Raw genomic sequence first — 57,671 nt, 5'->3', positions numbered from 1 at the left:
GCTAGCAGCATTCCGAAGTTGGCGCCGATTTCCACGCTGGGGGCTTCCGGGCCGAGGGAGGCGCCGGTGCCCAGGGATACTGAGGCCGCCACCATTTTGGTGATGGGTTTGAGGGGGGAGAGTTCTTGTAGCCCGCGGGTGGCGGCAATTAAGGATGACATATTGGGGCCAAAATCGCGAAACCGCCAGCGCATCAGCCCGATGATGACTCCGCCGAGGGTGGGAATGCACGCTAGTGTCCAAGATCCCGAAGAGGCGATCGCCCCCATAAAGTCTTCCAGCATCAGGCTGTGGATCAAGTGGATCAGGTAGTGAAATGTGACGACGCCTGCGCCAGTAACTCCCCCGATCACTAGGGAGAGGACGAGCAGGAGGGTTTCTGGGTTCGGATGCAGGCGGCTGAACAGCGGGCTGAGGCGGGAGGAATGCGGAGTTTCTGCGGTTGAGCCGGGCGGCAGCAGCTCCACAGGATGGGTGGCTTTCATTTAGCGGTTCATTCTTCTGTGAGAAGTTAGATAAATATTACATTTTATTTCTTATTTTCATTTTGAGTGATTTCAGAGGAATTGACAAGTTAATTAAGGCGTATTTTATGGCAGATTTTTGGGGCTGGCGGCTGGGATGGAATGACCGCTTCTGAGGGTGAGTGAATTTTAGCTGATAATTGTATGCTCAGTGACATTCAAAATTAGATAAACTGAGCGATAATCCTAATTAACTATATCTACAGTCTTATAGTTTCTGGCGATCGCATTAGAGGCTCTGCCATCTAGCAGTCTGTTTAACAGTTGACAGTTGACAGTTGACAGTTGACAGTTTGAGACCGATGTCTACCTAGAAGGAAGAGGATTGGAGTAATGAATGGTCTGATTTTAATTTCTCCCTAAAACGGAGAGGCTTTCAACCAATTCTTTCTGGTAAAATCACTGGAACTAAATGCTCTGATTTGAGATTTTAGGTCGAATAAAATATCTCAAATCGAAATTTTGTAGTGAGGACTGAAGTCCTCAGGGAATAGGACTAAAGTCCTCACTACAAACCTGTTTGATGGTGGCTGTTCGATCGCAAATATAGCAATTGCCACAGCGGTGAGGACATAAATAACCTCATGAATATAGCCGATACCCGTCAAGCATAAATGGTTTGATTCCCGTACTATGCAACTGTCAACTGTCCACTGCCAACTGTCCACTGGTATATCATATCGGTTGTTGCGCGGCCGGAATTCTGGGTTTGGGTTTGGCGATCGACATTAGCGGATCGCCGATGGTGGCCACCTTCCAGGGCGGGGATTCTAGCTGGCGGGCTGCGATTAAAAAAGGTGCCCCTCGTTTTAGGCGATCGACCATTATTTTAGGTGGAATAAATGCAGATAACAAAGGTTCGTTGACGCTGCCGACATAGGCGTAAGCACCATTTTGCAACCACCTGCCAGCAACGGTATTTGCATCATCTGGATCTGATGCTGACCAACTGTGAATCATGTGGATTGCTGCGGGAAATTTCAGTTTTGGTATATCCTCAACTGAGGCGTCACCGTTACCGACTTGGAATGATTTGGGATAGCCTTTGGAATTCATTAATATTAAGTCAAATGTCCACGGTTTGGATGCTACTAAACTCCGCCACAATTGGAGAGTAGACTGGGGTTTTTGCACTAATTCGACATTCAAACCTATGCTTTTTAGTCCGCTAGCTGCTGACTCCATTTCATATTTTCCCCAATTTCCTTCTTTTGGGTAACTGTCATACAGCATAGCTGTTTGGCTGTCGAGAAATATGGCGCACATGGCTTGATAGATCGATCGCACTTGGGAACCGTAAATCCAGCCAGCCGCGGCCCAGCGTTCACCGTTGGGATGTCGCCCCAAACCGTCGGTAACAGCCCATTGTTCGTCTTGCTTTTGGGGGGATTGATATTTTACTGCTAGTTGGCGTACAATCGTGATTGTGTCGATCGCATCTCCGAGTTGCGAGTAAAAATATCCGGTAGATTCGACAGCTTTGGTAACTGCTGTTTGCAGAGTTTTCCACTGGGCAGTATTAAGATTATCGTTGGGTTTTCCGAAGTTGCCTTCGACAAATACTAAGGGTTGGCCGCGGGCCGCTGCTAAGGCCACTGCTGCTAAACGTGCGGGGTCATTTTCAGATGTGATGACTACTCCTGGCGGTTCCCAGCCGAGTTCTCTCCATTTTGCTTTTAAGGTTTGAGTATCCGTGGCATTCCAGGCTGCTGCTGTTGCCTTCAGCATTAATTGTTGGAGTTTTTGACCTTTTGGGATCTCCTGTTTGATGCTGGGTAAACGGACAATTTCTTCGGGTTGGAAGCGCTGCAAAAACATCGGTGCATATTTTTGATCTTCGATGAGAATCGGCCAGTGTCCTTTGAAATTCCACTTTTGGATTGCGGCTAAGAATGTGGCTTCGTCGGGGACTAAAACAATGCGGTTGACTGTTGGGATGTTGTCGCGGATCAGGCCGACTCGCAGGCCTATTTGCACTGGCCAGGGTTCTTGTTTGGCTGATGGGGGGAGTTGAAAGGGTTTTTTGAGCAGGCGATCGCACCCAACAGCGATTGTTGCTATGATGGAAATAAGGGCGATCGCTAGCAATTGAAGTTTTAACTGTTTTTTCATGAGGGAAGGGAAGAGCAGCAAAAAACTCGTAGCTTGCGGGGCGGAACGCCATCGCCAACACTAGAAATTATAGGTATATTTTTATACTAATCCCGGATTTTCGAGGCATGACACAAAGAAAGATTGTAAGTGCGATCGGGATGGCGACTGTTTGGGCGATCGGCTTAGCAACTACAGGTTTAATAATTTTCGCAGCCAACGGTTCCTCAGTCAAGCATCAAGTCCGACAATTGCTTGTAACGAGAGAATGCCGCAGGTGCAATCTTTCCGGGGCTAATTTGAGTGCTGTTTTTCTGGAAGGCGTCAATTTAGAAAATGCTAACCTCAAAGATGCCAATTTGTGGAGTGTCCATTTGGTAAATGCTAACTTGAAACAGGCAAATTTGGCTGGTGTTTACCTGATAAGCAGCAATTTAGTAGGGGCAAATTTGGAGGTAAGTAATTTAGAAAAGGCGTTTTTAGAAGATGCTTATTTGGGAGAGAGTAACTTGAAAAAAGCTAACTTAACAGGTGCTTTTATGAAAGGTATTTTTCTGGTTAATGCTGACTTAGAGGGGGCGAATTTGGAGGGGGCAAATCTGTGGATGGCGAATCTGGAAGGTGCTAATTTGAAGGGTGCTAATTTGAGGAATGCTTTGCTGTTGGAGACAAATTTGACCGGGGCGAATTTGAAGGGGGCGGTGATGCCTGATGGTACGCGGCATGAATGAAAGTCAGTTGATAGTTGACAATTGACAATTGACAGTTGACAGTTGACTGCTTTCGGAGTCAACTGTCAACTGTCATCAGTTATTAGTATTAATCAGGGGAAAGAGCGATTCCCTACCCTTCGGGAACGCACGCGCGTTCGGGATAGCTTCGCTCGCGCGTACCTGCAACCTTCATTTCCCGTGATTTTGTTAGGAGATGAAGGTTGTAAGTGCGATCGCCTTAACTCGACTTTACTTAGGCGGGGAACCTTCTGCAAATCTTTGAATAGCTTTTGGTGCGAAAGCAGCAGCTAAAAAAGCAGTTGTAATGTCTTTGCCAGCAGAATTATTGGTAGTTATTGCGATCGCGCCAAACACAATCGCTGCAATCAGTGCAATAAAACTCATGGCTCGCATTGCCGAGTATTGTCCATTATTCTCCTGAAAAAATTCGGCAAATCCCTCTCCATGTTCAGAAGAATTTGGTTTAGTCTCAATCATAGAAGAATGTGCCATTTGATTGACCTCCTAAATGTTTAAAAATATCTACAGTCCCCAGTCCACAACTAACAGGCGTGGATCGTACTTGCGGAGCAATTTCACAAGTTTTCTCAAATCATCAATTGTAGTAGGACACACGCATCCTATACTGCCTGGCCAGGTACGACTTTGAATCCAGTTCCAATCCCCATGAAAGCCGAATTCATCTCGACAGCCAATACCTGTTGTTTCACAACTTTCTTTAGCCTCTCGCGATTTAACCAGATATACCCATACAGGCCCGAGTCCATCTCCATCTATGGGGTGTGAAGCATTGTAATTGTCTTTACCACCAGCCCAGTCGATATCCGAAATGTAGTAGTTATCTTGTGGGATAGGTGCCCCATTATTTGGTTGACTTTCAGGATCGTCCCACATTAAAAAGCTCTGAGCACCCGGTTCACCAGAAATAACATCTAATGAATCAACAACTACATTGCCTTGTGGATCTACGAAATCGAGTTTGCACCATTCAAGTCCTTCGTAGGCATCTCTTCGTGTACGTGTGAGACGGCAGTATACACCTCCATCTATTCCAGATGAATTGACAGATACGTCTTCACGCGCACGCTTGAGAGCATTCTCTATAGCCCGTCGCGTCTCTGGACCTACCTTACCATCAACTCGGCTAAGAGCTTCGCGGGTTTGAAAAAGCTTGACTGCGCTATCAGTAATGTCAGTAAATTCGTTAGGCTGAGAACCTAAACGAAGAAATTTGAGTCCTGCTAGAGCGCAATTAAGTATGTAACAGTCTTCTCCAATATGTCGTTTCTGAAGGGTACGAGTGAACGGTAATGGTATGGGAGCAGGTTTATAGGGAAAATCTCCCTTCGGCGGTTGAGCCAAATCTTTAGGCTTTATGACAAAGCCTATTGCTACATCTATATCTGAAAAACCATCGCGCCGAAATAAAGCTTCTTCGTCGTTTCGACGATCGACCAATCCTGGGAGCGATCTTCTTGTGCCATTATCTTCACCATGTACCCAACGATCGAATTCCCTTGCTGCTCCTTGATAATTGCCTTTGTTTAATTCTCGCAACAGAGTTGACTCGCCGAATGCGCCAATGCCGATGTTATAAGTGAAAGAAACCAAGGCATCAAACATACATGGTTTGAGTTTAACTTGGCACAAGCGCTCGACATCTTCTGCTTTTTCTGCAACCTCAATTTGCAACCACCGCTCTGCGGCTTCTCGGGTGATAATATCACCCTCTAAAATCGGTCGGCTGCGATCCAAATGCTCGATCGAGCCATAACCAATTGTCCAAATACCAACAGGGTCTCGGTATGCTTTAATCCGTCCATCAGGAAGCTTCTTATGGAGTCCTTCCCACTTTTTGATTAGTTCAAAGCATTCGTTAGAAGGTTTCATATTTCTCCTTTAGTGTCAAAATATTGAATGTGGTTTAAATTTCAACAGTCAGAGCAACTCTTGCTCTGACTTAATTCAAAGAATAAACCCCTTCAATCGCCCTGGCGGTGAGAAAAAGTGACAAGCTTTTGTAAACTTACGTAAATTCACTCGATCGATTTGAGATTTGACCTCATCCCAAGTCCGCGTCATATACCCCCTTATTTCCTAGTCCGCGCAGGCGGACTTTGTTTGTATAGCAGCGGTTTCAACCGCCGAGTATAAAAGGGACTACCTTGCGGTTAATTAAGTAAATTTGTTTTCTATCCTGAAAAAGAACCCCCACTCAGAATATTCGGTGAATATAGTAAATAGTTCAAAATAACAAACTATGACAGCACAAGAGGCGATCGCCATAGTCGATCGTATATTACAATCCGTTAACAAAAAGCAAAAACTCACTGACATTCAATCCCACGTCTTTCTGGAAACTTGGGAAGGACACTCTTATCAAGAGATAGCCGATCGCCTACTTTACGAACACGACTAGGCGAAAAAGTCTCAAAACAAAATCTGCAAGCAGTCTTGCGCCACTACCAGCAGAGCAGTGCGGGCATCCAAGATTGGGGAGAAGCGATCGATGTTTCCTATTTTTACAACCGCTTGCAGGAATTAGAAACATTAGAAACTTGGATTAGCGGCGATTCTACCCGTGCGATCGGTATTTTTGGAATTGGCGGTATCGGCAAAACTTCTCTGTCTGTCAAACTCGCTCAGCAAATTCAATCTAAATTTGAATTTGCGATCTGGCGGAGTTTGCAGCAAGCACCGACATTAGATGCTATCCTCAGCGATATTTTACCAATTTTAACTAATTCATCAGCCGAAACCAATCACTCTATTCATGCTCTCATGGAACAGTTGCGGCAAAAACGCTGTTTGTTAATTTTCGACAATCTGGAGTCGATTTTGCAAGCAGGAAATCGCAGCGGACAATATCAACAAGGTTATGAAGATTACCGACAGTTATTTGCCCGCATTGCTGACGAACCACACCAAAGTTGTCTGATTTTAACCGGACGAGAACAACCCGGCGGGTTTGCCGTGCGATCGGGCGAAAATTTACCCGTGCGATCGCTCAAACTCTTCGGCCTTTCACCGCCTGTATGCCAGCAAATCCTTGCGGATAAAGGATTAAAGGCAACGCTACTACAAAGTAGAGATATTGTCAACTACTTTGGTGGGAATCCCCTTGCTATAAAACTTGCTGCAACGACTATTCAAACACTTTTTGGCGGTGACACAAAGGCATTTTTAGCGCAAGGAAATACTGTTTTTAGCGATTTGTGGGATTTGCTCGATCGCCAATTCGATCGCCTGTCTCCCCTGCAACAACAAATCATGTACTGGTTAGCCATTAACCAAGAAGCAGCGACTCCTGCGAAGCTAAAAGCTGAAATTTTGCCCGAAGTTTCGGGACGGCAACTGATGGAAGCATTGGAGGCGCTGGCCGAGCGATCGCTGATTTTCGATGAGCGATCGCTTAATTATACCGCATCCACCAGTTTAATGCTACAACCTGCGATCGCCGAGTATGTCAGAGAACGATTGCTCGAACGAAACTGTCGTTCGAGCAATATCGAACTTTTAATAAATGCCCGGAATTAGTTTTTTTACTCGCTGGCGGTATTCTGAATAGTCGGGATATTTATCGCTCAACCAAGTTTCTTCGCGTCTGGATTTGATGTCAAAAAATATTAGTAAAATTGCAGTCGCTATTAAATGAGATAAACTGAATTGAAAGATTGTCCAGCCGAGGGCTGCGAAGATGCCGCCGCTGTACAAGGGATGCCGCACTATTCCGTAAATGCCTGTTTGGACTAATTCTCCGTCTTCTCTGGGATAGGGTAAAGGTGTGAGGTTTTTCCCCAAATCTATCAGTCCTTTGATGATGAAAGTTAATCCGATAGAGCTGAGAATACTTGCTAAAAACCAGGTAAGATAAATTAATTGAGTTGATTGAATTTTGAATCCGGGTAGTTGATAAACTGGTAAGATTGTAAATGCTGCAAGTAATACTAATTGCAGAAAAACTAAATATTCGCCCCGGCTGTTGTTGCTCCAGCCTTGGCGCGTGAAACCCCAGTCAGTTAATAGTTTTTTCATAGGAAGAGGAAAGTTCGGCTAGGGATTGTGGAACTGACATTTTTGGGCGCATCTGGTAGATTGTTTGTAGTTGTGCGATCGCGTTTAAAGAGCGCTAAAGCGCAACTACGTACCTCGGATAAAGCGCTCAAGCGCAACTACATACCTCGGATAGAGCGCTCAAGCGCAACTACGTACCTCGGATAGAGCGCTCAAGCGCAACTACATACCTATTAGAGATTTATTCTCGCCAGGGACGTGTCATTAGTTCTAGTTGGTTGACTTCATCTTGGCTTAAAGTCCAGCCTAGGGCGCCTGCGTTTTCTTCGGCTTGTTTTGCGGTTTTGGCGCCGGGAATTGGGATAACTCCGTTTTGGGCTATTAACCAGTTTAGGGCAACTTGCGCGGGCGTGCGATCGCGCTTTCTCCCCATTTTTCGCAAGGTAGACATGACTAATTCGATTTTTTCAAGGCCCACTTTGCCGAATCGGGAGTCCATTTTCCGGGCTCCTGTAGGTGGTTCTTGGGCTGTGTATTTGTCGGTGAGCAATCCTTGGGCTAAGGGGCTGTAAGCTAAAATTGTTACTCCCAATTCCGAGGCTGCACGTACAATTCCTTGTTTTTCTACTTGCCGCGATAGCAATGAGTAACGGACTTGATTTGTTGCTAGGGGGACGCCTCTGGCTGCTAGTATTTTGTGAGCTTCGCGCATCTGTTCTTCGGAATAGTTGCTGACTCCTACTGCTTGAATTCTGCCTTGTTTTACTTCGTCTGCTAAGGCATTCATCAGAGTTTCTTGACTCAGTAAAAAACTAAAAGGCCAGTGTACTTGGTAGAGGGTTATTTGTTCTACTTGCAACCGTTTTAAGCTGGCACTCAAGGCTTCGGAAACTGATTTTCCGGTAATCCGCCAGGGTACGGGGCCGAATTTGGTGGCTATTTGCACGGGTTGGCTAGTTTTTTTGATAAACTGTCCCAGCAATTCTTCTGACAAGCCGTTACCGTAGACTTCGGCTGTGTCGAAAAAGTTGATTCCGGCATCTAGGGATGTGTTGAATGCTGCTTCTACTTCGGCGGCGCCGTAGTTGCTGCCGTAGTTCCAAAATAGTTTGTCGCCCCAAGCCCAAGTTCCGACGCACAGGGGAATGACGGCTGGGCCATTTTGTCCTAGGGTGATAGTTGTCACGGTTGGTAAATCCACAGTTATAGCAGTTGACAGTTGACAGTTGACAGTTGACAGTTACATAGTACGGGAATCAAACGGTTTATCGATCGCGGGATCGGGGATCGATTCATGAGGTTATTTATGTCCGCGCTTTCAGGTGGCGGTTGCTATATTGATTCTCTTTATTTTTATATGAATAATGTCATTTGAGCTTCTAGCTGTGGGTATAATGGCGGCCGATTGCAATATCTCAGTTACTATAAATTCAAATGTTGTCTTTATTTGAAAAGTTATGCCGATCGACCGTTTGCCAGATTCTACATTAACAGATTCCACGACTGCTGCCCAAAAGAGAATTGACCTCGCGACGATGTTCCGCCTGGGCTTGTTTCAGATGGGGCTGGGCATGATGTCGATTTTGACCCTGGGGGTACTCAATCGCGTGATGATTAAGGAGTTGGCGATTCCGGCTACTGTGGTGGCTGGTACCCTGGCGATGCACCAGTTTGTGGCGCCAGCGAGGGTATGGTTCGGGCAAATGTCGGATGCTAAGCCTTTGTTTGGCCATCACCGCACGGGTTACGTGTGGATGGGAGGGCTGTTGTTTGTGATTTCGGCTTTTTTGGCGGTGCAGGTGATGTGGCGCTTGGGCGCTAGTTTAGACGCTGTGGGGTGGACGACTCCGACTTACGGCTGGGTGGGTTTGCTGGGTTTGGTTTTTGCAGTTTACGGTATCGCGATTTGTTCGAGCTCGACTCCTTTTGCTGCTTTGTTGGTGGATGTTTCCGATGAGGAAGATCGATCGAAGTTGGTGGGTGTGGTGTGGTCGATGCTGATGGTTGGTATTATTATCGGGGCGATTGTCAGCAGCGGTTTGCTGAAGCAGATTGATGGGGATGTGCCGCGGGAAGTGTTGCAGGCTTCGATTAATGGTTTGTTTGTGAAGGTGCCGGCGGTGGTTTTGCTGTTGGTGGGGATTGCAACTTTTGGGGTTGAGAAGAAGTATTCGCGTTACGGGGCGCGATCGATCGCAGTTAATCGAGAAGATAAGATTACTTTAGGAAGTGCGCTGCGGATTTTGACTGCTAGCCGCCAAACTGGTTTGTTTTTTACTTTCCTGCTGGTGATGACAATTTGTTTGTTTATGCAGGATGCGGTTTTGGAACCCTACGGCGGGGAAATTTTTAAGATGCCGATTTCGGAAAGTACGCGGTTGAATGCTATTTACGGTACTGGTGTTCTCATCGGTTTGAGCGCAACTGGTTTTTTAATTGTGCCGCGGATTGGCAAGCAAAATACGATTAGATTGGGTTGTTTGTCGGTGGCGGCTTGTTTTGGCTTGATTATTTTATCGGGATTTACTGGTAATCCCATTGTGTTTAAGTCGGCTTTGATGTGTTTCGGGTTAGCTTCGGGAATTACAACGACGGGGGCACTGAGTTTGATGTTGGATTTGACGGCTGCGGAAACTGCGGGGACTTTTATTGGCGCTTGGGGTTTGTCGCAGGCGATGGCGCGGGGTTTTGCTACGGTTAGCGGCGGTGCTATTTTGGATTTTGGCAGGACTTTGTTTGGAGTGCCGATGTTGGCTTACGGGTTGGTTTTTGCAGTGCCGGCTGTGGGTATGATTTTCGCTTTGTATCTGTTGAGTCTGGTGGATGTTGCAGAATTTCAGGATAATGCTAAAAGTGCGATCGCAACTATCCTTGAAAATGAATTAGACTGAGAATACCGGGCGGTTGAAACCGCGTCTATACAGACCAAACCCGCCTCCGCGGGTTGAAGAAAGTTCTCTTCAGTCCGCGGAGGCGGACTTCGTTTTTGTAGACGCGGTTTCAACCGCCGTCTTCGTTTTTATCAGCGCGGTTTCAACCGCCGTCTTCTCCTACAAACCAGTAACTAATGCAAGATTTTTGGAACTCTATTCTAACTTTTTCTCAGACAACTGTCAAAACAATCGGACAGCAGTTTTTGAAAGATTTCGGTTCTGCACAAGCGGATGAGAAATCTGATGGCAGTTTGGTTACGCAGTCTGACAATTGGGCGGATGCAGAGATTAGAAATGCGATCGCACTTGCGTTTCCCAGTCACGGGATTTTGAGCGAAGAAGGAGAGCACGTTTTACCCGATACTGAATGGTGTTGGGTTGTCGATCCTCTCGATGCTACCACTAATTTTGCTCGGGGCATTCCAATTTGGGGGATTTCTTTAGGTCTATTATATCGCGGAACTCCAGTTTTTGGCTGCGTGCATTTGCCACCCCTGAATCAAACTTTCCACGGTTTTTATGCAGAGAATTTGGCGGACGATCCTGTATTGACAAATATGCCTCAAGGTGCATTTTTAAACGATCGCCCGATTCGCCCGAGTGATGATAAACTGAGTGGAAATCATATTTTTAATTTGTGTTCGCGGAGTGTGGGAATTGGGCCTCATCTTCCGAGTAAAATTCGGATGTTGGGGATGGCTAGTTACAATTTTTTAATGGTGGCTTCCGGTGTGGCGATGGGAGGAGTTGAAGCGACTCCTAAAATTTGGGATATTGCTGGGAGTTGGGTAATTGTCAAGGCTGCGGGTGCGGTTTGGCTACCGCTGGAATCCCAAGCGATTTTTCCGCTGGAAGTGGGTAAGAATTATGCGAGGGTTTCTTTTCCAACTTTGGTGATGAGTCGCCAGGAATTAGTGTCGGTGTTTTTGCCGTTTGTTGAAGCTTGGAAGAAGAAAAAAATGGGCTAATCTTAAAGTCGCCTCGAACCCAATAGGTTCGATCGTTCGGACTTCAGTCCTTCTTTCTTGCGGACTTTAGTCAAATGGCACTGAAAAAGTGACAAAAAAAATCTGTAAGGCAAGATATACATAGATAATTGCCTTACAAACCAAAAGATCTCTTTCCCGGCAATGCCAAATCGTGCGTCCATTCTCTCTCCAACAATTTTTGCAGAGTGTTGCCTCACCTTGCCAGAAGCTGCTGCCAGATTCTGCCGTCCATTCGCTTCTAGCTTGGGAGAAGATCACCTACTACCAAAGCATCTACACACCAGTAGTCACCTTAACTTGTCACCAATGGGTCTTGCATAGGCGGTTGTGATTCGTTATGCTTTGCACGGTCTATGACCGTGCTTTTTCACCAGCCCCAAGAATGGTAAAATTGTCACAAGCCGAACAGAAAATTAGTCCCGAGCCCTTAATTGGTTACTCGATATCAATTTACTTCAAAATCCTCATAGAGAATCAACCTGAGCTCTTGACGAAACATCTGCCTGGGCGGCCATACTTACCGCTTTGCTTCGCGCCTCTATAATTTGACCTATCTCGCGCCCCAAGCTTGGTTGGCGTTCAATCATCGTATTTACAGCATCTGAGTAGATGACAAGAACTTGCAAATCGTCAACGGCGGCGATTGATACCGGACTCGGTTCCCCACTAAATAGTGCCATTTCCCCAAAAAACTCACCACGCAAGATAGTCATTACCTCCAACTCCATGCCAAACTGGTTCCTGACTGTGACCTTAGCCTGACCCGCAATGATAATGTACAAAGCATTACCAGGCTCGCCTTGCCGGATGACTTTCTCTCCCGCACCAAACTTCTGTAAAATAGTTCCCTTACCTAAGTCATCCAAATTTTTGGGTTCTCTAGCTAAAGGCATAAATCCGGGAATTGAGTGCAGGCTTTGGGCTAACTTAGTTGAAGCGCTATCTGCCTTATCAGCAGGTTCCACAGGATACGAGTATCGGTAACGATATAACGTTAAGTTGTTTCGCTGCGCTGCGTACCAAATTCGCGTCATAAATCGATCGACTATCTGGTCTACATCCTCAAAGTTTTTGACAAAGAACTCCACCTCATACATAATTGCAGTCTCATCATAGGATTTGGTTTTAATATTTGGTTCCGGTTCCGCTAATACTCCTTGGGTAGCCAAGGCTGTACTTGTTAGTACCTGCTTCACGAGATTAGGCGGGCTATCGTAGGAAAAACCAATATTGAGGCGTTGGTTATAAATGCCTTCTGGTTGGCTGTAATTATAGATGATTCCTTTTCCAATGAACTGATGAGGAACGATTATCATCTGGCGCTGGAGAGTGAGCAGGCGAACCGATCGCCAATTGATATCAACTACCTCACCTTCGATATCTCCAATCCGCAACCAATCACCAACGCTAAAGGGACGTTCTAGAAGCAGCGCCATGCCAGACATGACGCTGCCTAGTGTGTCCTGAAGCGCCAAACCGATCACAATTGAGCTAACGCCCAATCCAGTAGCAAGACCGGCCAAATCAGCACCCCACACTGCCGCTAGCACGATCGCACTTCCTACAAGCACCAAAAAAAACTTAGAAAGATCGATCAGCAATTTGGGCATCCGTGCCCGCCATGTATTAGCCTCAGCTTCTTCAAACAAAATCACATTAAGCAGCGAGAGAGATGCGTAGATGGCAGATATCCAGAACAGTGTTGCTACGAGCTTGGGAAAATTCCCATTAACGTCAAGCTTCAGGACATTCCTGATTAAAATCATCACCATTAAGACCGGCAGGACAAGGTTTTTTATAACCAGCAGGGTAGTCGCCAGTGGTCTAGCGTGCCTTTGTAGGTGATAAATAACCTCTCCTAGTAAAACGACGAGGAGTGGGAACCCTAATCCGACAATTACTGCCCACATCTCCCAGTCGTTTGAAGAGCTTAAATTATTCATGGACTTCCTCCGATCCAACATTTACTGGAAGCTTATAACTTGTGATTTGCCAAGCTACTAACTTTTCTTTTCCAGATTCTTGAATTTCACCAACCAACTCAAAATCGTAGAGATCGTGCAGGCGATCGTAGATATCTTGAGACACAAAGATTGCGCCGGGGGGACAAGCCGACTTCAATCTATTGGCAATATTTACGCTCTCACCCCAAACATCATAGAGCAATTTATTTTTGCCAATGACACCTGCAACCACATCTCCTGAATTGATACCGATTTCTACGTCTAGATCCAAGCCTTTTTCATAATTAAATCGGTGGACAAATGCCAGCATTTCCAAGGCAAAATCTACTGTGCGTTTGTCATGATCCAAACGTGGCACACTCAGCCCGCATACAGCCATATAACCATCACCAATAGTTTTAATCTTCTCCAAACCGTATTTTTCGGTCATTTCATCAAAGGCTGTTACCAGTTCATCAAGCAGAGCGATAACTTCGGGAGCTGACATGGTTTGAGAGAGCTTAGTAAATCGATGGAGGTCGGAAAACAAAACCGAGACATGAGAAATCTGATCGGCAATTGCTCGATCGCCCTGTTTGAGGCGTTTGGCTATTGCGGGACTAAATATATTTAAGACTAATGCTTCATTTTCGCGATTTTTCTGTTGAATTAGTTGAGTTTCGGCACGAAGGCGGCCTATCGTTTGGTTAAATGATTTAGCTAACTCTCCAAATTCATCTTCTGAACCAGATTTAACCACCGCGTCAACTTCTCCAGCCCCCACCAGGCGGGCACTAGCGATTAACTTCTTGATGGGTCTGACAAAGATTGCGGTCAGCCACATGGCAACAACCGTGATTATCGCGATGATTGCAGTAGCTGCCATCACAATTGTTTTTTGAAAGGAGTGAATTGACGCATAGGCTTCCGAAACATCCATCTCCGCCAATATCACCCACCTCAATCCATCAATATCTAGTGGAGAATAAGAACTCAAAACAGGAATATGACGATAATCGTCGATCACCTGCGTGCCCTGTTTCCCAAACAATGCTTCCTTCACTCCTGTTGTTTGCGCTTGCTGTAGGAGGATTGTAGTATTGAACTCTTTGATTTTCTTGATGGTCTTTTCATCAGTACCGATAGAGGCTAGAATTTTTGCATGACCTTCTGGGTCTTCTATCTGGAAACGAGATGCAGAGCGCATTAGATAATCCGACCCAACCAGATAAGTTTCTCCTGAATCGCCCAGACCACTTTGTTTCCAATTTTTGTTACCAGTCATCACATTGTTAATTTTGTCAACGGGAAACTGGAACGCCAAAATACCAATAAATTCCGAGCCGTTAAAGATTGGAGCAGCGATAAAAGCCGCAGGCGCACCGTAGGAAGGGCTGTAGGGCTTAAAATCTACTATTTTCACATACCCCTTTCCCTTTGCCTGTCGTGCAGCGGCGATCGCGTTTGCTAGGTTACTCTCTTTGTAGGGGCCGTCGATCAAGCTTGTGGTAAAGTCGGCTTCTTTAAAAACCGTATAGACAACAGTTCCTTCGCGATCGATCAAAAACATATCGTAGTAACCATATTTTTCAACTATATTGCGAAAAAGAGGGTGGTAGCGGGCGTGAGCGAGGCTGTAAGCACTGGCGTCGCCTGGAGTATCAAGAAGAAGTTTCTTGCCAACGGGGTTGGGATTAGCAGCGATGTAGTGGTACTGTAGGTAACGAGCAGCGGGTGTTTTTGGCCTGTATGCTGCCAGAACAGGCGAACCATCGTTAGTTCGCGTTAGTTTGGTTAAAAATTCTTTCTGGTAGTAGGTATCAATTTTTGCGTCAAAATTCGCTGGAATTTTAGATTTTTCAAGTTCGCTGTAAGCCGTCTTAAATTCCTGTAGGGCTGCGACTACTGTCAAGTCTTCGCTGAGGGTTTGGGTGTGGTTTTTAAGGTTTTCAAAATAATCTTGGATTTGATAAGCTTTCACAGCCCTAAGGCTGGTTAATTGGTTAAAGACTTTTTCGGTCAGAATAGCTTTCCCACTGCTAGAGCATATAAACGTGCTCGCAAGCATAGCGCAAAGGCTGACTACCAGCAACATGACTATGAGTTTTGTTTTTATACTTAAATGATTCACTAATTGCATAGGATTTTTCCTGAGAGTCTGGGTATTATTTCTTTCATCTCTAAGAAGTTAAAGAGTAATCTTTCACCATTGGTAGCGATCGCTTTTCATTTATAGAACCCATTTGACATTTTTTGGCGATCGGCTCACAACAGTCGCTCTACTGCCCAACAGCACAAAAAGAGAAATCCTGGATAGCAGATTCTAAGCTGCTGTGCATCTATATTGTAGAATATCAACATATCATATCAATTCCGGCTCCATCGGAATGATATAGAGGAGACGGCAGTGCCGTGTCCCTACCACGATCAATTGTAGGGACACGGCACTGCCGTCTCCTCATTTTGGCTGCTAATAATTCAGATGCTAACGGAATTGATATCATAGGCAAGCGATCGCCAGATATATGCCAGCCATAAACCATCTGTCTCAAGAGCCAAAAGAAAGACTAATTAAACTTTCAAAAGATGCACATTGGCATTATAATAGAGAAAAATTTTTAATTATTTTAAGAGTAACTTATGGCTATTTTGCTCTAGAAATTAGTAAGTTTATGGAGATTTATAGACCAATACGGTTCACCTAAGACAGATCCCCCCTAACCCCCCGAACCAAACAGGGTGGTTTTATTGTCGTCAGACAAATTAGGTACGTAGTTGCGCTTCAGCGCTCTTTCCTAATCTTAGAAAGAGCGCTGAAGCGCAACTACGTACCTTGTAACGAAGATTGCAAAACTAGGAAAAGTAGAATTTAGCCAACTCATGCTAATAAACACTCTATTTCTGCTTCAACACCACCAAAGTAATATCATCAAACACCCTCTGAACACCAATATACTCCCGCACATCAGCGATCACAGCTTCCCGAATTTCTGCGGCCGAAAGCTGACGATTTTCAATCACAACTTGCCACAATCTCTCTAATCCGTACTGCGCTTTATTAATATCAAAAGCTTCAGGAATTCCATCAGTATAAAGCACCACCACATCCCCAGGATTTAACTGCACTTCTGCTTGAGCAACAAAGTCGCTAATCTCGTCTACTAAGCCAATGGGAAATCCTAAATCCATCGTGTCTATGCACTCCAATGTTCCATCAGCACGCACTACGATCGTTTCCTCATGTTGTCCGCTCAATTTCAGCACACCTCCGGCATAGTCTAAGATGGCGAGAGACATATTTTTCGGGGAATCCATGCGCTGGAGATTGTCATAAAGAGTCTGATTTATAACATCCAAAAATTTCACTGGATCGGTTTCGTTCATTTTCTGAAGCGTTCTGACAGCAGTTTGTGCCATAATCATCAACACGCCACTTTCTAAACCATGTCCGGTGACATCGCCAATACTAATCTTGACTTGACCATCCTGTTGCAATACGTCGTAGTAATCGCCACCAACTTCGTCTGCTGGTTCCATAAAGCCAGCTATTTCTAAGCCGTCAACTGCTTCTAATTCTGACTGTTTGGGTAATACCATTTGTTGCAGTTGTTTGACAATATCGAGTTCTGCACTCATACGCAGATTGTCTTGTTTCAGGAGTTCATTGAGAGTGCTAATTTCTTGATTCGCTTCAGCTAGTTGAGCCGTGCGTTCTTTGACTTTATCTTCTAAAGTGCGATACAGCAAGGCATTTTCAATCGAAATAGCAGCTTGGGAAGATAGAACTTTAAGGACTTCTAAACGTTCGATCGTAAATGCCCCAGCAGTCAAATTATTTTCTAGATACAGAATGCCGAGCAATTTGCCTTGATTGATAATAGGAGCACATAAAACCGACTTAGGCTGATTTTTTACAACATAAGGTTCACTAATGAATATACCCTCTTTGGTAGCATCTGATAGCACTATATCTTCCTGAGTTCTTTCGACATATTTAAACATCCCCATTGGCACATCGTCGCAGTCTTCAACAGCAATAGATTGCAAAACTTCCACTTTTTGTGGATCGAATTGACCAGTCGCTTCAATAGTTAACTTACCATTGTTTAATAACATCAGTAAACCTGTTTGTGCGCCTCCATTCTCCAGCACAATATTCATTAATTTTGCTAATAATTGGTCGAGGACAATTGCACCAGCAAGAACTTGGGAAGCTTTGATAACTGTGGACAAGTCTATATCTGAACTTCCTCCAGTTTTTGAAGAAGCTATCCCAGTAGCAGTAGCCTGCAAATCAGTTTTTTTCTTGGCAGATACCTTGGGTAGCAACTGCGGATATTTCTGCTCCAAATCCTCAACTTTGCGTTTGGCACCCCAAAATTGGTAGCCATAATGGGCTTTTTTCATGTAAAGTTGGGCAATTTCCTCTTTGCCTTTCCCTAACCAGAATTTAGCTGCCAATTCATTACCTAAAGCTTCATTCTGAATATACTCATTTTCATGAGCTGAAGCAATGGCGCGATCGTACAAGTCCCATGTCAATTCTATTTCTTTATTTGTAATGCGAGCGATTTCTGCCTCCACCAGTAGATATTTATGCAGGAAGTTTTCAGGACAATTATCTGCCCAAATTTTCATCTTTTGCTGACAGGCTTTAATAATTTCCCCATATTCGTGCTGCTGTGCATCGGTAGCAGTGGGATAAAGAGCCGTTAAAATTAGAGGATAGTAAAGATAATGTTCGCCTTGAGTGGGAATACCTGAAATAAAAACGATGATTTCATCGCTTTTTTTAATATATTCTAAAGCGTTTTCATAATCACCATAGAAAAATACAATTTGGGCTTTAAAGATGTTATAAGCTGCTATTCCAGGCATAAAAGATTTTTCCTCGCACATCTGGAGGCACTGCAATTCATCAAAATACTCATCGCTAAAAGAAAATTTATCCAGGGTTAATCCCTGTAAATTTAAAATGAAATGCCGCTGTAATTGCTGAATACCAGCAAAAACATTATTTTTTATTTTCTTTAGAAATTCAAGATGTTTGTTAGATTCTTCAAGAATGCTATCAAAATTATCAGAACATAGAACTCTTTGCAGAATCAAATGGTAAGAATTGTAGCTGACATAAACATCTCCAGTTTCCACTCCAGCTAGGTAGCCATTCCTCAGAAACGGAATTCCTTTTTTAAGATGGCTTCGCCAGGGATTAATCAGACCACCGAACATATTAAAAACTTTGCAAGCCAAATTAACATTATGAAATCGCTCGTTGAGCTTCATCGATAATAGACCAAATTCATAACCCACTTCATAATCAACTAATCTCGCACCTGCCAAGAATCCCCAAAAAGCATATCCATGAGCCGATACATCTGAGTTGCCGTTTTCCAGAGAAAGATTGACCATTTTTAATGAAATCAAAGCCAACAAATCTTGATCTACGAAATAAGCTGGCCCAGTAATATTCATTAAGAGAGTCATACAAGCTCTAATCTCTGGATCGAACATTTCTGGGGCATCAATTAGCTCAGAAACTTTGATATGCTCCAGATTGGCTCTGTATAACTCCAACTCTAAGTCAAGGGCAGACAAAATTTCCGATTTATCGGTTGTAGGCAAACTTAATCCCAAGGATTTTAAAGCCTCCGATCCAATGCCAACAGCTTCTACAAATTTGCCTGTATTATCATACAAAACTAAACGAATATTCTGAATTTCGGCTCTTTCTACATTAGATTTAACTTGAGTTAATATCAAGCCAAATAACTCTTCTGCTTTTTCAAAGTTACCGCATAGATATTCACATTCAGACCGTTCTCGATATAAACTAAAAGTCAGATCGTAATGCTCTTGCCAAGCATCTGTCGGCAACATCTCTATTCCCGTAGTAAAGTATTGCTCTAAAGCAGCCGCGTAAGCCGTTGAAGCTTTGGCTTTTCTCCCTGCTTCCAAGTTCAATCGTGCTAATTCAACCCGTTCCGATTCATCAGCAATTAATTCCCCAGCTAAGTTCAAATGATCGACTATTTCAAAGATTTTTCCTGGCAGTTCCTCAGCAGATACATTCGCCAGCAACAGCCGCCCAATCTGGAGATGCACTGCTTTTTTCCGATCATCATCAATCAGAGCATAAGATGCTTGTTGTATCCGGTCATGCAGAAATTTATAATCTTGAATTAATAGGTTTTGATCTAACTCTGATGTCGGCAAGATGAATCCGGTCTGAACTGCCACAACTAGGTCGGGGAAAATTACCTCTTTGAGTTTTTCACTAACGATAGCAAGAGTGCTTAAGTGGAAAGAAGCACCTATACAAGATGCTAAACGTAAAACCTGCTGTGTGAGGGGGGGCAGTTTTTTTAACTTGCCTATCATCAATTCTACAACATTATCAGTAATATTTTGTGCTTCAATTTGGTTGATATTCCACTGCCAACTATGCTGTTGAGAATCAAAAGTTATTAGATCTTCTGCGTACAGGGTTTTGAGAAACTGATTGACAAAGAATGGATTACCACCTGTTTTCTGCATCACTAGCTCTGCCAAGGTTTTTACCGAATCAGTGTTGCTATATAATGTATCGGCAATCAGTTGACTAATATTTTCTAGCTCTAAAGGTGCTAAGGTAATATAATTGATAGTGGCTCCATCTTTGAGCAATCCATCAAGCGTCATCATCAAAGGGTGGATTGGGCTAACCTCATTATCCCGATAAGCTCCAATTAAAAACAGATATTGCATATCTGCGTCTGTCATCATCAGTTCTATTAACTTAAGTGTCGCGGAGTCTGCCCACTGTAAATCATCGAGAAATATGACTAAGGGGTGCTCTTTTGTACAAAATGTTCGGATGAAGTTACCGAAGACAATATTAAACCGATTTTGCGACTCGCTTGCCCCTAATTTTGGCACGGGTGGCTGTTCGCCGACAATCAGTTCTACTTCGGGAATTACATCAATAATTACTTGACCGTTTGCACCAAAAGCAGCTCTAAGTTTTTCTCGCCATTGTTCGAGTTGTGCTTCACTTTCAGTTAATAGTTGCCGCACCAATCCCTTAAAGGCCTTGACAACAGCCGAGTAAGGAATACTCTTTTGAAATTGGTCAAATTTGCCCGCCGTAAAATAGCCGCGCAGTCGGGTATTTGGTTTGTGAATTTCGGCTACTAGCGATGATTTGCCAATGCCAGAATAACCAGCCACCAACATCATTTCTACCCCCCTCTGTCCCCCCTTGCTAAGGGGGGATGAAAGGGGGGTTGCTACTCGCTCAAAAGCTGTCAGTAAGGCTTCAACTTCTGCCTCGCGCCCGTAGAGTTTTTGGGGAATTTGAAACTGGTCAGAAATATCTTGAGTACCCAAATAGAAATCTGATATATTTCCTTTGGTTTCTAACTGATGCAAACATTCTGCTAAATCAACTCTGATTCCAAAAGCACTTTGGTATCGATACTCAGCCGTTTTTGCCATCAGTTTCACCACGATATCTGAGATGGCTTGGGGAATTTCTGGATTAATTATATTGGGAGATATTGGCACTTTGGCGATGTGACAATGTACCAACTCCAGTGCATCCGTGGTTTCAAAAGGGAGTTGTCCCGTTAGTAACTCATAGAAAGTGACACCGAGGGAGTAAAAGTCGGTGCGGTAATCTAGGGAACGGTTCATTCTTCCCGTTTGCTCTGGTGAAATATATGCTAAAGTACCTTCTAAAACATTGGGATTTTTCAGGGTAGGGTTTTCGCGGGTTAAGACTGTAGAAATACCAAAATCAATAATTTTGAGTTGCCCGGTTTCTGGGTTGAAAATAATATTCGCCGGGTTAATATCTTTATGGACAATATTTTCTGCGTGAATACTGCCTAAAATCTCAGCCGTTTTAATAGCAATGCGAAGAAATTCCTGTAGGGGAAATGCCGGCGTGCTTGCTGCCTTACACTCATTCATCAAGTGTTTTAAAGATGACGCGCCAAAATCCTCAAGAATAATAACTAAAGTCCGCTTATAGGGTTTTAATTCATAAACCTTAATGACTCCATCAAGATTCAAATTCCGAGTAATTTCATATTCTTGTTTATAGCGGGTGAGTTCCGAAGGTGTGGGATAGTCTTCTTTGAGGAATTTGAGAATAACGGGTTGGTTATCGTCTTGGCGGATGCCTCGATAAACATTGGAGTTGTTACTTTCGTAGATTTGAGTGAGAATTTGGTAGCCGTCAAGTTTAAGCATTTTTTTTATAGTAAGGTGCTACAAGGAGTATTTCCAAACTGCGAAGATGGAAATACTCCCAAAACTTTGGCATTAAAAAGCTGAATGGGGAACTATCGCGGGCAAGATACTGCGCTATATCTGAATACTTTTCCCCTGTGGTTTTGATTTTACTCTATCTTCTTTGCCTAATCTCCTTCTGCGATCGAGAAGTTAAGCGATCGAGGTTTTGGCGAAGCATCATTCTCGCCCATAATTTTGCTGCCGATGATATTCCTGGCTGAACTGTTGTGTGATAATAGCCTTTGCTGCTTGCATTCCTGCGATCGTAGTCGCTTCGATACCCCAGAATTGAAACTATTATCGACCCAATCGCCTGTTAGGTAGAGGTTATTGAACCCGCGAGGGCGATTATCTCACCTGGAACCATCGGCGCGGAGACGAAACTGGTAGCTACCAGGAACAGACAATACATAACGCTCTGAAGGAGTAATATTAATCCGCCAAAACTGAGAGTACATATGTAGCATGAACTCAAGCATCTTGAAAATGTATTCCCAGGGGGAACCAGCTTTAATATCTCGATCGAACCAAGGAAATTCATTCTTAAAGTAAGGAAAATGTAAATTCCAAGGAGCTCAACGACCATGTTTATCTTCGTCTTCAAAGACAATGAAGCTATGGGTTGAAAAGCATTAGCTGGTGTATAATCGACAAAAATATAGGGAATAAACCAAGTGTGGTGATCGACCACAAATTTCCCTCCCTCTTATTTTCCTGCCTCAGTCAATACCCAAAACATGACCTCCCCTGTTTCAGAGAAGAAACCTTTGTCACTGCCGGGAGGTTGTGTAGAATTAATGTGCGCGATCGTATCAAATACCATCAGCACACGGTTAGCAGCAGGACGGTATTGGAATTGATCTTGGCCTGGTATATTGAGATATTTGTTGCAGAGATTCTGTAAATTTTCCGAGGTTCCTTCCAAGACAAATCCATAGAGTTTTGTCTCATTGAGAATGTAAGGGGGTGCAAAAGCCGTATCGCCTCCTCTTGTGATGTATTGAGGATAGTTGGAAAAGGTAGAATTAGTATTTGTCATAAAATAGCTCGGTAAGTGGGAAACTCAGAGACTTTAGTCCTGAGAGGGAAACGACCCGGCGGTTTCAACCGCCTTGAATCTTTCTTTATCCATTACCGCCTTGGAGTTGCTTAACTTGGTGTACTTTTGTAATGTACTTTCGGCAGGACAGTTACCGCCTCAAACCTTGCAACCCTGTACGCATAATGTTTGCTCTTTTGGAGCCTCCCTTACGGGGTAATGTTCGCCTCGACCTGGTTATAAAGGCTTGTTAGACCTGCGACACTGTTTCAGTGACTTTAAAACTGTTTAATCGCAGATGACAGAGCGGAAAACTGGCGTCGCATTCGTCGGTGTCGTGACCTAAATAACGTATCCTTTTTCAAGGGGTCTGGTCAGAACAGCTTGCAATTTCTTACAAGCTCAGTGGCGTTGATTCCCTGAGTTCCTGACATTCGTTGAATTGGTTGTTGGTTGATTTTCCGACTTAGACAGTTTAAATGATGTGAGCTATTGTGTTTTTGCCACCATCGGACGATCACTAAAATCTTTGTTGCATATTTTCCCTCCTTAACGATGAAACAGAGGTGAATTTGAGTACGGTTGCGATTTGGCGAGCGAACCCTACTATTAATTCAACCTTTATATCATATGTTTTTGAGAGTTTTAGTATTTTGTATTAAAATTTAACTATTCTTTAATATTATGGATAAACTCTCTATTCTCTTGGCTTGCGATCGCGAAAATTGGAGGCAGAGCCTCCGGATCTGCATTACCAGGCAGAGCCTAGTAACGAGTAGAACGAGTAGATAGGTCGATCGCACCGACGACTCAGAAGCCTCTAGAAACTGGTTTTTGGGGTCTTATGATTAAGTTTAACTTCTGATGATGTTACTCGATCGTCAGCTCTTATCAACAGCGAAGTTAATCTATGTCGATAATACAGATAGAGATCTGCATTAGGAGCAAGAGGAATGGGCAAAACTTCACAAAGAACTGACGATCGCGATCCTGCTCCATTTAATCCTCTAGAATTTGGGCCTTACTATCCTTATGGAGCTAATGATGGTAAAGTAACGGATAGTACAATGGCTAAAGAAATGAGTTTCTTGGGTCGCTACGGACATCCGGACGGTTCAACATTTAATGCTCAACAATTTTTAGAAGAACAACCTTCAGTATGCTTGGCAAGGTGAATTTCTCAGAGATAAACCCCATCAGCCGTGGGTAATTTTTGGGGCTCGTGACTAGGGATAGATTTATCTCGAAAATAGTCGCTCTGCGTTGACAATTATAGAAAATATTGTATCAACCGATCGCATTACTTTGCAACAAAAACTAACAGGAATTACGCAGGGACGTTATATGTAGCGTGTCTGTGTTTGGACAATAGCGATCGATCGCGCAGCGGTCTAAAAGTTGTTCGGGAGAAAATGAGAACAGAGTTTAAAGCAAGCTCAAGTTAACAAAAGATCGCGCATCCGACTGGATTAATAGACTTCATATCAAAAACATTGTGCTAGAATCCATCAATACGTAGTCGTAGGTTGGGCACAGGCCGAGAAGAGCAATCTTCTTGCAGTCTAGGGGAGGTTGTAGGTCAGCCACCATTTGGGTCTTCCCAGTTGAAAGCCACCCTGCAACATGAGCCTGGAATCTGCAACCGCAGCCGAGTGCGGCTTTCGCGGTGGGAGTGTCGCGCTAGAATTAGCATTACGAGTTAACACTCGAACAAAAACGCTCGTTGTGCGAGCGTGACCTCAAAACGGGCACATAGCAGGTGGGAATAAACCATGTTTGAACGCTTCACAGAAAAAGCAATAAAAGTAATCATGTTGGCCCAGGAAGAAGCTCGCCGCCTGGGTCACAACTTCGTAGGGACAGAACAGATCCTCCTGGGTCTGATTGGAGAAGGAACCGGAGTTGCAGCCAAAGTCCTCAAATCAATGGGGGTCAACCTCAAAGATGCTCGGATTGAGGTCGAAAAAATCATCGGGCGCGGTTCGGGCTTCGTAGCAGTCGAAATTCCGTTCACCCCTCGCGCCAAGCGGGTTCTAGAACTGTCCCTCGAAGAAGCTCGCCAACTCGGACACAATTATATAGGTACAGAACACCTGCTGCTCGGCCTGATTCGTGAAGGTGAAGGAGTAGCGGCCAGAGTCCTGGAAAATCTGGGAGTAGATTTGTCGAAAGTCCGCACCCAAGTGATTCGGATGCTGGGAGAAACGGCAGAAGTCGCAGCCACCGGCGGCGGAGCTCGCACTAAAACCCCAACATTGGACGAATTTGGTGCCAACCTGACTCAAATGGCGGTTGATGGTAAGCTTGACCCCGTAGTCGGACGGCAAAAAGAAATCGAACGGGTAATTCAAATCCTCGGTCGCCGTACTAAAAATAACCCGGTACTTATTGGCGAACCTGGAGTCGGCAAAACTGCGATCGCCGAAGGTCTGGCCCAGCGCATCGCTAACAACGATATCCCAGATATCCTCGAAGATAAGCGCGTCGTTACCCTCGATATCGGCTTGCTCGTAGCTGGTACGAAATACCGGGGGGAATTTGAAGAACGCCTCAAAAAAATCATGGACGAAATCCGCACGGCGGGTAACGTGATTTTGGTGATTGACGAAGTGCACACTTTGATCGGTGCTGGTGCGGCTGAAGGGGCGATCGACGCAGCGAACATTCTCAAGCCAGCTTTGGCTAGAGGCGAACTCCAGTGTATCGGGGCTACAACCTTAGATGAGTACCGCAAGCACATCGAGCGTGACGCAGCCCTCGAACGGCGCTTCCAGCCCGTGATGGTCGGCGAGCCCACCGTTGACGAGACGATCGAGATTCTGTTCGGTTTGCGGGAACGCTACGAACAGCACCACAAGCTGAAAATTTTGGATACAGCCCTGGAAGCTGCCGCCAAACTGTCTCACCGCTATATTTCTGACCGCTTCCTCCCAGACAAAGCAATTGACTTGGTAGACGAAGCTGGTTCGAGAGTCCGCCTGATCAACTCCCAACTGCCGCCCGCAGCTAAGGAACTTGATAAAGAACTCCGCCAAGTCCTGAAAGATAAAGACGAAGCGGTGCGTTCTCAAGACTTTGACAAAGCAGGTGAATTGCGCGATCGCGAAATGACGATCAAAGCCGAAATTCGCGCGATTTCCCAAGCCAAAAAAACTGACTCGGCCCGCACCGGCGAAACCGACCCTTCGCCAGTAGTTACCGAAGAAGATATCGCTCAAATCGTCGCAAGCTGGACGGGCGTACCGGTCAACAAACTGACTGAATCTGAATCCGAAAAACTGCTGCACATGGAAGATACCTTGCACCAGCGCTTGATCGGTCAAGAAGAAGCAGTGAAAGCCGTTTCCCGTGCCATCCGCCGCGCTCGCGTTGGCTTGAAAAATCCCAATCGCCCGATCGCCAGTTTCATCTTCTCCGGGCCCACAGGCGTCGGCAAAACCGAACTGACGAAAGCCTTAGCCGGCTACTTCTTCGGTTCCGAAGACGCCATGATTCGGTTGGATATGTCCGAATACATGGAACGTCACACCGTCTCCAAACTTATCGGTTCTCCTCCTGGTTATGTCGGCTACAACGAAGGCGGACAACTGACAGAAGCAGTTCGTCGTCGTCCTTACACCGTCGTGTTGTTTGACGAAATCGAAAAAGCCCACCCCGATGTCTTCAATATGCTCTTGCAAATATTGGAAGACGGCCGCTTAACAGATGCCAAAGGTCGTACCGTGGACTTCAAAAACACGCTGCTGATCATGACCTCCAACATCGGTTCTAAGGTCATTGAAAAAGGTGGCGGCGGCCTCGGTTTCGAGTTCGGCGACAACCAAGCTGATGCTAATTACAACCGCATTCGCTCCTTGGTTAACGAAGAACTGAAGAACTACTTCCGCCCAGAATTCCTCAACCGACTTGACGAAATTATCGTCTTCCGTCAGTTGAACAGGGAAGAAGTCAAGGAAATTGCCGTTATCATGCTCAAAGAAGTGTTCGGCCGCTTGACAGAACAGGGAATCACTCTGGAAGTGACCGAAAAATTCAAGGAACGGCTAGTAGAAGAAGGCTATAACCCCAGCTACGGAGCCAGGCCCCTGCGCCGCGCGATCATGCGGTTGTTGGAAGACAGCTTGGCTGAGGAAATCCTTTCTGGCCGCATCAAAGATGGCGATATCGCTGTTGTAGATGTGGGCGACGATGGAATTGTCAAGGTGCTGCAAGGTCAAAAACGGGAATTGCTGCCCCAAGGCGCTGAGTAAGTGCGTTGAGTAAGTGCGATCGCGAGTAAAGTTTTAAGATCGCAAATTGCGCGATCGTAAATAACTCAAAATCAGCATATAAAAAAGGTAGAGAATCTTAATTCTCTGCCTTTTTTATGAATAAGAGTCAATAAAATTATAGGAGGAGTAAATGACATCTGAAGAAAAGAATTTTGGTACAGAAGTAGCAGAAAACCTACCTGATACTTCGACTTCGCTCAGCACAAGCCCGTGGTGGCAAAAAGCGTGGAAATCGCAGCGAGAAAATCTTCAGATTGTGATTATTGCTTTGGCTTTAGCAATAGTGATTCGAGCGTTGGTGGCAGAACCGCGCTTCATACCCTCAGATTCTATGGTACCAACTTTGCGCGTGGGCGATCGCGTCGTAGTCGAAAAAATATCCTACTACCTGGAACCTCCAAAAACTGGTGACATCGTAGTATTTGCGCCGCCGGAACAGTTGCAAGAACAAGGCTTTACCGCAGACCAAGCATTTATCAAGCGGGTAATTGGCTTACCAGGTCAAACAGTAGCTGTGAAAAAAGGTCTAGTTTACCTCAACGACAAACCCCTCGTTGAGAAATATATTGCCGAACCTCCTAAATACCAGTGGGGGCCTTATGTCGTCCCGGAAAATCAATACTTCGTGATGGGAGACAACCGCAACAACAGTAACGACTCTAGCAGGTGGGGATTTTTACCTAAAAAGAATATCATCGGCCGGGCTGTATTGAGGTTTTGGCCACTTGAGCGTATCGGACAAGTTTGAAGAAGTCAGTTGACAGTTGACAGTTGACAGTTGTCAGTTGTCAGTTGTCAGTTGTCAGTTGTCAGTTGTCAGTTGTTATTGCAAGCCCAATGCCATAAAGACCCCATGCCCCATCCCTCGACTTCGCAATTCCCAATTCCCAATTCCCGATGCCCATGCCTTATCCTGTACGGAAATTTCTACTGATTTTTGCGCCTTGAGCGGTAGAGAGTTCCTCCGGCAACTGATAAAATAGTACCAAAAGCAGCGGGATTTCCCGCCTAGATCAAAATCACTTCAATATTAAAAATTAGGAAAGCTATGGGATTTTTTGATTCAGAAATTGTTCAGCAAGAAGCCAAGCTGTTGTTTGAAGACTATCAATCTCTCGTCGCACTAGGCGGGAATTACGGCAAATTCGATCGCGAAGGCAAGAAGATGTTCATCGCTCAGATGGAATCAATGATGGATCGCTACCGTATTTTTATGAAGCGCTTCGAGCTGTCTGAAGACTTCATGGCTCAGATGACTGTAGAGCAGTTAAAAACACAGCTAAATCAATTTGGCATCACGCCCCAGCAGATGTTTGAGCAAATGAACTCAACGCTGGAGCGGATGAAATCTGAACTGGAAAAGCAATCATAAGTTGACAATTGACAACTATCAACTGTCAACTGTCAACTGATAATTAACTAGCAGCCGGGAAGTCCCTCGGTGTATTTAGAGGGGATGAATCTCAATTGCTACGCTCCGTACCCCGACTAAATTACCGTAGGGATGAAAGGCTCGTCGGTCGGAGGAACACCAGCCCGACAATTAGACTCAGTTACCGCAAATCAATCTTTGGGAGAGTCTTGATTCTCAATATACTTCCTAAGTATGGAGACGGTAACACCTCGGCAAGAAGCAATAAAATACGAACTGCTCCACAAAACATCTTTACGATAAAACTCATTCACCCTTTCAGGGAATTCACTCTATACTGTGGGAAGGTCGAAAAAAAGGAAGTTTTCATGCAACTGACGTACAAATACCGCCTCAAACCTACGAAAGCCCAACTAGCAACAATTTCGACTCATCTAGAGCTTTGTCGCCGGCAGTACAACTACCGATTGAGTGAAAGATTCAGATGGTGGGAGTCCACAAGAACGCCTGTCAATGCCTGCCCTTTAATTGCTTCCATAGTGCCTGTTGAGGAAATTTACCAAAATATTCCTCTGACTAGAGTGCAAACTAGAGATGGCAGAAAGAAAGATGAATCAGGCAATCCTTTGACCAGGAAAGGTGATGTTTTCTCGAATATTGAAGGCGGATACGTGCAGTGGCAAACCATCCAGTTAGCCGATCTAAAAAATACTAAAAAGCTATTTCCTGATTACAAAACTTTGAATTCTCAAGTTTTGCAGGATGTGATTAACCGAGTGGAAACTTCCTTTTCAAATTTCACCACACCCGACAAAAATGGCAATCGTAGAGGCAAGCCCCGATTTAAAGGATTTCACTACTACAAATCTTTTACTTATCCTCAATTAGATAATTTAGATATCGCCAAGGATGAGCAAAATAGGATTTGCATTAACCTTGCCAAAATAGGTCAAATACCGATGGCATTCCATCGTCCAATACCAACAGGATTAACGGTTAAGACGGGGACAGTTATTAGAGAAGCGGACGGGTGGTATATTTCCCTGACGCTAGAAGATAAGACGGTTCCCGTGCCGGTTGCAGAAATTCAACCGACTGATGAAAACACTCTTGGTATTGACTTGGGAATTACTAATTACGCTTACCTTTCTAATGGCGAAAGAATTGAAAATCCTAGATTCTTGAGGAAATCTGCCGAGAAATTAGCAAAACTTCAGGCGAAGCTAGCTAGTAGAGTCAAGGGTTCTAAACCTTGGCAAGTTATAAAAAGCAAGATTTCTAGACTGCATCAATTTGTAGCTAGAGCGAGACTTGATTTTCAATTCAAGACGGCACATGAATTGTTTCGTAAATGCGATGTTTTGGTGGCTGAAGATTTGAGTATCAAGAATTTGACAAGACGCGCTAAAACTAAAACCGAGATCGACAATGGTAATTTAGTTTATTTGCCAAACGGTCAATCTGCCAAAAGCGGCTTGAATAAATCAATGCTTGATGCTGCTCACGGTCAGTTTGCTAATGTTCTCAAGTATGTTGCCTGGAAATTGGGTAAAAATCTTTTGTTTGTCGAGCCGAAGGGAACTTCTCAGTATTGTTGGAATTGCCTCAATAAAGTACCAAAAGAGTTATCGGAAAGATGGCATTCTTGTCAGTGCGGTGAGTCTTTGGATCGAGATGAAAATTCAGCCAAACTTATCAAGAAAATTGGTCTGAGCGATCAAAGTGGCGGGGGAACTCCGTCACTCAAAAAAGCCTTTGCAAAAAAGGAAAAAGAAGCCTGCGGTCTAACTGTACTCAGTTGACCGTCAGGTTCGTTCACGGTCGTTCAAAAGATGAAGCAGGTTTGAAATCTTCTTCAGGAACGCCCTGCAAAGCTTGGCTCATAAAATCGCGCCAAACAGGGGCAACGATTGTACCGCCAGTAGCACCGTAGCTCATCGGTGTGTAATCGTCGTTGCCTATCCAAACAGCCACCGACAACTGCGGCACGTAACCCACAAACCAGATATCCCTTTCTGAGGAAGTTGTGCCAGTTTTCCCAGCAGCGGGCCTCCCAATTTGGGCAGCCTTGGCAGTACCGTTGTAAATTACTCCTTGCAGGGCGCTGTTGACGGATGCCGCAGCCCAGGCGTTGAGAACTAATTTTGGTTTGGGCGTGTTGTCAAGCAAGACGTTGCCGCTGCTGTCGGTGACTTGCACGATAAATGTGGTGTCGGAATGCCAGCCGTTGTTGGCGAAGGTAGCAAAAGCTCCGGCCATTTCTAAAGGAGTGAGGTCAACTGCACCCAAGGGTAAAGAAACTACGGGTTCCATGGGACTTCTGATGCCGAGCACCCGGCAAATTTCAATTACTTTATTCAATCCGACTTCTTGGCCGAGCTTGACAGCGGGAATGTTCAGTGATACTTCCAAAGCTCTGCGGATGCTGACGGCACCGGAGAAGCCGCCGCCGTAGTTTTGAGGGTAGTAGTATCCGTCGCCGTCGCGGTAGCCGACGGGGGAGTCGTAGACAACTGAATCGGGGCCGTATTTGCCTGTAGCAAAGGCAGCGTAGTAGATGAAGGGCTTAAAGGAAGATCCGGGCTGGCGGCGTGCTTGAATGGCGCGGTTGAATTCACTCTTTTGGTAATCGACGCCACCAACCATTGCTTTGACGAAGTGGGTGCGGGGATCGACGGCTGCTAGGGCAATTTGACCTTGGTCGCGATCGTAAAAAAGTCCTTGATAGTAAAGTCGATCGTGCCACGCTTTGACGGTTTCTTCGGCGATGCGCTGTAGTTTGAGGTCGATCGTAGTTTGAACGCGCATTCCACCCTTGAGGACGGCATCTCGCCCAAAACGCCGTGTCAACTCCTGGACTACGGCTTGTGTGACGTAAGGAACTTGAGAGCCACCAAAAGAAGTGATTTTGCCCAGCTTAATTTTTTGCGCTCGGGCGCTTGCTTCTTCAGCTATTGTAATCCATTTGAGTTCTCTCATCCGGGTTAAAACGATTTCCTGCCGTTCTTTTGCCAACTTGTAGTTGACAAAAGGACTGTATTCTTCGGGAGCGGAAATTAAGCCGGCCAGCATCGCTGATTCTGCAAGGCTCAAATTCTCGGCTGACTTGTTGAAATAGCTTCGAGAAGCTGTCTCTACGCCGTACAAGTTGTGACCTAAATAGATTTGATTTAGGTACAGTTGCATAATTTGGTCTTTGTTAAGAATTTGCTCCAAGCGGATAGACATTACCGCTTCAGCTATCTTGCGACTAAATTTTGATTGGGGAGATAGAAACAAGTTCTTGACTAGCTGCATCGTCATAGTCGAGCCGCCTTCAACGGTTCTACCTTTCTCTAGGTTGACTATGAGAGCTCGGGCTATCCCGCCGGGGTTGATACCTTTGTGGGTAAAGAAGTTGCTATCTTCGATCGCCAGAACAGCCCGTTTCAGGTTCGGGGAGATTTTTTCAAGGGGTACGACATCCCGGTTAGCTTCATCGTGGATGCTGGCTAGGGGGCGGCCGTTGATGTCATAAATGTGGGTAGTTTCGGTGGGAGAGTAGGTTTGCAAGATGCGAACATCTGGCAAATTGCGGAAGCTGATCGCTAGGCCAACCAGTCCGCCGGCGACTACGGAACTGGCAAGCATGGTCATGCTGAGTATGGTTCCGGCGGTCACTTTGCTGACTGACTGAACAAACTCGAATACAGGGGCTGGGTTTTCCGTATTTTTGCGGACTGCGTTGGTTGACACGTGGATTTCACTTCCTCACTCGATTTGGGGTTTAAGACTTTTAATTTTAGATGGCAAGGCTGGAGGCTGTCAGTTGATCGATTTTAGATTTTAGGTTTTAGATTTTAGATTTTAGATTTACTCCACTGATAAATTTAGGAGTTTGAACCTTAGTCTAAAATTGTGGGATGTCCGCGACTCTTGTCGGGGCTGGTATCCCTTTCTGGATGGGTTTGCTAATAAAAGCTGGTCAGCTTTGAGATTATAGTAGCTTGATAGTTGTGTGTTTATGTGTCAATCAGTGAGTGTAACTAATTCTGCTGCACTTTTGCAAAATATAATGATGGACGATCGCTCTTTTATGATTTCTCCTAACTTTTCTGGAATTTACCGCGGCATCAGCGAGATTTTTCCCGATCGACCTGATTCTAGCAACCCTGACGAAAATCTGGCCCAACTGCTGGCAAATGTCGATCGACCGTTGCGAGTCAAACTGGGAATCGACGCCACAGGGGCGAACATTCACTTGGGACACAGCATTTGCTTCCGCAAGCTGCGAGCTTTTCAGGATGCAGGCCACACGGCGGTACTGGTCATCGGAGATTTTACCGCAAGAATTGGCGATCCGACTGGGAAGTCGGAGACGCGCGCTCAGTTGACAGCCGAACAAGTGGCGGAAAATGCCAAGACTTATTTAGACCAAGTGCGTCCGATTCTAGATTTTGACACGCCCGGACGTTTGGAAATTCGCTATAACTCCGAGTGGTTGTCAAAATTGGACATGGCGAAGATTTTGGAACTGCTAGGCACGATGACGGTGCAGCAGATGCTCGCTAAAGAGGGATTTGATAACAGGATGCAGCAGGAAAATGCGATTTTCCTGCACGAGTTTATGTATCCAGTAATGCAGGGTTACGATTCAGTAGTGTTGGAAGCCGATGTGGAGTTGGGCGGAACTGACCAAAAGTTTAATATTGCGGTGGGAAGAGATTTGCAGCGGCATTTTGGGATGAAACCGCAGTTTGGTTTGCTGATGCCGATTTTGATCGGGACTGACGGCGTGCAAAAGATGTCGAAGTCTTTGAATAATTATGTCGGTTTGTCGGAAGATCCGCTGACGATGTATTCTAAGTTGGAGAAAATTGCCGATCGCTCGATCGCCCAGTATTTCGAGCTATTGACAGATTTGCCACTTGATGAATTGCCAGAAAATCCGCGCGAAAAACAGAAACTTTTGGCTGTGGATGTGGTAAGTCAGTATTTTGGGAAAGCAGCGGGCGATCGGGCACAACAAGATGCGATCGCGCTAATCAAAGGTGCGGCGGGACAAGCTGATGCTGTGGCGGAGTTTTCTTTAGCAAGCGTGGAGTTTCCGGCCAAGTTGTTTTATATTCTGAGTGCTAGCGGGCTTTGTAAGAGCAGCGGCGATGCACGGAAGTTGATGCAGGGCGGCGGAGTGAAGTTGGAGGGTGAGAAAGTTTCGGATGTTAATCTTACCTTTGAATCACCAGGTGATTTATGCGGTAAAGTTTTGCAAGTAGGCAAAAATAAGTTTGTCCGCTTAGTGGATTGAGTTGGGATTTGTTAACCGCCATTGGTGTCAACTTAAGTCTATAACCCTTGATAAATCTCGCTTTGCTCCGAGGCCAGATCCCCCTAAATCCCCCTTAAGAAGGGGGACTTTGAGAATACTCTTGTCCCCCCCTTCTTAAGGGGGGTTAGGGGGGATCTAGACCCGAACCCCAAACAGCAGTCTGTGACTACGTTTGACGTTTTGACACCAATCTACTATGAAGTTCTTACTATGAAAGATACTACGATCGCAGATAAAATTATTGTTCCTTTGGATGTTGCGAGTTTGGAAAGTGCGATCGCCCTGATCGACAAACTGCCCGACGTATCATTCTGGAAAGTCGGTTTAGAGTTATTCGTTAGCTGCGGGCCGGCAATTATCGAGATTCTGAAAGAACGGGAAAAACGGATTTTTCTCGATTTGAAATTTCACGATATTCCGAATACTGTGGCGGGTGCTTGTCGTGCTGCTGCTAAATACAATGTAGATTTATTGACCATCCATTCTACTTGTGGTAAAGATGCTTTGAAAGCGGCACAGTCAGCTTTGGTAGAAGGGGCGGCGGCGGTTGAGAAACCGACTCCTAAATTGATTGCAATTACGCTGTTAACGAGTTTGAATTCGCGACAGTTGGCTTTCGAGTTAAAGATACCTTTAGAGTTGCCGGAATATGCTTTGCACATGGCATTGTTAGCTAAGGAAACAGGTTTAGCTGGTGCTGTTTGTTCTCCCCAAGAAGCGGAACAGTTAAGAATGAGTTGCGGGGATGATTTTTTGTTGGTTTGTCCGGGGGTTCGTCCAAAATGGGCTGATGGAGGCGATCAAAGGCGATCGATGACTCCGAAGGCTGCTTTAAAAGCTGGTGCTGATTATCTGGTGATTGGGCGGCCGATTACGGCTTCCGACGATCCGGTGGCGGCTTTTGCGCGGATTTGTGAAGAGATTGGATAAACAGAATCGATGAACACAGATCAACTTCCATCCGCGTTCATCTGTGTTTATCTGCTAACATCTGCGGTTGCAAGTCCGACTTTGGCTGCTAATTTTGTCACAAATGGCGATCGCAGTATAAACGCAAGTCGGTACAGTTTGTTAGCGCGATCGCCCTGTCCGGCTGATTTGGAAGCTTTAGTCGATCGCCTGTTGCAGGATTTGCCGAGTTATGCTAACCGGGTAATTGTGCGATCGGGCTTTGCTCCTAACAATTCTAGGGCGATCGGTGACGTGCAGCGTCAAATAATTTTAGCAGGTCGCCCGGAGTTTGAACCGCTACCTTTAAATTTTGCAGAAGCACTTCCCGAAAATGCCAGTCAAGTTTTTATTACTACTTTGGAACTGCAATATCGCGGAGGAAAGCGAGTCGAGATTCAGCAATATCACTGGCTGTTTTTAGCTAAAACAGAGAAGGGCTGGGAATTAGTAAAAATTGTTTCTAGGTTTGGTACAGTGGCGGATGTTAGTCCGTTGTCGCCGGCAGAAAACGAAAAAAGCGCAATTGCTGAGGCGATTCGTTTGTGGTTGCGAGATTGTTATGCAAAATGAGAAAGTATCAAGGGTTGAGAAGTTCATACACCAACACATACAACTCGAAAACCACAGTCATGATAGTCAAATTCCGGCGTATTGAAAAAGCGAAAAGCAGAACGGCAATTCCTCGGATGGTAAAGCCACGACCCCCCGCGCAGCACCCTTGCTATTTTATTATTTTGAGATTTTACTAATAATTCAATAGAATTTTGATAGCGATTATCATTACATTTTTCATCCCAGGCGCTACCATCAGTTGGTGCTCCGTAATAGCTACCGTGCCAGGGGTCAACGCACCACTCCCAGACGTTCCCGTGCATATCATATAAACCAAAAGCATTGGGAGAAAAACTGCCTGCATCTGTAGTTTGTTCTCGATACTGACTTTTTGGTGAATTATTGTAAGAGTAATTACCGTTATAGTTAACAATATCTGTAGTAATTGTTTCACCAAAATAGAACGGTGCAGTCGTACCAGCACGACAAGCATATTCCCATTCTGCCTCAGTGGGCAAGCGATAATTGCGTCCAGTATGTTTAGATAACCTAGCACAAAATTCCACCGCCTCATACCAAGAGACATTTTCTACTGGTAGGTTATTGCCTTTGAATTTAGAGGGGTCTGGGTTGAGATGATATTGAATTTGTGGCAATTTAGCAACGGCTTTCCACTGTGCTTGTACGATCGCATATTTTCCGAAAAGGAAAGGTTGAATTGTGACAGGATGTTGAGGTTTTTCTTTATATTGGCTTTCTGCTTCAATGTCTGGCGCACCCATTGTGAAGGTTCCACTGGGAATTCCTATCATTTCTAACTGCACGCCATTTTCCAAGTCTTCAGTAAAGGATTTGAAGTAAGAGGCTTTTGGTTTAAATTTAGCTGATATTTTATTAGCTGCTGCTGAAGAATGAACGGGTTTTGCTGGCGGTAGTGGTGCTAATATTTGATTGGGTAATACTGAGATTGAATCAAGAGCTTGCAATACTTCTCCTGCTGATTGATAGCGCGCACCAACTGGAAATAGTATCATTTTATCTAAAATTTTTGCCAAGTCCTTGTTGAGATGAACTGTCTTGTTTTTCCAGTTCCATTGCATTTGCATCGGATCGAAAAGTTCATCAAACAAAATTCCATTTATCTCTTTCAGGAAACATCCGGTTAATAACCGAATGCAAGTTACACCAAGACTGTACAAGTCACTCGCTGGAAAAACATGACCTTGCATTTGTTCCGGTGCCGCATAACCAGGAGTGCCAGTTACAGTTCCCACTTTAGTCAAAACACTACCGCTCAATTCCTTGGCAACTCCAAAGTCAATCAATACTAAAGAACCGTGAGAATTTCTAATGATGTTTTCCGGCTTAATGTCTCGGTGAATTACCTTTTGGTTGTGAACAAAATCTAATATCGGTAGCAATTCATTCAGTAATTGTTTAATTTGTTTTTCGCTAAACTTTCCCTGCTGCTCTAATTCTTTTAATAAATCCTCACCGTCTATAAATTCTTGTACTAGATAGAAGCGTTTATTTTGTTCAAAAAATGCCAATAGATCGGGGATTTGAGGATGTTTGCCTAAATCTCGCAGTCTGACTGCTTCTTGTTTGAATAACTGCGTCGCTTTCTGGATGGCGGCATTCCCTTGTAGTTGCGGGAGAAATTGTTTGATTACACAAATTGTATCGAGTCGATGTTCGTCTACGGCTTTGAATGTACGGCCGAAAGCTCCTTCGGAAATGTATTTTACTGCACGGTATCTGTCTCCGAGTAGCAGTTTGTTTCCGCATTTTTGGCAGAATTGGGTGATGGGTGGGTTGGGATGGAGGCAGTCGGGATTAAGGCATTGACTCATAATTTTTTTTGGTTTAATATTTTTAGATTAACATAATTTACCTATTTTAATACCAGTTGCCAACAAGCTACTGTTTGACGATTAGACCCTCGATCCCCCCTAGCCCCCCTTAATAAGGGGGGGACAAGAGTGAACATCAAAGTCCCCCTTTTTAAGGGGGATTTAGGGGGATCGAGACTCTGGTAAAAGCGAGATTTATCATGCTCTCTTTAACTTACTGCTTTAAATTCATCCAATTTAGCTTTTACTGCCTGCATATCTTGCCACATAAACCATTTTGGTGTTTCCGGTTCGCGGGAGGGATTTCGCAACAAGTATGATGGGTGAAAAATTGGCATACACAAACGTCCTTCCCATTCAATCCATTGACCTCGAATTTTACTAATTGGTCGCTTGTCGCTTAACAAACCTTTTAGGGCTGTAGCACCAGTTAATAAAATGATTTTGGGGTCTAAGATGCGAATTTGTTCGAGCAAGTATGGTTTGCAAGCTTCGATTTCTTTTGCTGTGGGAGGGCGGTTGTTGGGAGGGCGACATTTGATGACGTTGGCTATGAATGCGTCGGTTTCTGTGCTCAATTCTACGGATTCTAAAATCTTATCTAACAGTTTGCCCGATCGCCCTACGAAGGGTAATCCGGTTTCATCTTCATTTTGTCCGGGCGCTTCTCCCACAATCAAAATCGAGGCTTGAGGATTGCCGCGCCCGATGACGGCGTGAGTGCGGGTATTTCCCAATTCGCAGCGGTGACAGCGGTTGCAGTGTTCGCCGATTTGTTCCATGTTTTGATAGGTGCCGGCGGGAATGGGAATTTTGGCATTTGCTGGTATTGAGTCGTTTTGGAAAGCAGCACTTTGATTGCTGTCAAAAAGGCTGAGTTGCAAGTCGCTGGACATATGTTTAAACAGTTGATAGTTGACAGTTGACAGTTGATAGTTGATAGTTGATAGTTGATAGTTGACAGTTGATAGTTGATAGTTGATAGTTGACAGCGAAAATCCGATCTAGGTTTTTGCTCTAATTGTGCACCGTCAATTGTCCGCTGTTAAAGATAGAGGGGATTTTGGGGAAGCTAGAGTTATAGTTTAGATCGGGTTTGCTCGTACAGGCAAAAATATGTTCTCTAACCCGTTTTTTGACGATCGCGCCGATGCAGGCGAAAAACTGGCCGAGGCAGTTGCAGGCGAGCTCGGCAAGTTGAATTTAACAACACAGGATACTATTAAACCGATTGTTTACGCCTTGCCGCGCGGGGGTTTGCCGGTTGCTGTACCGATTGCGCGCCGCTTGGGCTGTGCTTTGGATGTGGTTGTCGCCAAGAAAATTACTCGCCCAGATAATTTGGAATTGGCGATCGGGGCTGCAACTGCTGACGGCCAGGTTCTCTGGCAAAAGCAAAATCAGCAAAATTTACGCTTGCAAAAATCAGCACTCCAGCAGGCTGAAAATAGCGCTCAATCTCTGTTGGCAGATTTGGCTTCGGGACGGCCCAATGTCAGCGCAGCGGGGTCTTTGGCGATTTTAGTGGACGATGGGATTGCGACGGGGATGACGGTGGCTGTGGCGGCGCAGGCTTTGCAGTCGCAGCAACCGATGGCTTTGTGGATTTGCGCGCCCGTCGCCCCGCCAGAGTTGATGGGATTTTTGGCGCAAATGAGCGATAAGTCGATTATTCTGGAGACTCCTCACCCTTTTTACAGTGTTAGCCGCTTTTACGCCCAGTTTCCGCAGGTGGAGACGGCGGAGGCTTTGGTGTGTTTGCAGCGACAGATTGAATGGCGATCGTAGGTTAAGCTGGAAGGCTACATCCAAAAGCTCGATCGTTAAAACATGAGAAGTTGGGAATATTGGTTGAACACTGTGATTCTGTCTAGCCAGCAAAATCCGCCTCGGTTTGTTGAGTTGGTGATGTTGACTTTGGCGATGATTTTTCTCGGGCTGTGGAGTGTAACGTTGCAGTGGCAGTATTTAACGCTGTCTTTGAGTTATATCATTGGTTCCTCTTTCTCAATTTTGGTGCGGGAATATATCGGGCCGCGGCCTCAATTTCAGTGGACTCATTTCACTGCTTTGTTATTGTTAATTATCAGTTTTTATAGTTTTGCTGAATTGATTAGATAGTTGAGGGGTTGTGAAGGAACCACCGGCGGGACGCCTGTTCCACCACAGAATCACCACCACAGAATCACAGGCGAGACGCCTGTTCCACCGCAGACTACAGGCGGGAGGATTATCCTAGACTCTAATGGGATTGATGCAAAATTAGGCGATTTCCGGCGGGATCGAAGGCATAGATTTCTAAGCCGTGTGAGGCTTTGATAATTTCTCCGGCGGGCGGATAACCTAAGGCCCAGATTCGGGCGATCGCAGTTTCGATATTGCTGACTTCCAAACACAAACTCATGCCTGTTTTGGCTCGATTTGCAAATTCCGATTTGTGGGAATCTTTCGGTTTGAATATGCCGAGTCTCAGGCCGGGGAGTTGAAATTCAGCATAATTATTGGGAATGTAAGGGTTTGGTTCTAGGTCGAGAAATTTGGTGTAAAATTTAACGAGAACTTCTTTGTCAAGGTCTGCTAAAGTCACGAAGGCTGCGCTGTATTGGAAACTCATATAAATGGGTAATGGGTAATTGGTAATTGGAGATTGGGGGAATTGGCAATGGGAAAATCGCTTTACCTATGCAATAGATTCCCCTTCTCAAGTCTTTCGATTACCCAACTTTCAACATCTTCTTCTTGAAGAACCTTTGCACCAAGTTCTGAGTACGTCGAGGTAGCTTGCTGATAATTTTGCTGAGATTCTTGATAGTTATCAGCGTCTTTTTTTGGCGGTAGTGCCATGATTGCAATAGGAAAATTAGGTTGACACTGTTTTACATCAGTAATCATCCAAAACAGAGATTTTTGCAGGTGTTCCGGTATCTTCACCTCAAATGATACACCGTGTGCTGCCAAGTAAGGTTGCCCATTAGCAACAACTGCATCAAACTTGTGAGAGTCTCGACTACCCTGCACGGAATAACTTGTTTTTAGGAGTTCTTTAGCATCATTTTTCACGTACTTTTGAAAAACATTTCTAAATTTAGAAGTGGTCAATCTTGCAGCATCTTGGCGGTCACGTCGATGCGGCTTTTGGGAATTCAAATCTACCAAAAAATTACTAGCAATATCTTCTAGTAAACTATCGACATCTGCTAAGGAGCCACGAGGTTCTGTCCACTGAATACTATTGAGCCAATCCTGGGCAATTTTATTTAAACGTTCCTGATAAGGAGCATTTGGGTTATCCCCAGGAAAAATCAATCCACAGTCAGCAGCTTGGGACATTCGCTGAGCAAACTCTTTCAAGAAAGTAACATCTTCCATGCCAAAATGCCGCACCCGCTCCCAGTTTGTGAGAAACTGAACGCGCACCTGTTCTTCGTTAAAAGCAACAACGCCAATATTAATCCGTTCGTTAGCAATTGGATTGGGAACGTATTGAACGATACTATACTTGCTTGCCATTGTTTCCGCCTTTTTGTCTGACAGTGGCTATAAGAGCGCCAGTAAATCCTGTCTTCTTTTAACAATATACTCTACCATGGTAACACGCTCGTCAATTGTAAATCCCCATTCCCTGGGCGGAGCAGCCACAGCTTGAATAATGCTTTCTTCGCTGACAGCATCGAGAAGCATAAGTCCCTGGCTAATCTCCTCTGGCTTTAGTTGACATTTAGAAACAAGGTGGGGGTTTATCTCAGCATTAGCAGCTTCGAGCAAGTCGCGCTGGTTCCACTTTGGGCCGCCTGGAAAGAAATGACCGTGGTCTACAGAGTAAACTAAATTGGGACGAAAATTTTGATAGATGAATTGACAGTCATTAGCATATACCCATCCGTACAGCAAAATCAGCAAAGCAAACCTTTCGCGGTTTTCGGGCTGGTTTGTGTGCTTGATTTCTTCTCTTTCGGCAGAACATTTAGGGATGTAAAGCGTAGCATGAGCCGTTCCAGGAGTAAGATAAGAAAATCTAGAATCTTCAGCAATTAGTTCCTCATAAATTTCAACAATACAAGGTTCTCCCACAGGTGCTCCGATTGCGATACCGAGTCTTGCTACCACCTGATCGTTGACGATTTGACGCCCTGCTTGTTGCCCCTTGATGACATATTCCCGCTTATCAATGCCCCGTGCTAAAACTGGACGTGCGGCAGAAGCCCACCCTGAATGAAAGGTAATGATAATTATCGGATCTTCAGCTCGATCGATTCCGGCTTCTAAACAATCTTTCCACCTTTTTCTTCTCTCTTGCTTAGTCTCTGCACTATCGCTCACAATAATTTTGCAGTCATAAATTTGCTGGAAAATTATACATTATCACTTTAGATAGCAAGACTCAACGATTTTTTTTCTCGTGCTGCGAAGGAGACAAAGGAAGAGGAAAGCAAGAGTTCGCGAAAAATTCGGCAAGGATTGCTACACATTCTTAAAATCCGCCAATTCGTCCAACTATTTTGATTTTACCTTGTTCGTCGCTTTTGAGAATCACAGCTTCGCCGCTTTGGGGAACAATATTTGTAATTGCTGTAATATTTACTTGATGAGTTACCATAATAATAGCGCCTTTAGTGTTGCGGTTGTCAACAATCAATTTGCGGATTGTCGCTGTTTGTCGGGCTTCTTTGCTGCTGTCGCTAAAGAACGAGTTGAGTGTTCTTAATGGCTCGACTTTACCTAAATTTATTAGTTTTGCTGTTTCCAAACACCGACACCACTGACTCGATAAAACTCTGGCAATTTTGATGTTGCGGTTGCGAAATTCGGCTCCAATTTGCTGGGCTTGGGTTCTTCCCTGGGCTGATAAGTTGCGCTGGGTGGAACAGTCGCCCAATTTAAAGTTAGCAGGATCTCCGGTTCCAGGGGCGATCGCGTGTCGCATTGCCACCACCAACCCTGTCTCGCCCCGCTGCAACAGTTGCCATCCCGCTTGAGTCTGGGCGTTGGTTGCTGCGTCAGAAGTTGCAGTTGCATTGATTATGCCGATCGACAATACTAAAGCTAGCGAGCCGAAAAACCATTGACCGTTGAGGTGAATCCGCACAGCCATTGTTCCAGAACCTAGAAATTATCTTATCATATTGTAATACAACAAATATTTCTCTATGGAACTCACCAATTTTATTGCTCTGTCTGTCATTGTTGTGGCTGCCCTGGGGATTGGCATGGGAACAATGACTTGGGCTTACTCCGGTAAGGGCAGCATTTCGGTACTGTTTAAAGAACCTATTTTAAACTCGCCAGAATTTCCCGATACTGACAGCGGTAGGAAAGCTGCGGCTTATTTCCAAGCTGGAATTGAGGCTTATCAGTCGGGAAATTACCGCAAAGCTGAAGATAAATTTACTAGCGCCATACAAGAGGTTTCAACGGCAGAGGCTTACCACAATCGCGGTTTGATTTTTGCGAATTTGCGATCGGATGGTGAGGCTGTTGCAGATTTGATCCGTGCTAGCGAATTATACCAAGAGCAGGGTAATGGAAGTGCGATCGACAGCATCAAACAAAACCTGGAAGCGTTGAAGCAGCGCAAGTTAGAACGGGAGAAGCAAAAATAGATCAAAAAATAATAACGAAATTCCCGGCTTTTTTAAGAAGTCGGGAATCAGAGAGGGCAAGCTGAATTTACGTTTGCTGCCAATCAAATTTAAATATTAGTTATGATTTTAAAATAGTCTTGTATCTTCGATTCTGTCAATTTGAGCAATCAACATTTCTCGGCTACAAGCAACGTGTCGATAATTAGTAATTGGATCGTAAGCTTCCCATTCTTGAGTTACTTCGCGGTCTTGCCACATAAACCATTCGCGGTAAATTTCGCCTTCATCAATATCGCCGCATACAGCCAGCCAATCATCTCCTCCCAAACTGCTGTAATCTCCTCCCACTAAGTCGATCCAAGCAGCAGCGATACAATAGTCCATGTTACTGTGAGAATTCATCCCATGATTGTTGGAATTAATTTTTTGAGAGTGTACGGAAGTTTCGGGGAAGCAAAGAGTAGATTTCATATGTATTTCCTGAATGTCATGTTGTTACTTTAGAAAAAATCCCTGAGTCATGGTGTTCGCCAAATGCCACTATCCGTACCTTCACACTTTTTCGCTCGATCGCGGATGACGGGCGATCGCACTCAAACGTTTGTCCTGTATAACTTGAGAGTGTGTTTCTGCGTACAAGCAACAGACGCTAAATTCAGCCAATTCGCCAACTGGCACAAGGGCGAAGCTGGAACCCATAGTTAGGAATCACGGACTAAGGTTATACTTGCTGAGGGGGTTAGTTTCAGTACAGTTTGCAAAGTCGATCGATAATTAATCAGGTCAATATGCTAGAGCTTCACTGCCATACAACTTACTCCGACGGTACTCTCACCCCCAGCCAACTCGTAGCAGCCGCCGCTGCCTCAGGAGTTAGGGCTTTAGCCATCACGGATCACGATACGATGTCGGGTTGGGACGAAGCCTTCGCCGCCGCTAGCTTGTACAATCTAGAAATAGTACCAGGGCTAGAACTCAGTACGGTACATAACGGTCGATCGCTGCATATTTTAGGTTTTTATCCCGATGCAAATAAGCTGCGAGATCCTTTGAAAGCGCGCCTGGAAGGACGGTTTCGGCGATCGCAGGAAATGGTAGAAAAACTAGCAGCAATGGGATACGCGATCGAACTGCCAACAACATCCCCAGGAATGGCACCGGGAAGGCCTCACATTGCCTCTGCACTGGTAAAAGCGGGTCACGCAAAATCATCGCGAGAAGCCTTCGATAGGTGGCTGGGAGACAACGGCCCGGCTTACGTGCATTACGAGAAATTCTCGATCGCAGAAGGCATCGATTTACTCAAGAGTTGCGGCGCAGTACCAGTCTGGGCTCACCCTTATTTGTTTCGCGGCGGCGCTGTTGAGGAAGTCTTGAAAGAATTAGTAGATGCTGGTTTAATGGGAGTTGAAGTATACCATCCCAGCCACAGTTCCAGCCAAATTCATAAGTTAAAACAATTGTGCCTCGATCGCGGTTTGCTGATGACAGGTGGCAGCGATTATCACGGCCCCGAAGTAGAAAGAAATGAAAGGAAAGGTGTTGAAACTACTCACTTGAATATGCTGCATATACCGTTAGAATTGCTCGAACCGATTAAAGTTGCAGCGGCGAGTTTAAAATAGTTTGTAACTTTTTGGGCGGGCTAGAAGCCCACCCCACAATAATTTGAGTATAACTGTAGGGTGCGTGACTCAGTTTTTATCAGAGTAAATCTGAATAATCAAGTCATTCTGACGCACCCTACTACTGCGGTTTCTGTATCAATAAAATATTGGGCAAAAACTCTACTGAAAACCAATAAAAATCAAAATCAACATAAATTAATGTGAAGTTAGCGAGCAACTTCTGTTGAGCTAATGTTAGGGTGGTAGTAGCGTTCAACTACTCAATGGAGCTGATTATGAGTACAGAAGACAGAGCAAAGGCGATCGGCAAAAACGTAGAAGGCAAAGCTCAGGAAATTTTCGGTAACATCACGGGCAATAAAAAAGACCAGGCAGAAGGCAAAGCGAAACAAGCGGAATCCGCCGCCCGCCACGCAGCAGAAGATGTGAAAGATGCGGTAAAAAATCTGACGGATAAGGCCAAAAGGGCGATCGACAAATTGTAAGCTGTCGGGCATCTAGATTGTATTTTTGGGGCGGGCTTCCCGCCCGCCCCAAAAGATTTTAATCAAAATTAAATCTAAGATTTAGAGGCGTCTGGGCAGATAAAATATTAAAGCTATTCCTTATTAAGAGGTATGAATGGATTCTATTAGAGTGGAAAGATTACGCTGTCTGGCTGACACTGGCTATATTGAGTTAAAGCCTATAACTGTTCTTCTTGGGCAAAACAGTTCAGGTAAGAGTAGTTTTCTGCGTATTCTTCCTCTATTGAAACAAAGCCTAGAATCTAGAACAACTGGGCCAATACTTTGGTCAGGTCGCCTAGTTGACTTCGGTAATTTTGAGGATGCTCATCAAACAGGAGCAGAAGATAATATTGAATTTTCTTTTAACTTCAAGCTCGAATCAAGACAGTTTCCCTCTGCTAGAGATTTTTCTTACTTTCTTTTTTCGGGAGAAGCAAAGATTTTAAACACTTGTGATATAACGTTAACTCTCCAAGTCTCAGAAAATAAAAAGAAAGAAACAACAAGAACAAGTAGAATCTTTTTGCAGCTTGAAGATTCAAAAATCCAATTATCTTTTGGTGAGGATGATTCTCTAACGGACTTTTTCGTAAATTCATTTAACGTTTTAAATTTGGGTAATAAATATGTTACTAGAAAATTTGACAGGAGTCTGATTCTGCCAACTATTACTGAAAGTGAGCAAAAAAAAGAATATGAATTTGAAAAATCATCCTCACTATCTCCTGGTTTTGTAAGATATCGTTCTCGCTTCAGAGCTTTATTTCAAGCTTTGATAGACAAAACCAAAGAGACGGCTCATCATGCAACTAAGTTAGAGACTATTATTCAAATGGCACTCTCTTTTGGTCTCGGCAACTCAGAAAATATGTTAAAAGATATTCAAGAAAATAATATTGCTGGCAAATCTTGGAAGAATAAAACTAAGAATTGGACAGTTGAGACAAAAGATTTTAAAGATTTAAGGGATCTGATTATCGCAAATGCGATACCTTTTATTCTTGAAAAATGTGATGATACACTAGCGAACTTCTCAAAGAATATTAGCTATATTGGGCCAGTACGAGCTACAGCAGAGCGTTATTACCGAACTCAAGATTTAGCTGTTGATGAAGTGGATTACCAAGGTAATAATCTTGCAATGTTTTTACGCAATCTAACTGATTCAGAAATGAAAAACTTTTCTACCTGGACTTTAGATAATTTTGGATTTAAGCCATCAATTAAATCTAGCCTTGGTCACATTTCAGTAAAAATTCGTTCTAAAAATTCTGATAAATACCTGAATGTTGCTGATACTGGATTTGGTTTTTCTCAAATTCTTCCTGTTATTACTCAATTATGGTTACTAAGTTCATTTCGTCGAGTAAACCGAGGAACAATAACCTACGCTATTGAGCAACCTGAGTTACATCTTCATCCCCGTCTGCAAGGAACTTTAACAGATGCATTGGTTAAGTCAATCAAAGCAGCTAAGGAGAAGAAGATTCAGCTACGTTTAATGATTGAAACCCATAGTGAAGTATTGGTAAATCGCCTCGGACAATTAGTTTCCGAAGGTAAAATTTCTCCTGATGAAATCAACATTGTTTTATTTGAGCCATGCGATAAACCAGGAGAAGTAAGAATAAGAAACTCTCAATTCAATTCAGATGGGTATCTTTTAAACTGGCCGCTAGATTTTTTCGAGATGGAACTTGTATAAATGCTAATTTTGATTGATAGCTCTGTAGTAGATAAGGGAGATGAAAATACTTGGGACGATGAGACTGTTTTGGCTTTAGAAAATCTTGCATCTGCCCGTCGGGAAGGTAAGCATATAGTAATGGCTAAGAGAGAAACTTTTAAAAAAATTGCTCAATGCTCTCGTTTATCTCAATTTGCTAGAAATATTTACCATAAGTTATACAACCAATCTACACAATTTCAATCCTATCTTTCGGCGGTAACAAGATATATTGAAATTGTTAATCCTTGTTATGAACCAGCAGTGATTTCTGATTCAGGTAAGCAAATTATTAAAGTTGGCCCACGTTTTTTTAATGATTCAGAGTCTGTACAGAAAACCATACTCTTGTGTGAAAATAGTGATGATGCTGTTTTATACGAAATTATAGCAAAAGTTTATCTTATATGGAAAAAGATGAATGTAAAAATAGTATGCGAACCTAGAGGTGGTGGTGGTAATACAATTTCTAGTGAGTATATTAATATTCAAAAATTTAAAAAACGCTTTTGCCTTTGTATTGTAGATAGCGATAAAATTGCTCCTGATGGAAATCTAGGCTCGACGGCATCTCGCCTCCAAGCTTTGAGCGATTCTACTTGTATAAATACGGAAAATTTTATTCTTGATTGCCGTGAAGTTGAAAACTTAATACCTAATTCAATTTTATCTGAACTGTGTTCCAAAAATCAGGAAAGACTCAAAGCATTAAAAATTTTTGAAGATATTAGTAGTAGTGCAGTCGATATTAGGTATTTTTTAGATATAAAAAAAGGAACTAGAATGAAGGAAGTTATTCAATCAAGTAACCCTAATATTAAGTCTTTTTGGGAAGTAAAGATTTCTATGAGTCCCCATATATTAAGTTGTATAGATAATTGGTGTCAAGTTAACTGGCAATGCAGTAGTAGTGGAGAATGTCAATGTAAAATCTCACTGGGATTTGGAGAAAGTACGCTCAGCAATACCGTTGAATATCTTAAACAAAAAAGTCCTCATGAGATTGCCAGAATAATTGATAAGTCCATGGTTTCTGATTGGGAAAAGATGGGACAGGTTGTGATGAACTGGTGCATTGCTGAAAGTCCTATTCGTGCTTGATACTTTGCTATTACTTGTTTATTTATAAAGGCGAAGCGCCTAAATCTGCGGTTAAAAATCCGGTTCCGCAGCTAAAAGTTCGATCGCCAAATCCATCTTATCCTTCCCCCGCGCCAGAAAACCTTCGCACTCCTGCAAACACTCCACAGCCACCGCAAACTGCTCAAAAACCTCCTCTAGAGGCAACTCTCCCGACTCCACTCGATCGATAATCGCCTCAATGCGATCGACCGTTTCCTCATAATTCCAGCCAGACTGACGCAACTGCGAGTTAACCATAACATTTATTCTGCATCCAAAACTTCCACAATCTTAACCTTCAGCACACCGCGACTCAACCTCACCGTCAACTCCTCGCCCAATTCCAAACCCTCAGTTTGGCGGACAATCGTACCGTCACCTTGGATTACCGCCGCATAACCCCTTTCCAAAACCGCCGCCGGATTTAGCGCCGCTAACTTTTCTTGCAATATCTCCAGTTTACCAGTTGCTTGCCGCAAAGTTCGCGATGTCGCAGGCAACCGTTTTAAGCGATTTTGTAGCTGTTGCAAATGCTGTTCTTCTTGCTGAAATCTTGCCCGCACAACACTTGCTAAATTAAGCATTCTCTGCCTGTGTTCCCAGTAAATATCTGCTAAAATTGGTACGGCTTGAGTAGCGGCCGCCGTCGGAGTATGCGCTCGTTTATCTGCTACTAAATCTGCCAGAGATTCGTCTCTTTCGTGGCCGATGCCTGTAATAATTGGGATTGTGCAATTCGCGATCGCCCTGACGACTCTTTCATCGTTAAAACAAGCCAAATCCTCCGCAGAACCGCCGCCCCGCCCTAAAATTATGACATCCGCCCTACCGTCCAATTCTACACGGGCGATCGCCCTAACAATCGCAGCAGCAGCCAAATCCCCCTGCACCAAAGTGGGCGACAGCAACACCTGCAAACCCGGATATCTCTGTGCTAACGTGCGCTGAATATCCCCCCACGCAGCGCCAGTATCCGATGTCACCACCGCCACAATCTGCGGGTGTGCGGGAATCGGGCGCTTTCTGGCGCGATCGAAGAAACCCTCAGCTTCCAAGCGCGATCGCAATTGCTGCAACCGCAAAGCCTCCAATCCTTCCCCACCCGGTAGCGATTTGGAAACAATCAACTTGTAATCCCCGCGAGGTTCGTAAACCTGAATGCTTCCGAAAACCAGCAATTGCTCGCCTTTTACGGGCATTCGTCGCAAGTTTTGCTGTTGATAAGTCCACACCACGCAGGTAATCGCAGCGCTTGTGTCGGGATCGCGTAGAGTGAAATAACAGCCGCTGGAATGCCGCGAAACGTTCGACACCTCGCCCGTTAGCCAAATCGATCGCAGGTTGCGATCGCCCTCCAGCAATTCTTTCAGGTATGATGTTAGTCCGCCCACCGATAACGTTGTGTCAGGGAAAATTGAATTCATTAAACAATTGTAGATTTGAGATTTGAGATTTGAGATTTAGGCTACTATATCTAAGGTATTTATTTGTAAGTCTATCCTCTGCGAGGGCTTCTCTACCGGCGAAGGTAAATTAACAGCAAACAAACTAATGATATCAGATGTCATGACTTCGATGAATGTGCTGCGCCAAGAGGCTGCGGCGATCGGCATTACTGATGCCGAAGCCAGAAAATATGGCGATCTCAGACATAAAAGAACTTGGTCTTTGGCGATCGAACATCACCTCTCGATGCAAGATTTTGCCGATCGCGAAGCCCTCGAAGAAGATCGCACAGCATCCGATTCTGACAGCGCACTCAGCCGCTCTCAGACTGAAGAGTCGAAAGACTACGGCATTCAGCTAACGGCGAACCTGGGTGAATCTGGAGTCAAAACAGATAACAAAACAGCATCTGGGGCTTCGTTGCAACAGCCAGGAATGGCGATCCTCTTCGAGGGCTTCGCTAACGGGCGATCGCCCAACAATTCCGATTACCGCACCAACCCAAACAGAGGTTTTAAACAAGTAGTTCAAAACCACATTAAAGCATTGACAATTTCCTCAGCATCCCGCACAATTCAGCTAAATTCACAACTCAACAATTGGGTTTGTCCCGAGTGCAGCCCCGAGGGCGAATCGGGTTGTCACCTGTGCGCCGGAGAAGGCAATGTCAGCGACATTGCAGCTATTGGCTGGACACTAGCTTATATGGAAATGTTGGGATGTTCTGCTCGCGAAATAGAACCGCTCAGGAAATTTTCGCCTGCGTCCGAAACTCTAGAATTGAATTTAAAATCTTGTGTTGCTATCAAGAAAAGTACCGAAGTTTTAGCGCGTAAATTGGTAATTGGTAATTGGTAATTGGTAATTGGTAATTGGTAATTGGTAATTGGTAATTGGTAATTGGTAATTGGTAATTGGTAATTGGTAATTGGTTCTCAAAAAAGTGAGGTATGCCCTATGCCCGGTTTGCCCTATGCCCAATCGTCCGCGAATCTTTCGCTCGAAAGGCTATAATATCAAATCATCATCCCCTCATTTCCGGTCGCTGACAAACAACACGGATTCTAGTTTTTTTAAAGCAACTTCTAAATCGTCGTTGACAACTTGGAAGTCGAATTCGCCCGCAGCTTCAATCTCCTCTTTAGCCCGCAGCAACCGACGGGCGATCGCAATTTCGGAATCTTGACCCCGACTCCGCAGCCTGCGCTCCAATTCTTCCCAAGAAGGAGGTAAAATAAAAATTCGCAAAGCTTCAGAAAACTTATTTCTAATTTGCCTTGCTCCTTCGAGTTCAATTTCCAGGATTACCCATTTTCCCTCGCCGATTCCCTGTTTGAGAGCAAAAAATGGAGTACCGTAAAAATTGCCAGCAAACTCAGCCCATTCAGCCAATTCGCCAGCCTCAACCATTTCCTCAAAACGGCTGCGGCTGACAAAATAGTAGTGTTGTCCCTCAATTTCTCCCTCGCGGGGCTTACGAGTTGTCACCGATACCGAAAGATATAATTCGGGATGGCGGTTGAGGAGCGATCGCACTAGGGTGCCTTTCCCCACACCGCTAGGCCCCGTCAGAACAATTAATTTACCGGATTTCATTTTTAGAAGAGAAACGTGTCACAATTTGAGTTTTCGCTTACTCTAGACTGTAAGTGCTCAAATTGCAACCAACAAACCTCAATCATCCCGACCTTGACCGTCTTTGCCGATCGCAAAACGATTAGCAACCGTTTCCGGCTGAATCGCCGAGAGGATAACGTGACTCGAATCAGTAATAATTACCGCCCTCGTGCGGCGGCCGTAAGTAGCATCAACCAGTTGTCCGCGCTCCCGCGCATCAGTAATTATACGCTTAATTGGCGCTGACTCGGGACTGACAATGGCAATCACTCGGTTAGCCGACACAATATTACCAAAGCCGATATTAATTAATTGAATATCCATGAATATCTCAATCTATAGGTGAACAAGTAACTATCAATCCTTACTTATTATCATATATAAATACATTTTTTCTGGCAAGTTAAAATTATTCATAACAAAAAGTTTTAAATTTTCACCTTCATTTTTTGCTCTTTTTTGAAGCAGAGTCTGCCAATCTTTATCAAAACTTTAAAAAACTACCGCTGGTGACCGCTGGATGTTAAAGATTCGGTAAAATTCTCAATTTTTCGTTGCGAATAAAAGCTTTAGCTGTATGGAGAAAACCGCCAGTAAATGTTGCGAAATATAAAGGAAGTTTCAGGTGGAGGGAAAGTTAAGTACCATCACTGATTAATGATAGAAAATATTCACGAAAGGCAGTTTATACTGACAGTATTGAGATTGATGCTGCTTTGATGGGCCTTCAAGCTAATCCAAAAGCTGCTGGCGATTACCTACGGGATAGCCACGTGGCGCGTACATCATCCCCAATCTTTTTGTGGCAAATTGGGGATGATGTGCCAAACTACAGATGTTTGTTGCATGATGTTCTACAAAAAAAATGTTTCGTAGTGAGGACTTTAGTCCTATTAATACCAATTTAAAAGTGTTACTATAACCCTTCGATATTGTTCTTATAAAATTAGGTACGTTGTTGGGCTTTAGCCCTCTTTAGAAGTATAGATAAAGAGGGCTAAAGCCCAACAACGTACCTTTATTTATTAATATGAAAGTTGCGTCTAATACGCCATCCGAACTTTAAGGGATTAGGGATTAGGGGGAATCTACCTTAAGTGAACTGTATTGGATTATATGTAAATAAAAATTATAGGACTAAAGTCCTCACTACAAACTTTTTAATCCCGCTTTTTAGCGGGATTAATGCAGATGAATTTACCTGCATTAATCCTCAATTATTGGACAGTTTGTTAAGCCGCAACTAAACCGCTGTGTCTCAACAAAGCTTTAGTGCTCGGTTCGCGTCCTCGGAATGTTTTAAACACTTCCATCGGGTGCAAACTGCCACCCAATCCTAACACTGTATCTCGGAAGAGTTTACCTGTAGAGGCGATCGCACTTTCATCTTCCAAACCCGCCTCCTCAAACGCCGCAAAAGCATCAGCACTAAGGACTTCCGCCCATTTATAGCTGTAATAGCCCGCCGCATAGCCGCCCGCAAAAATGTGTCCGAAAGCGCACAAAAATGCGTCTTCTTCCAGAGGAGGCAAAACAGTTGTCGTTTTAGCGATGCGGTTGCGGACATCCGCCACAGTTTCGCTGCCGCCCGATCGATAGCGGTGGTGCAATTCAATATCAACACTGCTAAAATGTACTTGCCTGAGCATGGCACTGCCGCTCATGTAGTGGCGCGCTGCTAACAGCTTTTGGTAATAGTGTTCCGGCAAAGTTTCCCCAGTTTGGTAATGTTTTGCCATCCCGAACAAAGTCGCCCTATCGTAACACCAATTTTCCATAAATTGACTGGGCAATTCCACCGCATCCCACTCAACATTATTGATGCCAGAAGCCCCCGGATAGTCTACCGTTGTTAGCATATGCTGCAAACCGTGGCCGAATTCGTGAAACAAAGTTTCTACTTCCACAAAAGTCATTAAACTCGGTTTCCCATCAACCGGAGGGCTTTGGTTGCACACCAAATACGCCACAGGTAAGCGCGTTGTTGTTTTTCCCGCTTCCACAAACTTAGCGCGCACCACGCACTCATCCATCCAAGCACCGCCGCGCTTTTCTTCTGGGCGGCTGTAGGGGTCTAGATAGAAATTGGCGATCGCATTTCCGGCTTCATCATCTATTCTAAAATAGCGCACGTCTTTGTGCCAGACAGGAGCTTGACCGTCCGTCGCCGTTACCGTCACGCCGAACAGCCGCTTTACTAATCCAAATAACCCCTCCAATACCTGCGGCAAAGCAAAATAAGGACGCAATTCTTCGGCACTAAAAGCAAACTTTTCTTCCCGCTGCCTTTCCGACCAAAAACCAATATCCCAGTGCTTCAAATCCTCAGCTTCCAGCGCACCTTTAGAGGCAGCAAAAGCTTTTAATTCTTCTAAATCTTTGACAGCAGCATCGTAGCTAGCCAAGCGCAATTCTTCTAACAAAGCTTCCACTGCTGTAACGTTAGGAGCCATTTTGCTCGCCAAGCTCAATTCGGCATAACTGCTAAACCCGAGCAAAGCTGCTTTTTCGTGGCGCAGTGCTAAAATGCGATCGGTCAAAGGCCAGTTATTCAAATCTCCACTGCTAGCTCTGCCGATCAAAGCTTTGTACAACTTTTCGCGCAAATCGCGGCGAGTGCTGTGCTGCATGAAAGGCCCGTAACTCGGAAAGTCTAAAGTAATCCGCCAAGGGCCATTTTCGGCATCCGCATTTTCGGCGCCGGCACTGCGAGCCGCTTGAGCTGCTAAACTCAACAAACTCGGCGGTAAACCGTCAATTTCGTCTTTGTTTGTGAGGGTGATACTGAAAGCTTTGGTAGCGTCGAGGACATGATTGGAAAATTGAGTAGTAATTTCTGCCATTTCTAATTGAATGGCATTGAAACGCTCTTTTTGCTCGCCTTCTAAACCGACGCCGGAGAGTTGAGCATCTCGGAGGGAGGCTTCGACAATTCGCTGTTGAGCTGGCTCTAAACTGTCCCAATTTTCGCTGGCCCGCAGCGCTTTAAAACCTTCATAAAGCGGTTTGCTCTGACTGAGCTTGCTCGCAAATTTTACTACTTCTGGCTGCACTGTTTCGTGAGCCGATCGCAATTCCGGACTATTTTTCACCCCCATCAAATGTCCGACAATGCTCCAAGTCCAATTTAAACGCTCTCCGAGCCGCTGCAATGGTTCTACCAAGCCGCTCCAAGTCGGCTCAACAGAGGCTTCTAAGGCAGCTAACTCGGCTTCTAGTTCCGTCAGCAGTTGCGTAACGGCGGGGACTACGTGTTCTGGTGCGATCGCGTCAAACGGTGGCAATCCTTTGCCAATTAATAACGGGTTATCAGTAACAGTTACGGTTGCGGTCATTTAATTTTCTTGTAACAGGTTGAAAACAGGTGAACTAGACAGATTACCTTTTCAATTTGTAACACAGTTGTCTAAAAAATTCGACTCCAGCCGGGAGAGGGGGAGAGGGGGAGAAGGGGAGAAGGGGAAAATCTTCCTTCTGAGTGATGACTAATGACCAATTACAACTGCCAACTATCAACTGCCAACTGCCAACGGGAGCATCTCATTTTTTAAACAAGCATTTTTTATTATAGTGCGAGCGTCCCCGCTCGCGAGTATTGCAATACTCGCGAGCGGGGACGCTCGCACTATTAAATGCAAAACTGAGATGCTCCCCTGCCAACTATCAACTATCAACTGCCAACTGCCAACTGTCAACTGTCAACTGCCAACTGCCAACTGTCAACTGTCAACTATCAACAGTCACCTGTCTTGTGTGTGCTGCAACTCCTTGACAACCGAGATTAAGCGCTTGAGATGAGGTTTGACAACTTCTTGCTGCTCGTGTTCCAAACGGTGAATTTGAGCTTGAACTACAGACAAATCCGGAGTCGATTGGTACGCAGGAGCTTGCACTTGGCTTTGCAGATTAGCCATAACTTTCTGGATTTCCAAAAATCGAGTATTTACTAATTCCCAGTCATCTCGGGTGAGAGCAGTTTCTGTCAAGCTCTTCATCGCACTTTGCAGTTGTTCGATCGCCTGTTCCACAGCTTCGATATTTGTCGGTTGGCCGATCGATAAATCTTGCATTTGTTCCCTCACCTGCTGGCGAACATCGAGCACAGCAGACGCCACAATTTCTTGCAAAGAAGCTACCGACTCTCCCAAACTCAGCAATTGCCGCTCAATATCGATCGACTCCTCAAAAGCTGCATTCCTAGGCAATGCAGCCATTTGCTGGCGCAGCGCTGCAATATCTGCTGACAAATGCCTCCGCAATTTAACAATTACCGTTACCGCCGTTTTTTCGACCTTATTTACAGACTTTTGTACTTGGGCCAATTCCGAAGTTTGATGAACCCGCACTTGCTGCTCGAACCGATACCGATTAGCCACATTCAGCGACAAAGCCAAGGTTAGGGGAGCCACCCCGTAAAAAGCTTGACCAGACACTGCCACCGCCAAGGAACCCAAACCAGAGGCCGCCAGAGAGGCGTACTCTGCCACCTCCAGCCAGTGCCTTTGAGGAAAACTTGGCCTCAAGCGGTTTCTAACAGAGGGGTTTGGCTTCCGCACGGCTCTTTGGGTCATAGTATTTTCTCGTTGTTGGTAAGGTTGCGAGACTGGGTGGAGCATTCATTTATATCCTTTTTTCAGTTATATGTTTTTGATTATTGCCGCGCACTCTTCTATTTTTACCTAATTCAGTAAGTTAAGGATGATTGACACATTATTATGTATTTGCGAGCCGTCTTGCTGTCGCCCACAATTGGGGCTGTTAAAAGCTGAGCCCCAAGGCGCCCTCTATTTTACAGGACGGGGGCGCGATCGCAGGCAGGCGATCGACAATTGCTGCACAGGCCAGTCGATTTTAGATTTTCCATTTTTCGATTTGAGATTAAAACTGCCACCTACTGAGGGCGATCGAAGCTTTTAGGCGATCGGTAGTTGCGTTTTTGTTCGTGCATTGGTATAATTTACTTTTTCTCAATTTCTCAGATATAATTTACAGCAAGACTTGACAAATGAAATCAGAAAAACCCGAAAATGCCGATCGGCTTAAATCTATTTTCACTATCATAATCTTTATCATTCTCGTCCTAGCAGTCGGCTTTTTAAGCGTGAATTTTATTTCAGCTCTCTATGCTAAATTTGCTTAAAATTAGGACTTATCCCACGGGTGTCCAAAAACCGGGTTTTTTGCGAGAATATTTCGTGAGTTCCACAGAATCGGTAAAAAACCCGGTTTCTTTAGTCGAAGTGCACAATATCAAGGTCGGACACGGGAGTGTCGTGTCCTGACCGTGGGTAGTTTATTATAATTTCAACTGTAAAGATTGTGCTCTGGATCTAGCCAGACAATATAAAAAACATTTTCACTAAAAAATCCATGTACCCTGCCGTATTCATTAGCAGAGATTTGAAACTGGTAGGGCATATTTACTAGCGCAGATTCATTGGGAATTCCGAAGCCATTAGGTTCGGTAGTATTTTGCCAAGCTATGCCATGACAACGCAAACTTTTACTCTGATTATTGATAACTTCTTGAGCATTCAATTGCGACAAATCCCGCAGCCGTCTCAATAGAGATGCTAGATACTTAGCATCTCTACCGCCAATTGGGAACTTATTTTTCTCATCCTGATAATACCTGAAAGAAAAACTAATTCCTTCTGGAATTTGGATATTGACAACCTCTCTCCTTGCCGAAGATGGTTGACTGCGAATCTCTGTATCTTGTCTTTTTTTATGCTTCTTCGATGACACGGCTTTTGTAAAATTTTTTCATTGATTCCTTGGTAATAATAGCATGAGAAGGTTCATCTTTTGGCAACTCACCTCTAGCATTAATCCAAGGATCTTCGCGTCGCACCATCAATTCTAACTCATAGGCATCCCGAAAGAGGTAATCATCGGATAACTCGTCTAAAAACTCTTGTACTTCTTTGGGAAACTCTGGTTTTTCGACTTCTTTCAGAATTGGCTTAAAGTCAAATTGTTCTTTGTATTCATAAAATAAAGCCGGGATAGTCGGCCCGTGTACCCAAGCTTCAAAATCTTCATCAAACAGCGGTGTATCTTCAAAGGCTAAATACCATGCTTGGGCGTAGTACAAGAGTTTTTGTAGCTTGTGGTTGCTGAGGTAGGAGCCTACATCATTCGCGAACCAGATGTAGTAATCAGCGAGTTGGGAGGCTGTTGTGACTGTAGTTATTGTTGTCATATAACTCGACTCAATATGTTTTGTATTTTATGATAGCACAGTCACCCTCTTTTATGATTTGGCGGTTGAAACCGCTACTACACAAACAAAGTCTGCCTCCGCAGACTAAGAAATAAAAGGCTTATTGATATTAGTACAACATCTCGGTTACAATCCTTTGATATACTGCTTCAGTACAGGTGAGAGAGTGTAAAGACTTCCCTGGTTGACTGGCTGGTTTTCTTTCGCCAACAATGACAGGACTTGTTTTTCTAGTTCGGAAGTGCGATCGAACTGCTCATCTAAAACATCTTTCAAATCTTCTGGCAATAATATGGTATCATCTATTAATAACTCTGCCGCGCCGATTCCCAACTCTTGAATCAAAGTCGCCACGCTTTTTAGCCATAACGGGTTGCCTTGGTAGCGGTGAATGAGTGCTTGGCAGTTGTCGATTTCTGCTAATCCTTTATCTCTGAGTATTTGCCGTGCGGACGCGATATCTAAGCCCGTCAGTTGTAAGGTACGAATGGGAGTATTTTCGCTGGTGAGTTGAGGAACTTCTTTCGGTGGTTCCCAACCGATTAGCAGAAAGCAACTTTGATGGGATAATTTTTCTATCTGTTTGAATAAAGAGCGATATTCTTCATATTTTGGTTTGTACTTTCCTGCCAATTCGCCGCTACAGAAAAGGTTGTGAACGTCATCTAATACTATTAAACAGCGATGGTTTTGTAAATATTTAATTAAAGGTAAGCGTTTCTGGTTGGTTGGGGATGAATCTAGGTTTTCTGAATTGGAAAAAAGCTGTGTTAGGTTAGATTGAAATTTATCGATGGTGGGGAATTCGTCTAGGGTGAACCAAGCTGCGTACTCAAACTCGTTTTTGATTTGTTGTACGAGTTGTACTGCTAGGGATGTTTTGCCGATTCCGCTGATACCGGTGAGGGTGATGAGGCGGCAGTTTTGTTGTAGAATCCAGGTTGTGAGGGTTTGGAGTTCGTGG

At 44.4% G+C, this 57,671-nt stretch carries 52 protein-coding genes and 1 pseudogene (1 of these 53 running past the window's edge); 23 read left to right on the top strand and 30 right to left on the bottom strand.

Translation table 11 applies throughout. From position 1 onward, the window contains the following. Together JGK20_RS06420 and JGK20_RS06415 are read right to left on the bottom strand one after the other, a co-directional pair. Positions 1–485: the 5' portion of a chloride channel protein gene (locus JGK20_RS06420; RefSeq protein WP_293176070.1), read on the bottom strand. 1,099 nt of this gene lie to the left of the window's left edge; the window shows 485 of its 1,584 coding nt (coding positions 1–485); the start codon lies at positions 483–485; the stop codon falls past the left edge of the window. A 714-nt stretch (positions 486–1,199) separates the two neighbouring features. After that, the gene (locus JGK20_RS06415; protein ID WP_293229815.1) at positions 1,200–2,636 is read right to left on the bottom strand and encodes a hypothetical protein; all 1,437 of its coding nucleotides are present in this window, start codon (positions 2,634–2,636) and stop codon (positions 1,200–1,202) included. Positions 2,637–2,743: 107 nt separating this feature from the next. Here JGK20_RS06415 and JGK20_RS06410 point away from each other — a divergent pair, with 107 nt between their 5' ends. Then, positions 2,744–3,346 carry a pentapeptide repeat-containing protein gene (locus JGK20_RS06410; protein ID WP_293192431.1) on the top strand — a complete coding sequence of 201 codons (603 nt, stop codon included), beginning with the start codon at positions 2,744–2,746 and terminating at the stop codon, positions 3,344–3,346. Between the two features lie 231 nt (positions 3,347–3,577). Here the strand turns inward: JGK20_RS06410 and JGK20_RS06405 are convergent, their stop codons facing one another. Beyond that, positions 3,578–3,841, bottom strand: coding sequence for a hypothetical protein (locus JGK20_RS06405; RefSeq protein WP_293176076.1), 264 nt, complete (start codon positions 3,839–3,841; stop codon positions 3,578–3,580). A gap of 30 nt (positions 3,842–3,871) precedes the next feature. Further along, on the bottom strand, positions 3,872–5,239 hold the full coding sequence (locus JGK20_RS06400) for a glycoside hydrolase family protein (RefSeq protein ID WP_293176078.1): 1,368 nt from the start codon (positions 5,237–5,239) through the stop codon (positions 3,872–3,874). Between the two features lie 370 nt (positions 5,240–5,609). Here JGK20_RS06400 and JGK20_RS06395 point away from each other — a divergent pair, with 370 nt between their 5' ends. Beyond that, positions 5,610–5,768, top strand: a complete 159-nt coding sequence (locus tag JGK20_RS06395) for a hypothetical protein (RefSeq protein ID WP_293229812.1) — start codon at positions 5,610–5,612, stop codon at positions 5,766–5,768. 35 nt (positions 5,769–5,803) lie between these two features. Beyond that, positions 5,804–6,886 (top strand): NB-ARC domain-containing protein, encoded by a 1,083-nt coding sequence (locus JGK20_RS06390; RefSeq protein WP_293229809.1) that lies wholly within the window; start codon positions 5,804–5,806, stop codon positions 6,884–6,886. Here the strand turns inward: JGK20_RS06390 and JGK20_RS06385 are convergent. Both JGK20_RS06385 and JGK20_RS06380 read right to left on the bottom strand, forming a co-directional pair. Further along, positions 6,866–7,384 carry an isoprenylcysteine carboxylmethyltransferase family protein gene (locus JGK20_RS06385; RefSeq protein WP_293176081.1) on the bottom strand — a complete coding sequence of 173 codons (519 nt, stop codon included), beginning with the start codon at positions 7,382–7,384 and terminating at the stop codon, positions 6,866–6,868. The two genes, JGK20_RS06390 and JGK20_RS06385, sit on opposite strands and share 21 nt — an antisense overlap. Before the next feature lie 220 nt (positions 7,385–7,604). Beyond that, positions 7,605–8,549 (bottom strand): aldo/keto reductase, encoded by a 945-nt coding sequence (locus JGK20_RS06380; RefSeq protein WP_293176328.1) that lies wholly within the window; start codon positions 8,547–8,549, stop codon positions 7,605–7,607. Between the two features lie 271 nt (positions 8,550–8,820). On the opposite strand from JGK20_RS06380, the gene JGK20_RS06375 reads away from it, so the two are divergent. Together JGK20_RS06375 and JGK20_RS06370 are read left to right on the top strand one after the other, a co-directional pair. Beyond that, positions 8,821–10,254, top strand: coding sequence for a BCD family MFS transporter (locus JGK20_RS06375; protein WP_293176083.1), 1,434 nt, complete (start codon positions 8,821–8,823; stop codon positions 10,252–10,254). A gap of 176 nt (positions 10,255–10,430) precedes the next feature. Then, positions 10,431–11,264, top strand: a complete 834-nt coding sequence (locus JGK20_RS06370) for an inositol monophosphatase family protein (protein WP_293176085.1) — start codon at positions 10,431–10,433, stop codon at positions 11,262–11,264. Between the two features lie 485 nt (positions 11,265–11,749). Here the strand turns inward: JGK20_RS06370 and JGK20_RS06365 are convergent, their stop codons facing one another. The 4 genes from JGK20_RS06365 to JGK20_RS06350 form a co-directional block, all read right to left on the bottom strand. After that, the gene (locus JGK20_RS06365; protein ID WP_293229807.1) at positions 11,750–13,051 is read right to left on the bottom strand and encodes a mechanosensitive ion channel family protein; all 1,302 of its coding nucleotides are present in this window, start codon (positions 13,049–13,051) and stop codon (positions 11,750–11,752) included. Between the two features lie 169 nt (positions 13,052–13,220). Continuing rightward, positions 13,221–15,368, bottom strand: a complete 2,148-nt coding sequence (locus JGK20_RS06360; RefSeq protein WP_293225238.1) for an adenylate/guanylate cyclase domain-containing protein — start codon at positions 15,366–15,368, stop codon at positions 13,221–13,223. A gap of 755 nt (positions 15,369–16,123) precedes the next feature. Continuing rightward, positions 16,124–21,463 (bottom strand): AAA family ATPase, encoded by a 5,340-nt coding sequence (locus JGK20_RS06355; RefSeq protein ID WP_293229804.1) that lies wholly within the window; start codon positions 21,461–21,463, stop codon positions 16,124–16,126. Between the two features lie 748 nt (positions 21,464–22,211). Then, complete coding sequence (locus JGK20_RS06350; protein ID WP_293205588.1) at positions 22,212–22,544, bottom strand: hypothetical protein; 333 nt, start codon at positions 22,542–22,544, stop codon at positions 22,212–22,214. 953 nt (positions 22,545–23,497) lie between these two features. Between JGK20_RS06350 and JGK20_RS06345 the strand changes: the two genes are divergently transcribed. The 4 genes from JGK20_RS06345 (at position 23,498) to JGK20_RS06330 (ending at position 28,187) form a co-directional block, all read left to right on the top strand. After that, complete coding sequence (locus JGK20_RS06345) at positions 23,498–23,719, top strand: hypothetical protein (protein ID WP_293205590.1); 222 nt, start codon at positions 23,498–23,500, stop codon at positions 23,717–23,719. A gap of 597 nt (positions 23,720–24,316) precedes the next feature. Next, positions 24,317–26,794, top strand: a complete 2,478-nt coding sequence (locus JGK20_RS06340; protein WP_293176091.1) for an ATP-dependent Clp protease ATP-binding subunit — start codon at positions 24,317–24,319, stop codon at positions 26,792–26,794. A 151-nt stretch (positions 26,795–26,945) separates the two neighbouring features. Next, positions 26,946–27,563, top strand: a complete 618-nt coding sequence (lepB, locus tag JGK20_RS06335; protein ID WP_293176094.1) for a signal peptidase I — start codon at positions 26,946–26,948, stop codon at positions 27,561–27,563. A 300-nt stretch (positions 27,564–27,863) separates the two neighbouring features. Beyond that, positions 27,864–28,187 (top strand): DUF1825 family protein, encoded by a 324-nt coding sequence (locus tag JGK20_RS06330; RefSeq protein WP_293176096.1) that lies wholly within the window; start codon positions 27,864–27,866, stop codon positions 28,185–28,187. A gap of 191 nt (positions 28,188–28,378) precedes the next feature. On the opposite strand, the pseudogene JGK20_RS06325 reads toward JGK20_RS06330, so the two are convergent. Continuing rightward, positions 28,379–28,504: pseudogene (locus JGK20_RS06325) on the bottom strand (transposase); the annotation flags it as partial. A 51-nt stretch (positions 28,505–28,555) separates the two neighbouring features. Here JGK20_RS06325 and JGK20_RS06320 point away from each other — a divergent pair. Continuing rightward, positions 28,556–29,989: a transposase gene (locus tag JGK20_RS06320; protein ID WP_293176098.1), complete on the top strand. Its 1,434-nt coding sequence runs from the start codon at positions 28,556–28,558 to the stop codon at positions 29,987–29,989. 13 nt (positions 29,990–30,002) lie between these two features. Here the strand turns inward: JGK20_RS06320 and JGK20_RS06315 are convergent, their stop codons facing one another. After that, positions 30,003–31,922: a transglycosylase domain-containing protein gene (locus JGK20_RS06315; protein ID WP_293176100.1), complete on the bottom strand. Its 1,920-nt coding sequence runs from the start codon at positions 31,920–31,922 to the stop codon at positions 30,003–30,005. A gap of 319 nt (positions 31,923–32,241) precedes the next feature. On the opposite strand from JGK20_RS06315, the gene tyrS reads away from it, so the two are divergent. The 3 genes from tyrS to JGK20_RS06300 all read left to right on the top strand — a co-directional run bounded on the left by tyrS (position 32,242) and on the right by JGK20_RS06300 (position 35,016). Further along, positions 32,242–33,474: a tyrosine--tRNA ligase gene (gene tyrS / locus JGK20_RS06310; protein WP_293229834.1), complete on the top strand. Its 1,233-nt coding sequence runs from the start codon at positions 32,242–32,244 to the stop codon at positions 33,472–33,474. Between the two features lie 231 nt (positions 33,475–33,705). Further along, positions 33,706–34,425, top strand: coding sequence for an orotidine-5'-phosphate decarboxylase (gene pyrF, locus JGK20_RS06305; RefSeq protein WP_293229801.1), 720 nt, complete (start codon positions 33,706–33,708; stop codon positions 34,423–34,425). Between the two features lie 9 nt (positions 34,426–34,434). Beyond that, entirely contained in the window at positions 34,435–35,016 is a 582-nt protein-coding gene (locus JGK20_RS06300) for a hypothetical protein (RefSeq protein WP_293176104.1), read from the top strand. A 23-nt stretch (positions 35,017–35,039) separates the two neighbouring features. Here the strand turns inward: JGK20_RS06300 and JGK20_RS06295 are convergent, their stop codons facing one another. Both JGK20_RS06295 and JGK20_RS06290 read right to left on the bottom strand, forming a co-directional pair. Further along, the gene (locus tag JGK20_RS06295) at positions 35,040–36,851 is read right to left on the bottom strand and encodes a bifunctional serine/threonine-protein kinase/formylglycine-generating enzyme family protein (RefSeq protein WP_293191182.1); all 1,812 of its coding nucleotides are present in this window, start codon (positions 36,849–36,851) and stop codon (positions 35,040–35,042) included. Between the two features lie 209 nt (positions 36,852–37,060). Beyond that, a complete protein-coding gene (locus tag JGK20_RS06290; RefSeq protein WP_293176108.1) occupies positions 37,061–37,747 on the bottom strand; it encodes a uracil-DNA glycosylase in 687 nt (228 codons plus the stop codon). A gap of 220 nt (positions 37,748–37,967) precedes the next feature. Here JGK20_RS06290 and JGK20_RS06285 point away from each other — a divergent pair, with 220 nt between their 5' ends. Beyond that, on the top strand, positions 37,968–38,639 hold the full coding sequence (locus tag JGK20_RS06285; protein WP_293210430.1) for a phosphoribosyltransferase family protein: 672 nt from the start codon (positions 37,968–37,970) through the stop codon (positions 38,637–38,639). A 72-nt stretch (positions 38,640–38,711) separates the two neighbouring features. Then, positions 38,712–38,972 (top strand): hypothetical protein, encoded by a 261-nt coding sequence (locus tag JGK20_RS06280; protein ID WP_366038583.1) that lies wholly within the window; start codon positions 38,712–38,714, stop codon positions 38,970–38,972. 121 nt (positions 38,973–39,093) lie between these two features. Here JGK20_RS06280 and JGK20_RS06275 read toward each other — a convergent pair whose 3' ends face one another. The 4 genes from JGK20_RS06275 to JGK20_RS06260 all read right to left on the bottom strand — a co-directional run bounded on the left by JGK20_RS06275 (position 39,094) and on the right by JGK20_RS06260 (position 41,943). Further along, positions 39,094–39,465 (bottom strand): VOC family protein, encoded by a 372-nt coding sequence (locus JGK20_RS06275; protein WP_293191180.1) that lies wholly within the window; start codon positions 39,463–39,465, stop codon positions 39,094–39,096. Positions 39,466–39,527: 62 nt separating this feature from the next. Next, positions 39,528–40,361 (bottom strand): DUF3037 domain-containing protein, encoded by an 834-nt coding sequence (locus tag JGK20_RS06270; protein WP_293176116.1) that lies wholly within the window; start codon positions 40,359–40,361, stop codon positions 39,528–39,530. Positions 40,362–40,388: 27 nt separating this feature from the next. After that, positions 40,389–41,171 (bottom strand): HipA family kinase, encoded by a 783-nt coding sequence (locus JGK20_RS06265; protein ID WP_293197097.1) that lies wholly within the window; start codon positions 41,169–41,171, stop codon positions 40,389–40,391. Between the two features lie 151 nt (positions 41,172–41,322). After that, positions 41,323–41,943 carry a histidine phosphatase family protein gene (locus JGK20_RS06260; protein ID WP_293229799.1) on the bottom strand — a complete coding sequence of 207 codons (621 nt, stop codon included), beginning with the start codon at positions 41,941–41,943 and terminating at the stop codon, positions 41,323–41,325. Between the two features lie 55 nt (positions 41,944–41,998). Here JGK20_RS06260 and JGK20_RS06255 point away from each other — a divergent pair, with 55 nt between their 5' ends. Then, positions 41,999–42,451 (top strand): hypothetical protein, encoded by a 453-nt coding sequence (locus tag JGK20_RS06255; protein ID WP_293176122.1) that lies wholly within the window; start codon positions 41,999–42,001, stop codon positions 42,449–42,451. A gap of 108 nt (positions 42,452–42,559) precedes the next feature. On the opposite strand, the gene JGK20_RS06250 is transcribed toward JGK20_RS06255, so the two are convergent. Both JGK20_RS06250 and JGK20_RS06245 read right to left on the bottom strand, forming a co-directional pair. Then, complete coding sequence (locus JGK20_RS06250) at positions 42,560–42,904, bottom strand: hypothetical protein (RefSeq protein ID WP_293176124.1); 345 nt, start codon at positions 42,902–42,904, stop codon at positions 42,560–42,562. Positions 42,905–42,985: 81 nt separating this feature from the next. After that, positions 42,986–43,132, bottom strand: a complete 147-nt coding sequence (locus tag JGK20_RS06245) for a hypothetical protein (RefSeq protein WP_293176126.1) — start codon at positions 43,130–43,132, stop codon at positions 42,986–42,988. An 89-nt stretch (positions 43,133–43,221) separates the two neighbouring features. Between JGK20_RS06245 and JGK20_RS06240 the strand changes: the two genes are divergently transcribed. From JGK20_RS06240 to JGK20_RS06225, 4 genes are all read left to right on the top strand, one after another. Continuing rightward, the gene (locus JGK20_RS06240) at positions 43,222–44,058 is read left to right on the top strand and encodes a PHP domain-containing protein (protein ID WP_293205596.1); all 837 of its coding nucleotides are present in this window, start codon (positions 43,222–43,224) and stop codon (positions 44,056–44,058) included. A gap of 278 nt (positions 44,059–44,336) precedes the next feature. Continuing rightward, complete coding sequence (locus JGK20_RS06235; RefSeq protein ID WP_293176130.1) at positions 44,337–44,546, top strand: CsbD family protein; 210 nt, start codon at positions 44,337–44,339, stop codon at positions 44,544–44,546. A 136-nt stretch (positions 44,547–44,682) separates the two neighbouring features. After that, a complete protein-coding gene (locus tag JGK20_RS06230) occupies positions 44,683–46,275 on the top strand; it encodes an AAA family ATPase (RefSeq protein WP_293176132.1) in 1,593 nt (530 codons plus the stop codon). Beyond that, a complete protein-coding gene (locus JGK20_RS06225) occupies positions 46,276–47,397 on the top strand; it encodes a hypothetical protein (RefSeq protein ID WP_293210432.1) in 1,122 nt (373 codons plus the stop codon). It abuts the gene before it with no gap. Positions 47,398–47,448: 51 nt separating this feature from the next. Here JGK20_RS06225 and xseB read toward each other — a convergent pair whose 3' ends face one another. Both xseB and xseA read right to left on the bottom strand, forming a co-directional pair. Beyond that, entirely contained in the window at positions 47,449–47,676 is a 228-nt protein-coding gene (xseB, locus tag JGK20_RS06220; protein ID WP_293176136.1) for an exodeoxyribonuclease VII small subunit, read from the bottom strand. Positions 47,677–47,681: 5 nt separating this feature from the next. Continuing rightward, positions 47,682–48,842, bottom strand: coding sequence for an exodeoxyribonuclease VII large subunit (gene xseA, locus JGK20_RS06215; RefSeq protein ID WP_293229796.1), 1,161 nt, complete (start codon positions 48,840–48,842; stop codon positions 47,682–47,684). 142 nt (positions 48,843–48,984) lie between these two features. Here xseA and JGK20_RS06210 point away from each other — a divergent pair, with 142 nt between their 5' ends. Further along, positions 48,985–49,722: a hypothetical protein gene (locus tag JGK20_RS06210; RefSeq protein ID WP_293229794.1), complete on the top strand. Its 738-nt coding sequence runs from the start codon at positions 48,985–48,987 to the stop codon at positions 49,720–49,722. On the opposite strand, the gene JGK20_RS34435 is transcribed toward JGK20_RS06210, so the two are convergent. The 5 genes from JGK20_RS34435 to JGK20_RS06190 form a co-directional block, all read right to left on the bottom strand. Continuing rightward, positions 49,670–49,786: a hypothetical protein gene (locus JGK20_RS34435; RefSeq protein ID WP_366038581.1), complete on the bottom strand. Its 117-nt coding sequence runs from the start codon at positions 49,784–49,786 to the stop codon at positions 49,670–49,672. The genes JGK20_RS06210 and JGK20_RS34435 overlap by 53 nt on opposite strands. Before the next feature lie 110 nt (positions 49,787–49,896). Beyond that, the gene (gene gmk, locus JGK20_RS06205; RefSeq protein ID WP_293191176.1) at positions 49,897–50,460 is read right to left on the bottom strand and encodes a guanylate kinase; all 564 of its coding nucleotides are present in this window, start codon (positions 50,458–50,460) and stop codon (positions 49,897–49,899) included. 78 nt (positions 50,461–50,538) lie between these two features. Then, the gene (gene remA, locus JGK20_RS06200) at positions 50,539–50,805 is read right to left on the bottom strand and encodes an extracellular matrix/biofilm regulator RemA (protein ID WP_172193250.1); all 267 of its coding nucleotides are present in this window, start codon (positions 50,803–50,805) and stop codon (positions 50,539–50,541) included. A 908-nt stretch (positions 50,806–51,713) separates the two neighbouring features. After that, positions 51,714–53,816, bottom strand: a complete 2,103-nt coding sequence (locus JGK20_RS06195; protein WP_293191174.1) for a M3 family metallopeptidase — start codon at positions 53,814–53,816, stop codon at positions 51,714–51,716. Positions 53,817–54,221: 405 nt separating this feature from the next. Further along, positions 54,222–55,052, bottom strand: coding sequence for a hypothetical protein (locus tag JGK20_RS06190; protein WP_293229791.1), 831 nt, complete (start codon positions 55,050–55,052; stop codon positions 54,222–54,224). A gap of 127 nt (positions 55,053–55,179) precedes the next feature. On the opposite strand from JGK20_RS06190, the gene JGK20_RS06185 reads away from it, so the two are divergent. Continuing rightward, a complete protein-coding gene (locus JGK20_RS06185; protein WP_293210443.1) occupies positions 55,180–55,398 on the top strand; it encodes a hypothetical protein in 219 nt (72 codons plus the stop codon). A gap of 88 nt (positions 55,399–55,486) precedes the next feature. After that, the gene (locus JGK20_RS06180) at positions 55,487–55,621 is read left to right on the top strand and encodes a hypothetical protein (RefSeq protein ID WP_293176153.1); all 135 of its coding nucleotides are present in this window, start codon (positions 55,487–55,489) and stop codon (positions 55,619–55,621) included. Positions 55,622–55,785: 164 nt separating this feature from the next. On the opposite strand, the gene JGK20_RS06175 is transcribed toward JGK20_RS06180, so the two are convergent. The 3 genes from JGK20_RS06175 to JGK20_RS06165 form a co-directional block, all read right to left on the bottom strand. Further along, complete coding sequence (locus JGK20_RS06175) at positions 55,786–56,229, bottom strand: hypothetical protein (RefSeq protein ID WP_293176155.1); 444 nt, start codon at positions 56,227–56,229, stop codon at positions 55,786–55,788. Then, positions 56,210–56,686 carry a type II toxin-antitoxin system antitoxin SocA domain-containing protein gene (locus JGK20_RS06170; protein ID WP_293176157.1) on the bottom strand — a complete coding sequence of 159 codons (477 nt, stop codon included), beginning with the start codon at positions 56,684–56,686 and terminating at the stop codon, positions 56,210–56,212. The genes JGK20_RS06175 and JGK20_RS06170 overlap by 20 nt, the downstream gene beginning before the upstream one ends. Positions 56,687–56,833: 147 nt before the next feature. Next, positions 56,834–57,671: NB-ARC domain-containing protein (locus tag JGK20_RS06165; RefSeq protein WP_293229788.1), on the bottom strand; the 838-nt coding region annotated here is incomplete at its 5' end.

The sequence above is a fragment of the Microcoleus sp. PH2017_05_CCC_O_A genome, assembly GCF_020738785.1.
Lineage (GTDB): Bacteria > Cyanobacteriota > Cyanobacteriia > Cyanobacteriales > Microcoleaceae > Microcoleus.
Note: the sequence above shows the minus strand (reverse complement) of the source record. Positions and strands in the feature narration are given on the sequence as shown.

Excerpts from the sequence above, each read along its gene's own strand:
- JGK20_RS06320 (WP_293176098.1), top strand. The coding sequence starts at position 28,556 with ATGCAACTGACGTACAAATACCGCCTCAAACCTACGAAAGCCCAACTA.
- JGK20_RS06375 (WP_293176083.1), top strand. The coding sequence starts at position 8,821 with ATGCCGATCGACCGTTTGCCAGATTCTACATTAACAGATTCCACGACT.
- JGK20_RS06210 (WP_293229794.1), top strand. The coding sequence starts at position 48,985 with ATGACTTCGATGAATGTGCTGCGCCAAGAGGCTGCGGCGATCGGCATT.
- JGK20_RS06410 (WP_293192431.1), top strand. The coding sequence starts at position 2,744 with ATGACACAAAGAAAGATTGTAAGTGCGATCGGGATGGCGACTGTTTGG.
- xseA (WP_293229796.1), bottom strand. The coding sequence starts at position 48,842 with ATGAATTCAATTTTCCCTGACACAACGTTATCGGTGGGCGGACTAACA.
- gmk (WP_293191176.1), bottom strand. The coding sequence starts at position 50,460 with ATGAAATCCGGTAAATTAATTGTTCTGACGGGGCCTAGCGGTGTGGGG.
- JGK20_RS06300 (WP_293176104.1), top strand. The coding sequence starts at position 34,435 with ATGAACACAGATCAACTTCCATCCGCGTTCATCTGTGTTTATCTGCTA.
- JGK20_RS06370 (WP_293176085.1), top strand. The coding sequence starts at position 10,431 with ATGCAAGATTTTTGGAACTCTATTCTAACTTTTTCTCAGACAACTGTC.
- JGK20_RS06235 (WP_293176130.1), top strand. The coding sequence starts at position 44,337 with ATGAGTACAGAAGACAGAGCAAAGGCGATCGGCAAAAACGTAGAAGGC.
- JGK20_RS06330 (WP_293176096.1), top strand. The coding sequence starts at position 27,864 with ATGGGATTTTTTGATTCAGAAATTGTTCAGCAAGAAGCCAAGCTGTTG.
- JGK20_RS06240 (WP_293205596.1), top strand. The coding sequence starts at position 43,222 with ATGCTAGAGCTTCACTGCCATACAACTTACTCCGACGGTACTCTCACC.
- JGK20_RS06195 (WP_293191174.1), bottom strand. The coding sequence starts at position 53,816 with ATGACCGCAACCGTAACTGTTACTGATAACCCGTTATTAATTGGCAAA.
- JGK20_RS06295 (WP_293191182.1), bottom strand. The coding sequence starts at position 36,851 with ATGAGTCAATGCCTTAATCCCGACTGCCTCCATCCCAACCCACCCATC.
- lepB (WP_293176094.1), top strand. The coding sequence starts at position 26,946 with ATGACATCTGAAGAAAAGAATTTTGGTACAGAAGTAGCAGAAAACCTA.
- tyrS (WP_293229834.1), top strand. The coding sequence starts at position 32,242 with ATGATGGACGATCGCTCTTTTATGATTTCTCCTAACTTTTCTGGAATT.
- JGK20_RS06395 (WP_293229812.1), top strand. The coding sequence starts at position 5,610 with ATGACAGCACAAGAGGCGATCGCCATAGTCGATCGTATATTACAATCC.
- JGK20_RS06275 (WP_293191180.1), bottom strand. The coding sequence starts at position 39,465 with ATGAGTTTCCAATACAGCGCAGCCTTCGTGACTTTAGCAGACCTTGAC.
- JGK20_RS06365 (WP_293229807.1), bottom strand. The coding sequence starts at position 13,051 with ATGATTTTAATCAGGAATGTCCTGAAGCTTGACGTTAATGGGAATTTT.
- pyrF (WP_293229801.1), top strand. The coding sequence starts at position 33,706 with ATGAAAGATACTACGATCGCAGATAAAATTATTGTTCCTTTGGATGTT.
- JGK20_RS06415 (WP_293229815.1), bottom strand. The coding sequence starts at position 2,636 with ATGAAAAAACAGTTAAAACTTCAATTGCTAGCGATCGCCCTTATTTCC.
- JGK20_RS06260 (WP_293229799.1), bottom strand. The coding sequence starts at position 41,943 with ATGGCTGTGCGGATTCACCTCAACGGTCAATGGTTTTTCGGCTCGCTA.
- JGK20_RS06340 (WP_293176091.1), top strand. The coding sequence starts at position 24,317 with ATGTTTGAACGCTTCACAGAAAAAGCAATAAAAGTAATCATGTTGGCC.
- JGK20_RS06360 (WP_293225238.1), bottom strand. The coding sequence starts at position 15,368 with ATGCAATTAGTGAATCATTTAAGTATAAAAACAAAACTCATAGTCATG.
- JGK20_RS06250 (WP_293176124.1), bottom strand. The coding sequence starts at position 42,904 with ATGAAATCTACTCTTTGCTTCCCCGAAACTTCCGTACACTCTCAAAAA.
- JGK20_RS06225 (WP_293210432.1), top strand. The coding sequence starts at position 46,276 with ATGCTAATTTTGATTGATAGCTCTGTAGTAGATAAGGGAGATGAAAAT.
- JGK20_RS06245 (WP_293176126.1), bottom strand. The coding sequence starts at position 43,132 with ATGGGTTCCAGCTTCGCCCTTGTGCCAGTTGGCGAATTGGCTGAATTT.
- remA (WP_172193250.1), bottom strand. The coding sequence starts at position 50,805 with ATGGATATTCAATTAATTAATATCGGCTTTGGTAATATTGTGTCGGCT.
- JGK20_RS06185 (WP_293210443.1), top strand. The coding sequence starts at position 55,180 with ATGATTGACACATTATTATGTATTTGCGAGCCGTCTTGCTGTCGCCCA.
- JGK20_RS06190 (WP_293229791.1), bottom strand. The coding sequence starts at position 55,052 with ATGACCCAAAGAGCCGTGCGGAAGCCAAACCCCTCTGTTAGAAACCGC.
- JGK20_RS06350 (WP_293205588.1), bottom strand. The coding sequence starts at position 22,544 with ATGACAAATACTAATTCTACCTTTTCCAACTATCCTCAATACATCACA.
- JGK20_RS06180 (WP_293176153.1), top strand. The coding sequence starts at position 55,487 with ATGAAATCAGAAAAACCCGAAAATGCCGATCGGCTTAAATCTATTTTC.
- JGK20_RS06345 (WP_293205590.1), top strand. The coding sequence starts at position 23,498 with ATGGGCAAAACTTCACAAAGAACTGACGATCGCGATCCTGCTCCATTT.
- JGK20_RS06285 (WP_293210430.1), top strand. The coding sequence starts at position 37,968 with ATGTTCTCTAACCCGTTTTTTGACGATCGCGCCGATGCAGGCGAAAAA.
- JGK20_RS06355 (WP_293229804.1), bottom strand. The coding sequence starts at position 21,463 with ATGCTTAAACTTGACGGCTACCAAATTCTCACTCAAATCTACGAAAGT.
- JGK20_RS06400 (WP_293176078.1), bottom strand. The coding sequence starts at position 5,239 with ATGAAACCTTCTAACGAATGCTTTGAACTAATCAAAAAGTGGGAAGGA.
- JGK20_RS06255 (WP_293176122.1), top strand. The coding sequence starts at position 41,999 with ATGGAACTCACCAATTTTATTGCTCTGTCTGTCATTGTTGTGGCTGCC.
- JGK20_RS06290 (WP_293176108.1), bottom strand. The coding sequence starts at position 37,747 with ATGTCCAGCGACTTGCAACTCAGCCTTTTTGACAGCAATCAAAGTGCT.
- JGK20_RS06230 (WP_293176132.1), top strand. The coding sequence starts at position 44,683 with ATGGATTCTATTAGAGTGGAAAGATTACGCTGTCTGGCTGACACTGGC.
- xseB (WP_293176136.1), bottom strand. The coding sequence starts at position 47,676 with ATGGTTAACTCGCAGTTGCGTCAGTCTGGCTGGAATTATGAGGAAACG.
- JGK20_RS06385 (WP_293176081.1), bottom strand. The coding sequence starts at position 7,384 with ATGAAAAAACTATTAACTGACTGGGGTTTCACGCGCCAAGGCTGGAGC.
- JGK20_RS06170 (WP_293176157.1), bottom strand. The coding sequence starts at position 56,686 with ATGACAACAATAACTACAGTCACAACAGCCTCCCAACTCGCTGATTAC.
- JGK20_RS06405 (WP_293176076.1), bottom strand. The coding sequence starts at position 3,841 with ATGGCACATTCTTCTATGATTGAGACTAAACCAAATTCTTCTGAACAT.
- JGK20_RS06270 (WP_293176116.1), bottom strand. The coding sequence starts at position 40,361 with ATGGCAAGCAAGTATAGTATCGTTCAATACGTTCCCAATCCAATTGCT.